This window comes from Dyadobacter fermentans DSM 18053, assembly GCF_000023125.1.
In the GTDB taxonomy this organism is placed as follows: domain Bacteria; phylum Bacteroidota; class Bacteroidia; order Cytophagales; family Spirosomataceae; genus Dyadobacter; species Dyadobacter fermentans.
In genome coordinates, this window is the sequence record NC_013037.1 from 6,387,926 (window position 1) to 6,445,596 (window position 57,671).

The window sequence follows — 57,671 nt, forward strand, 5'->3', positions numbered from 1 at the left end:
CAACAACCAGTTGTTTGTTGGCCATTTTTAAACATTTTTGAAATTTTGTATCGGGTATAGAATTTTGGGTTGTGAAATGAATTAGGAGGAATGAAAGACTCTAATAAACCATATTTTTTACCAACATCTATATTGATGAGATATTCGCCATCCTTTCCAGAAAACGTTTGTGCAAGTGGTACTACGTGAAATGATCTGGATCCGGTGACCTCAATCATTATACTATCCACCGGCTGCTGGTTTTGATCGACGACCTTTCCGAATATCACCGTGGTTCGGTCTTCTTTACAGGAGCACAGCAGCATAAGTAATGCTACCGCCACATGTGATAAATTCAAGCGTTGAAACAGACGTTCCATAAGGTTAATTGTTTAGGTCTCTCGCTTTAATGAATGGTAAGCATGCTTCAAAACAAAGCTTTATTTTCTTCCCGGCAGCATGTAATGAGCATGTGACAATGAAATGATCAAACGGTTGAATTGGCGTTGTTTTGGGCTAGTCAAAAGCGCTATTTAGGCGCTAGCTCAAAATCCCATCGCGTTTTTTTGCCGATGTCAGTGAAACAACAACCAGTTGTTTGCTCGCTGTTCTTGAACATTTTTGAAACTGTGTATCGGGTATGGAATTTTGGATTGTAATATGGATTAGGAGAAATGAAGGAATCTAACGTGCCATATTTTTTACTTACATCTACGAAGATATTCACCATCCTTTCCAGAAAACGTTTGTGCAAGTGGTACTACATGAAATGATCTGGCTCCGGTGACCTGAATCAGAATGCTGTCGACCGGTTGCTGGTCTTGATCGACAACCTTACCGAATATTACCGTGGTTCGGTCTTCAATGCAGGAGCACAGCAGTATTAGTAATGCTACCGCGACATGGGATAAATTCAGGTGTTGAAACAGACGTTCCATAAGGTTAATTGTTTAGGTCTCTTGTTTCAATGAATGGTAAGCATGCTTCAAAACAAACCCTTATTTTCTTCCCGGAAGTATGTAATGAGCAAGTAACAATGAAATGATCAAACGGTCGAATCTGCATTGCTTTGGGCTAGTCAAAAGCGCTATTTAGGTCCTAGCTCAAAATCCCATTGTGTTTTTTTTCCGATGTCTGCAAAGCAACAGGTGTTGATTTGCTGGCCGTTTTTTTGAGTTTTTGAAACCTTGTATCGAGTATACAATTTTGGGTTACCAATGGAATAAGGGGGAATGTTGACATTCAGCATAACATAGTTTTTTTCTACGTCCATATTAATCTGATATTCGCCGTCCTTTCCGGAAAAAGTTTGTGTTAGTGGAATTGCATGGAGTGATTTAGATCCAGTGACCACAATCATAATACTATCCACCGGCTGCTGGTTTTGATCGACGACCCTTCCGAATATTATCGTGGTCCGGTCTTCAATGCAGGAGCACAGCAGCATAGGTAATGCTATCGCGACATGTGATAAATTCAAGTGTTGAAACAGACGTTCCATAAGATTGATCGTTTAGGTCTTTTGCTTCGATGAATGGTAAGTATGTTTCAAAACAAAGCTTTATTTTCTTCCCGGTAATATTTAATGATCAAGTGACAATGAAATGATCAAACGGTTGAATTGGCATTGTTTTGGGCTAGGCAAAAGCGCTATTTAGGCGCTAGCTCAAAATCCCATTGTGTTTTTTCTCCGATGCGAACAATGCAGCAATTATTTGTTCGGACGCCATCTTTAAAAATCTTTTCTGTTTTATAATAAGCTTCGTACTTTGGATTTTCTGCTGGTAGATGGGGAATAAACGTATGGATCGCATGATACCTTTTTGGAACATCGATGGTGATGGTATACTTTCCATCGTTATCTGTAAACGTGTGCTGTATCCTCTCTGTTGTGAAATTTCTAGACCCAGTTGCAACTACCATAATGCTATCCACCGGCCGTTGATCCTGATCTATAACCTTGCCAAATACAACCGTCGTTCTATCCTCTTTACAGGAGCACAGCATAAGTAATGCTACCGCGACATGTGATAAATTCAAGTGTTGAAACAGACGTTTCATAAGGTTGATTGTTTAGGCCTGTCACTTCAAAGAATGGCAAACATGCTTCAAAACAAACCCTTATTTTCTTCCCGTCAGCATGTAATGAGCAAGTGACAATGAAATGATCAAACGGTCGAATCTGCATTGTTTTGGGCTAGTCAAAAGTGCTATTTAGGTGCCAGCTCAAAGTCCCATTGCGTGCTTTTTCCAATCTCTGCGTCGCAGCAATTGCTCGTTTTTCTGCGATTTTTGAAGATGGCTGCGGTTTTGTAGAGCGCTTGATATTTCGGATTATCAGGTTGCCCGGGGATGAATATGTTCAATGCGTAGTACTCGTCCGGAACATCGATCATGATGCGGTATTGCCCGTTTTTGTTAGTTATGTTTTTTCAATGTATTCCGTATGGAGGTAGCAAGAGCCGACCGCTGACACCAGAATGCTGTCGACCGGCTGTTGGTGCTGGTCAAGTACTTTTCCGGAAATGATGGTAACGCGACTCCTGCATGAGATTGCCAGGGCTAGCAACAGGACCGGTAAGCCAGCTAGCAGCGTTTTGACGTACTTGTAATTCACAATAGTGTGCAGATTCTGTTTTTGTTATAGCATTAATATTCAAGGCTTTCGAATCGCCAGGTCTTGGTAAATGTCATAATTAAGGGTCAAATCTTCTCGGCAGTAAGCAGCAATGTCCGAACGGAGCCTAAGAAGAGACCATCGGACAAAAAAAAATCCCGACAGCTTGCGCCGTCGGGATTTTCATCTTCGTCAGTTTAAGACGCTGCGATTTCAGAAACTGTACCGCAAACCAATCTGTACCTGGTAAGGGTTGCCCGATGGCGTTACCACACCGGCTGTGTTTACACGGTATACGTACTGGTTTTTCGCTCTGTCGAATGCGGCAACGGCGGGTTGGCCGTTGGCAGCCGGGATACCCAGCGCGTAGAGCGCTTGCGTGCCCAGGGATTTGTTGCGGCCCCATTCCTTGTTCAGGAAGTTGGCAAAGTTGAACACGTCGGCCGAAATTTCGATGGCGTGTGTGCCCGCGATTTTGATGCGTTTGGAGGCGCGAACGTCGAATACACCGTAGAATCCGTTGATACCGCCGTTTCTTTCCGCGATTTTGCCGGAGTTTTTGACAATGTAATCCTTGATGCTCTGGCTGGCGCCGGGGTTGTCGAGGATGGCTTGCAGGCCATTGCGCACGTTTTCAGGCACGCTCGGGTCGTTTCTGTCGAAAATGTATGCCAGGTCGTTGGTACCTACGAAGTCGCCATTGGTGTTCCCGCCGGAGAGCAAGGTGTAGCGCGTGCCGCCGATGCCCGAGTAGCGAACGCCGACATTGACGCCCCAAAAGCTGGGTAGTGAGCCGTAGAATACAATTTTGTGGCGGAACTGGTTGTCGGAATATGACATCAGTCCCAGGTTACGCGGATCGTCGCGGACCGGCAATGAAAGTGTTGCGCTGTTGGCCACGTTACCATTGAACGATGTGTTGTCCTTCACATCATTATAAGTATAGCTCAAAGTGATCTTTCCATCGCGGAAGTATTCGTATTCCACATCGGCTACCATCGAGAAAGCATTCACTTTACCCTGGCTGTTCAGTTCCAGCACGCGGCCAAACTGGGTCGATTTACGTCCTTTCAGCCAGTCGCCGGCTCCGTTGGTCGGCATTTGGTCGCCACCCGGAACGTACACGCCGCGGTTGCCTTCGTTGGCAAGGCGAAAGAAGGGCTCATCTACCATGTTTCTGTCCACATACATATAGTTGTTGCGGCCGAGGCTCATGTATCCGGCGATACCCACTTTCAGCTTGTCGGTCAGGTACTTGGCGTAGGAGATATTAGCCTTGTAAATGATCGGTACGCGGGCGTCTTTCGCGTTGGTGTTGATGGTCGGCAGCTGGAATTGCGACAATGTCGGAATGCTGTTGTAGTTGGCGCGGTAAGCGGCGAAATCCGGGGTAGGGATGTTCGGGCTGCGTACGTCGACGGTCGCCAGGTGCTTTCCATCGAATGTCAGGTTGTTGATAACCACGTAGTTGTTGATATCGGAGGCGAATACCCCACCACCGAGGCGGAAAATGTCGGTATGCTTGTCGTTCACATCCCAGGTGAACTGCGCGCGCGGCTGCACTACAAAAGACTTGATCTTGTGATCGGTGCGGATCTGCAATGCGTCATACAAAGTCTGGTTCAACGGCGAGCTTGGGTAATGCGCGTAGTCGAGGCGCAGACCTGCCACCACGTCCAGGCCAGTGGCAAGCCTTGTTTTCAATTGTCCGTAAACGCCTGCATTCCAGATCGTTCCTTTTACGGACCAATCGTCCATCAAAGGCACCTCGCGGTAGTAGCGGTAAGGTTTCAGATCGCTGAACTGGTCGAGGGACGTTTTGCCCGCTGCTGCATCCACATTGTAATGGAAGCGCCCGTTCACCTCCGAGCCGTAGGTTGAATGCGAGCGGGTCATCATGATGTCCGCGCCCAGTGTATATTCCACTTTATCGGTGTGGTAATACAGGTTATCCACCAATTGAAGAACATGGTTCGTGAACCGCTCCTGCGCGAAACGGTGGCCACCCATCTGGATGTTGGTTGCGCGGGAATTACCGTCGCTCAACACGGAATTGACGTTTTCTACGATCGCTCTCGGAATGTTGGCCTCGGGAAGCTGGTCGCCGGGGGCACTTTTTTGCTTTACAAACAAATGCTGCACTTTCAGCTCGTTGGTCACCTTGGAATTCAATGTCGAGCGGAGCGATGCCAGCAAGCTGTTATCCTGGTTGAAGTCGTTTCCGTAAGATTCGTACGAGTTGATCGTGGTGTTATCCGCCAGACCCAGTTTGTTGCGGTCGTTGGTGTAGTTGTTGCGAATCGTTAGCAGGTTACGGTTGTTCAGCTGCCAGTCGAGGCGGAGGAATGCCGCGTCGGAGCCGCGTTTTTTGTCAAATGTTCCAAACTGCTGGGTGTCGGCCATGCCGTACTTGCTGCGGGCGATGCTCACAAACTGATCGAGCGTAGCACGGGTTACGTTGAAACGGTTTTCATCAACCGGGCTGAGAATGTCCGCAATGATCAGCGGGCGGCTGTCCTGCTGATGGTCCCAGGCCACGAAAAAGTGCAGCTTGTCTTTCAGGATAGGTCCGCCGAGGGAGAAGCCAAACTGGTTGGTAGCGAATTTGTTATTGATTTTATTTCCACGAATGTCATACGGGCTCGATAACCAGTCGGCGCGGGTGTAGTTGAATGCGCTACCGCTTAGCTGGTTCGTACCTGATTTCGTCACGGCACTGATCGTACCGCCACCGCTGCGTCCGTAAGTAACGTCGTATTGGTTGGTAATCACCTGAAACTCACGTACCGCTTCGATCGAGATCGAGTATGGGGCGCCGCTTCGGCTGGTGGTAGCACCGGCGGAAGTAGGGTTTTTGGAGCTCATCCCGTCAATGGTGTAGCCCGTGGAAGAGCCCAGCTGACCGGAAATGTTACCGCCGCGGCTCAATGGCGAAAGGTCCATCAGCGAGGTGAAGTTCCGTCCGTTTACCGGCAGGCGGGTAATATCCCGCGCCGAAATGGCCGTAGAGGCACCCAGGTTTTCAATTTTATTTTTAATACCTGATGCCACAACGCTCACAACTTCAAGCGTTTGACCGGCGTCTTTCATGCTCATTTTAACCTTCACGGCGTCTCCCTGGTGGAGCATGTAGCCGGTCAGTTTTTGTTCGCCAAAACCAACGTAAGTCGCTGTAACGGTGTACGGACCGCCGAGCGGGAGCTCACGGAAGGCATATTCGCCTTTTGCGTTGGTAACGGTTCCTGTTGTAAAGCCTGTTGATTCGTTTTTCACCTGGACGGTCGCGCCGGCCAGTTCTGCATTCTGGTCATCGGTAACCGTACCGGAAATCGACGCCTGCGTAGTTTGTGCCCTCAGAATAGCGATGTTGCCGAAGCAGCAAAGCAATGTGAGGATAATAGGGAGTAAAAATCTCTTATGCATGAGCATGTTTTGGTTAAACAGAATTTGCCGCAAAAGAAGAATATCTACTTGTCCAGGGTATTATTGAATTGTTAACTAATTGTAAAGACGTATCCAGGCCCGAAAAAAGTTTTGATTTTTTTTCACCCATTGTCCAATATCCCGGAGGGCATTCGTCATGGATATGAATTTTGAATGAGCGAATGAGTGAATGAGTGAATAAGTAGATAGTCATTCAAGAAACCAGTCCAACCATTCACTCATTCCAAATTCATTCACTCATTCACTCATTCACTCATTCACTCATTCAGTCATTCACTCATTAAAAGCAAACGATCATGAACCAACGGATTAATTTTCAGGAGAAAGGACAAAAAGCATTGAAAGCCATGTACGCTTTGGGCGGTTATCTTGCTAAATCACAGGTAGAAAAGCGACTTTTGAACCTGATTTATCTTCGCGTGTCGCAGATCAACGGCTGCGCATTTTGTATCGATATGCATTCCAAAGACCTGCGCTTCGAAGGAGAAACGGAACAGCGCCTTTATCTGCTCAATGCATGGCGGGAGGCCCCTTTTTACTCTGAGCGCGAACGTGCCGCATTGGCTTATGCCGAAGCAGTGACGAGCCTCCAAAACCGTGAAGTGACCGACGAGGTTTTCAATGCGGTGGATGCAGCGTTTTCCGACGAGGAAATCGTGGACCTCACCGTGGCAATCACGACGATCAATTCTTACAACCGGTTCAATATTGCCTTCCGCACCGAGGCGGGCAGCTACGAGCCCGGACAGTTTGCCGTGCATTAATCACTTCATCAGCAAGCAGCCCCGGGCGCCGTTGATCGGTGTCCCGGGGCTATTTTAGATTTGCAGGAAAGCTGTTTCACACGCTCACAGCGATGCGCGCACGCATACGCGGAAGGGATTGTCGATCTGCTGTAAATGGCCGGTCGATACCATGTCGGCCACCGCTTTTCCCGCCGCTTTGAAATCGGGAGAAATGGTAGTAATGCCGTTCAGCATCGTCTTTTTGGCATCGTTTTCGCGGTATGCCACCATTCCCACGTCCCTGCCGGGTTCCAGATCGCTCTGATTGATTTGCCCGACAAGCCGCATCAGCGCTTCGTCCGATAGCACGAAAAAAGCCTCTCCGGCGGTCGGTATCGCTTCCTCTGTGCCGGGAATGAGGCGCCAGGTCAGATTATTTGCTTCACAAAAGCTGCTGAATGCATCCCGAATTGGTTCGCACGACGCGTCATCACCACCTACCAGGCTAATCCGCTCATATTTCCGCAGCGCGGGAAGGAGTTCGGCCAGGGCTAGCGGCATATCCTTCGTTACATTCTCGCGAACCAGTCCGGGGTTTTCAGCAAGATTCGGCATATCCGCATCCAGGAGGATCAGTTTCTGCGCAGGAATTCTGCCGATGCTTTGCGCTCCGGCCACGGGGTCGTCGAGGAAATGCGGGATGATAACCACATGTGTGCAGCCGGCCAGTTTTTTCCGGAGCAAATGCTTCAAATGTGCGGCGCTGTTGTAATAGATCTGGAAATCGATTTCAGCACGCTGTCCAAGCGAATCCCCGATCGCGTCATAAATCTCTTTGTTGTAGGCATCCAGCTGGTTGAAGAGTACGAGCACTTTCAGCTCCGGCGATGGGTCGAGGCGGTTGATATAATAGGACTTCCCGTGCTGCGAGGCCAGAATGCCCATGTCGCGCAGGTTGTTGTAACTTTTTTCGATGGTACTCCTCGAAACGGCGTACAATCGACTCAGTTCATTGATGGAGGGCAAGCGGTCACCGCGATCCATCAGTCCTGTTTTGGTGGCGTACAGCACAGCCTCTACCAGCTGCTGGTACACCGGCTCGGAGGAGTCACGGTCGACGGTGAAATGGTTTTCGAAGTTGATTTTTCTCATAATAATGCCCCGGAAGAGGAGGATCAGGCGTTTCCGGGCATTTTAATTTAAAAAGAATGGCAATGCGGGAAGCTGCTTCGGGACATAAAGGCAGAAGTCGCCGGTGAAAGCCGCGAATTTCCCCCTGAAACCAAATTCCGTGATACCACCGATCGCGTGTGCGGCCGTACCGGCTTCGACGATAAATCTCCCGGATTGAACTGCCAAAAAATGCTTTCCATCGATTTCATTTGTCGTTTTTACCAATTGAGGTGAACTTGTATCCTTGCACGCAACCAAGCACCATGGAATCCAGAAACAGCATTACCATTCTTTCACACCTGACCGCCTGGTCGTTGTTTGGTTTCATTCTGCTGTTCTACCCGCCATTGACGTGGAGCATTACCGTGCCGACCAACTTTTGGATCAAGCAGGCGCTCAATCTCCTGATAATGATCGGGATATTTTATGCCAATGCATTGTACGTAGCACCTAAGCTGCTTTTCGAGCGTAAGGGCAAGGTTGTATTCGGGATATGGCTTGCAGGCATCGTCGTCGCCTTTCTGGCCGTGGCAAGGGTGATCGAGTTGAAGCTCGAAGTGCTGGCCGATATGTCCAAAATCATGAACAAGGCACCCAAGGACCCGTTCCGCCTCGATTTTCACCTATTCATGATCATGCTGCTGGTGATGGTGATCAGCACGAGCCTGGCGCTCGCAAGGCGCTGGCAGGCCGATGCGCAAACACGGGAACGGATCGAAAAGCAGCATATCGCGTCGGAACTGTCCTTTCTGAAAGCGCAGATCAACCCGCATTTCTTTTTTAATACACTCAACAACATTTACTCACTGACCTATTCCGACGTTCCGGTGTCGCGGGAGGCGATCCTGAAACTCTCGCGCATGATGCGCTACGTGCTGTACGACACGCTGGGCGATTCGGTCCCGTTGAAGCAGGAATTGTCGTTTTTGAAAGATTACATTGCGCTCATGGCGCTGCGGCTGCACGAATGCACGACGCTGGAATTTTCGGAGCCGGTGCCCGACAAGGATTACTGGATCGCCCCGATGCTGCTGCTGCCGTTTGTGGAAAACGCGTTTAAGCACGGTTCCAGCGCCATGCAGCACTCGAAAATCCAGATAGAGCTGAAAGTGACCGATGGTTCGCTCTCGCTTCGTGTTTTTAACCATATTGCACATGAAAATGACGGTTTTCAGCTTGATCAGGGTGGGATAGGGCTCGCCAATACGCGCAAACGACTCGAACTTTTGTATGACAACAGGCACACATTGGTCACCCGTGAAGATGCCGGAAACCGGACTTACGAAGTTTTGCTCACCTTGAAACTGGACCGTGAAAACGCCGGGCACATCGCCGAACCCGTATGAAATTGAACTGCATTACCGTCGACGACGAACCTCTGGCGCTCAACCTGATCAGCGCATTCTCGGAGCAAACGCCTTTTCTGGAATTGAAGGGCAGGTTTGGGAATGCCGTGGAAGCATTGCAGGCGCTGCATGAGCAAACGATCCATCTCATTTTCCTGGATATTCAGATGCCGGACCTGAACGGCATGGAGCTTGCGCGGGTGATCAGCCAGGCGGGAGCGTCGCTGCAAACGCGCATCGTTTTCACGACGGCCTACAACCAGTTTGCCGTGGAAGGTTACAAGGTGGATGCGCTGGACTATCTGCTGAAACCTTTCGGCTATGACGAATTTCTGCGTGCGGCCACCAAGGCAAAGCGGTATTTCGAGGTGTTGCAGGACAATGGGGCGGGCGACGCTACGGAGAATTATATGTTTATTAAATCGGATTACAAGCACATCCGGGTGGATTTTGATTCCGTGACGCACATAGAGTCCGTGAAGGATTATGTGAAAATCCATTTGATGCCGCCCCTGAGCCCGGTGGTGACTTTGAGCAGTCTCAAATCCATTGAAGAGAAACTGCCGGCCGCACGGTTCCTGCGCATTCACCGCTCGTTCATCGTCGCGGTGAGCAAAGTCGATTCCGTCAGCAAAAACGCCGTCCAACTCGGCCTGGTTGAAATTCCGGTGGGCGAGCTGTACAAGGAAGCCTTCAAAACGCTGCTGGCGCGCTGGATGTAAGGGCCCGGCGTTTAATCCATATCTTTGTAATGCCTCACTTTCTGGAACATTTCGATGAGCGTTGTCACCTGCAACTTTTCAAAAAGCCGTGCTTTGTAAGTGCTCACCGAACTCTCGGTCAGATCCAGCTTCGATGCGATTTCCTTGATCCAGAAGCCTTCAATCAGCATATCCATAATGGTGATCTCACGCGCCGATAGGTCCAGCAACGGATTGTCGGACTGGTAGTTATGTTTGTCAAGCTGGTTGAGTAACTCCACTTTGATCCGCGGGCTCACATACCTGCCTGTTTCCGAAACCGACCTGATCGCCGCCAGAATTTCGTCCGTATCAGCGCTTTTCGATATAAAACCATTGGCTCCCGAGCGCAGGTAATGAATGCCGTAAATCCGCTCTTCGATGGCCGAAAAAATGAGGATCGGGACGTTCTTCTGAACTGCCCGCAGTGCTGCAATCATTTCAAAACCTTGTCCCTCAGGAATTTGAATGTCCAGGATGACGAGGTCGTGCATACGCGCGGTAAGCGCGGCCAATGCCGCACCAAAAGTGCCGGCTTCGTGAATTGTAGCCTCCTTGTATAAATCCTGTACTAATATTTTTGTTGCTAATCTGATAATTTGATAGTCTTCGACAATTAAAATGTTTTTCATCCGAACATTTTCAAATACTAAAAGTAATTCCAATTTGTTGTGGAAGGTCCAGAGAATGAGCGAATCAGCATAATAACTTTTCAAACGGAAAAGGGTTAAGCCGTTCCATTAAGGTTTATTATTTTCTCTTCAAAGTTTATGAATAGCGGAGGATCATCGCATGCTTTTTTCAACATGCGTTTCAATATCAAAAGTAAAACGCAAAAATAAAAGCATTCAAAAATTTTAAAAGATATTTTGACAAAGCTTGTAGTTGCTTTTTTCTACAACAGACTGCTGGCAATGAGCAAATAATACACTTACGGCACCAGCACGGTCACATATATACGACATGCGGCCAAAATAAACTATGAGTGAAAATGCTGAACGATATTAGCCGCGTCCAACTCCACTTCCAGGTCGACACTGAACTCGGTTTCAGACCGTTGTACGGATAACTTATGTTTGTCGGGATAAAGCAGCCGCAGCCGTTTCGATGTATTGCTTAAACCGTATCCGCCGACCTTTTCTCCGGCATTCGCCACCTTGGTCGGCCTTGAATTTGGAGGGATGTTATTCTTGATTGAGAAATGTAAATGATTGTTAATCAAATGGATGGTGATAGAAACGTATGACGCGTGCTTGCTTTTAGCACTGCCGTGTTTGAACGCGTTTTCAACAAACGAGACGAGCAGCAGCGGGGCGATGAGGTACTCCTCCGGATTGCCCATAAGCTCGTAGCTGATCGTGACCTTGTCCGAGAATCGGGCGCGTTCGAGATCGAGGTAATTTTCAATGTAACTGATTTCACGCGCAAGTACGACACTTTCCCGGTTCGATTCATACAGGCTGTAACGCATCAGGTCGGCCAGTTTTAAAACCAGGTCGGCGGCTTGTTCATCCACGTCCATCGTTTTGGTATAAATTGCATTGAGTGTATTAAAAAGGAAATGCGGATTGATCTGCGATTTAAGAAAGCTGAGTTCGAGATTGAGGTTATTCTTTTGTAATTGCAAACTTTGCGTTTGCAGGTTCAGGTTTTCTTTTTCCAGCTGCAAACGCTCCATTTCCAGCTGCATGTTTCTGGTCCGTGAATTAATAATGTCACGCATTACCTTGATGGCCAGCAATGGTGTGATATAATACAGGCTCCACGCATAATCCGCATAGGCAATTGTAAAATTTGTAAAGCAATTTGTCCAATGATTGCCGTCCTGGTAGTACTTCCAAAGTTTGATGATATAAAGCGGTGCTGCTTCCGAGCCGTTCGAAATCGTGGCGAGGTGTTTAAAAAGATAGTAATTGGTGGTGTGAACAAGCAGGAAGATGATAATGAGACAAGCGATAAGCGAGATGATTTTCCGCGTGTACAGAAACTTCGGGAAAACGATATATCCCAACATGTAAAACACCGAAACGGATTGCAGAAATACGGCGAGCGAAGCAAGGCGGATCACCTGGATATTATCTTTCGTGAGCGCCGGGATGCTGTAATAACGCGCGATGCACCACAGCGCTACCCAAGCTATTAGATGGTAAAATACCCTGATTATTTTTGTCCTTTTTTCAGATGAAATAGGATTGAACCGCATACATTGTCAAATTCTGTTCTTCTGCAAAACGGCGAGCACATTGGCCCGATAGGTGATCCCGATAGGAATTTTACGCCCGCTGTTTGTGGTGATCTCATTGCCTTCAATTTCACGGATCACTTTCTTATTGACGATATAAGAACGGTTTACCCGAAGGAATTGCGACGGCGATAATGCCTCTTCAATTTTGGACATTGTCATATGAATAACCGCAACGCGATCCGACCAGTATAATTTCAGATAGTCGCGCATCCCCTCAATGAAATGGATTTCACCGGGAGATACTTTAATGAGTTTCTTATTCTCTTTTAATAAAAGGAAGTCGCTCGTAAAGCCAGCAGCTTCCGCCTGTTCCGTCGATTGTTTGGCCTGCGAACCCAATTCACGTACCGATTCATTTGTTGCCTGCAAATATTTAGGAACCCGGGCATTATCCACCTTGTTGACGGCCTTTAAAAACCGCTCGAAAGAAACCGGTTTAAGCAGATAATCGGTGAGTTCGTGCTCGTAGCCTTCCAATGCATACGAAGGGTCGGCCGTGATCATGATCACGGCGGGACGGGCCGCAGGAAGTAATTTAAGTAACTCAAAACCAGTCATTTCTGGCATCTCGATGTCCAGGAATATAATGTCCGGTTTCATCTCTCGGATCAGATAAAGTGCATCCGTAGCGCTCTCGGCAAAGCCTGCTATTTCGAGAAACGGAACCTTCTGCACATACTTTTCAATCAGTCGGCGTGCATCAGCCTCATCGTCCACAATTATACACCGCAACCTGCCGGGAGACAACATACTCTGAGCTTAAACTACTGTACTAATTTTCATTCGTCTGCAATAATATAGGTATTGGTCGAAATTAATGCATAATTCGGCGAAATAATTTTAGTTCAAGAACTATTTAAGATTACTTTAAACTCGCGAAGGAATGGGTGTTTGGGAAATGGAAAAACGAGTCAATTGGCCATGAAAAATGTTTTGCCCCATTACTCACTTCCGAAAAAGCGAACCGGGTTGAATTTAATCTTTAATTTGGATTTGAGCGGCAAAATCGCAATTTTTAACAGATAGAAACACTAGACACGCCAACACTGAAAAGCATTAACTTTATAAGTAAAATGGGTGCTTAAAAAATAAAAAGCTTCTGGCATTTTGCCAGAAGCTTTTTTGTTTAGTGTTTCTGAATTGTAACGCAAATAGGGTAGTGGTACTTTACTTTTGTAGCTGAAAACTGACAAATCAATCGTCTTTTCAATATCGATCATCCTCCCGTTTTTACATTTTTCAGGTCGTCGTTATTAATCTTGCGCCCCGCGCCCTGCTTGAACAACCCGCCAAATTCCCAGTTCAGGGAAAGTTTCACCGAGCGCATCAGGTATTGGTTGCGCGTGATGGAATAGAATTCCGGCGAACTTACTACCTGTTTTTGCGGGCGGTAAGAGCCGAACGGGCTCACAGTGGTAAGCGTGATCGTGAGCTTACGCGCAGGCAGCTCCTTTTTGGCCGAAAAGCTGTAATAAAGCCATGCACCCTCGAATCCTTGCAGTTCGATGCTGCGGGCGTCGTAGTCGCCGTATGCCTGTACGCTGTAATTTTTAGGCAGTTTCCAGCTGGTGTTCAGGTTAATGCCCCAGGCTGCCCCTTTGTTGTCGATGCCGAGCGCTCCGCTTTTGAAGCGCGCCTGGCGGATGTTGGCGTTGCTATTGATCTTCCAGTCGGGCAGGAGGGAGAAAGATGCCGAGAAATTCACGCCGTATTGCGCATTCGAGGCCAGGTTCTGTTTCGTGGTGGTGGCCACACCCTCGGCGTCCATCGTCACGATGCTCTCGATGGAATTGTTCGTTTTCCTGCCGAATGCCGACACGTTCACGAACAGGTCGCTGTTGGTTTGCAATGCGTAGGTAAATTCCACCTGGTTCACCTCCTCCGGTTTCAGTGAGGGATTGCCCACTACGATGTTCTTCGGGTCCTGGCTGTCGCGGTTCGGGTTCAGGTCCCAGATCGACGGCCGTGAAATGCGTTTGGTGTAGCTCAATGTGAGGTTATTATTCGCGTCGAGCTTTTTGAAAATGGTCGCGCTGGGCACGAAATTCCAGAAACTGCTCGTGAAATGCACCTTGGCGTCGCGCTGGTCGCCTTCCAGGAATGTGCCTTCCATACGTGCTCCTGCGTGCAAGGCCCAGCCGCTGCTCCATTTGAATTTGAGCTGGCTGTATGCCGCGAGCACGTCCTGGCGGTAGTCGAAGCGGTCGGTGCGGGACGGGACAATGGCCAGGTTATCGGCGCTGCCGTTTTCGCTGGTCTGCACCTTGTAATCGCTGCCAACGTTGCGCAAAATCGCTTTTACACCACTTTCCAATGCATGCTTACCCGACGGCGTGAGCGGCAGAATATAGTCGCCCTGGAACGTCCATTCGCTGTTGTGCGTCGTGTTATCATTGGTTTCGCGGTAAATGAGGAATTGCTCGTCGTCGCGCTGGGTGGCATTGTAGTTGAAATCGTCGGTCGAGCGGTTGTGCTGCGCCATCAGGTATAGTTCTTCGCCCGGTTTTTTAAATTTTTTGGTATACCCCAAATTCAGGTCGATGCCCTTGCTCGGGGCTTTGGTTTTAACGGATTGGTGAAACTGGTCGATGATCGCGCCGTTGGGCGAAAGGCGGCTGTTGCGTTGTTCGCTGTTTTGCGGCCAGCTGCCGAGCCATCCATTTACGGAGAAGTTAAAAACATTGGCGCTGTCGGCCAGGTACTCGATCTGCACATCGCCGGAGCTGTGTGGTTTGGCATTGTCGCGCACAATCTCCTGGCGGACTTTACCGGTTTCTGCGCCATTTTCAAATGTAGTGCGGTCCACGCTCGCCAGTTCCTTGTTTCGGAAGCGGTGCAAATGCAGCGTGGAACTGACATTCCACTTGTCGCGGTTTATGGCGATACGCGGGTTAATGGCCTGTTCGAGATTCCCACCCACGACTTCAATCGTGCCGCTGGTGCTTTGGTTGCCCTTTTTTGTAATGATATTGATCACGCCCGCCGCACCTTCCGCATCATAGCGTGCCGAAGGGCTGGTGATCACCTCCACAGATTTGATCGAACCTGCCGGCATCATATTCAATGCATCGGCGGCGTTGCGGGCCATCTGGCCGGAATATTTTCCATTGATGAGAATGCGCAAATTGGAGTTTCCGCGCATGGTCACGTTGCCGGCGGCGTCCACATTCAGGATAGGCGCTTTTCGGAGCACGTCGGCAGCGGTACCGCCGAGGTTACTAATGTCCTTTTCCGCATTATAAATCAACATTCCGGGCTGTTGTTCAACGAGTTGCTTCATGCCCGTAACGGTCACGGCGTCCAGCTGCTTCACGTCGGAGATCAGCCTCACCGTACCGAAATCATAGGGCGTGGTTGAGGTGATCTTAAATGGCAGACGTTTCTGGCGGTAGCCTACGAACGAAAGGTGCAGGAAATAGGAGCCGGTCTTTATGTCGGTGGATTTGAAAATGCCGCTTTCGTCCGAATAAGTCAGCGCTACTACCTGCTGCTGGTCATCGAGGATGCTGATGGTCGCAAATTCAATGGCTTTTGAAGTGGCCGAATCGATGAGCACGCCTTTGATCAGGTAACAAGGAAGAGACTGGGCAAGGCCGGTTTTTGAAATCAGCAATGCAATCAGAAGAGGGAGAAGGAAACGGTATTGAAATCTCATAATTCGGAAATGGGGCCTGGCGCTGGGCCAGGGGGATTTGATGAAATGTAATGAACAGTTTTTTGTATAAATATCAGACTTTACCGGCAGAAACCGAAATGCGGGAAGTGGTTGATAATCTGCCGGTTTTCTTTTTGCCCTTGCCTTTTTTACCCCACCAGATGTAGAAGCCGGTAATGGGCAGACTGGTACAGATTAGGCTGGCGATGAAAAACAGGATTTTGGTCGGCATTCCACCGATTGCGCCCACATGCCACGCATAGTTGGTTCGCCGGAGCCATTGGGCCACATCCAATTCGGAAATCTGCGGCTGGCTTGCGGGAAGTTGTTCCAATGTGTGCTGATCGAGGTACACATAGCGCCACGAGCCGTTGTGCATATCGGTACAAAGTTCGATCGTTTCGGAAGGCTTTTCGGGAAACGACACGATGATGGCGTCCTTGTTCAGCACACCGATTTCGGTAATGCCCTTCCGCCAGGCTGCGTCTACATTGGCCAGACTGGCGAGCGGGAGGTTTTGCGTAGTGTCCGAGAATGCGCGCATGTAAGGCGCCGGCGCCTGTCCGCCCGAAGTGAGCCAGTAGAAACTCTTGTTGAACCACTGGAAACCCATGATCAGGCCGGTGATAGTTAATATCAATGCAATGGTAAGCGAATAAAAGCCGAGGACATTGTGCAGGTCGTAGTTGACACGCTTGAATTTCGCCCGCCATTTGATCGTTAGCGCCTTCTCTTTTTCGGATTTCGTCCATTTTTTCGGCCACCAAAGCACCATTCCGGTGATGAGGAGGATGAAGAAAATCAGGGTGGCGTAGCTCACGATGCCTGTTCCGAGCTTCCCTTCGATCCAGAGGCTGGTGTGGCCATCGAGGATAAAGTGGAAGAAATCTTCATGGTCCACCATCGCCGTGATCTGCGCCGTGTAGGGGTTTATGTATACCAGCGAGTCGGAATCGAGGCTGAAATGGGCGGTCTGGTTTTTACCATGGTACCACACGCTGTGAATCTCTTTGTCCGGCAACGCCTGTTTTACCGACTTCCACAATACGGATGGCGGCAGCATTTCGCGGTTTTGCGGGTTCTCTGCGTGCAAATGCTGCATAGTGAGGTTTTCGAGCTCCGATTCGAAAACGAGGATGCAGCCGGTGAAGCCGACGATAACCACCACGATTCCGGAAGCCAGCCCGAGCCAGAGGTGCAGCCAGGCGTTGATTTTTTGAAGGATTTTCATGAACAGAATTCTTATTTCGCCAATCGGTTGAAGTATTGAAAACGGAAGAGCTTACCGTTTGGAAATAAGTAGCGCGATTGCTCATTTCCCGAAGGCCGCCTGCTAAAAATTGACTTAGCAAACGGCCATGCGACGACGCAGCTGTGAGGCAATCATTTAAATTGAAGGCCAATCAACTTCTATCAGAACACACTATGGAAATGCCTGGAATGGGAAGGTTCATCGACCCGCTCTCTGATTTCGGTTTCAAACGAATTTTTGGCTCGGAGGCCAATAAGGACATACTTATTGATTTCCTCAACGTGCTTTTCGCCGGTGAAAGGCTGGTGGCCGATCTGACATTCGCTTCAAACGAGAACAATGGCCGGATACCGATCCTCCGCCGGGCTATTTTCGATTTGTGCTGCACGGGAGCCGATGGAGAACAGTTCATCATTGAAGTGCAGCGCGTGCGGCAGGAATATTTCAAAGACCGGTGCCTGTACTACTCCGCATCCCTGATCCGCGACCAGGTGGAAGCAGGTGGTACCAATTGGAGGTACGACCTGAAACCGGTGTACCTGATCGGCTTAATGGATTTTTGTTTTGAAGATTCGGATGACGGTCACTATTTGCATGAAATCCGGTTGATCAAGAGAAGCAACGGCCAGGTGTTTTACGACAAGTTTGGTCTCACATTCATTGAAATGCCTGCTTTCCAAAAAAAGGAATCGGACCTTTCGACCGAGCTGGACAGGTGGCTGTATTTGTTGAAAAATTTGAGTAAATTGAATATCGTTCCGCCGGTTTTGACAAATCCTGTTTATCAAAAAGTTTTCAGAGTAGCAGAAGTTTGTAACCTAAATAAAGAAGAAAAAATGGCTTGGGATGCATATTTAAAAGCAAAATGGGACAACGAGAATTCCATGGACTACGCAAAGAAGGAAGCGATGCGGGTAGGGCATGAAGAGGGGCATAAAGAGGGGCATAAAGAGGGGCATAAAGAAGGTATGAAGGAAGGCATTAAAAAAGGTCGCGAAACCGGCATAGAGCTCGGCAAACGCCAGGTGGTGAAGAACATGCTAGCCAAGGGCTTTGACATGCAGACGATCTCCGATATTACCGGCCTGACGTTCGAGCAAATACGGAATGCCTGAGCGTTCTATTCGTTGAGCCGTTCCAGGCGTAAAATGTACTCGGTGTCGTCGCTGAGTTTCAGGCCTTTTTTTAATGAGCCCGTCGCCGGGTTGAACTGCCATACATAACATCCCTCGTTACCGGAACTAACCGTGATGTGCGCTATTCCGTCTTCGACCAGCACACATTGCCGGACCGTTCCCTTGTCGAGTGGCAGCGGGAGGCGGCTGGTGGTTTGCTTTTCGAGATCCAGCAGATAGAAGTCAAAATGGGGGACTTTGTAGTGGTCTTTCATGCCGGTGTAGAGCCCTTTCCGTTCAGTTCTTACGATGGCTTTTCCATTGCCCACGTACCAGAATCCGTAGCCATGGTTCTGAATGGGCGATGCGGAAATATTGAAAAAATAGTCACTGTCGATTTCTTCCTTTGAATGCCTGATACGGAAAATGCCCGTCGGTTTTTCGGGGTAGTTTCCAGACGCGATGCCCGGACAGGCGATGAAGTAAAAATCCCCGTTTTCGGTCACAAATGAATGGCTCTGGCGCGTATTGACGCCCCCGGGGTACACCGAACGTGTGTCCTTAAGAATCTTCAAAGTTTTGAGCTGAGGATATTCCAGCACGGCTGTGTAAATGGTGTCTCCGGTAGTGTAGTTGTTAAGCGCGTAGGTGTGATAGCAGTAGCCAATGTACAGCTTGTTATCCAAAAACTGAGAAAATCCGATCGAGAGCCAGTTATAGCCGCCGAAAGGAGCGGGGATGGGCATTGTTCCCTGGCTTACCGTCAGATCGCTCACTCTTATCTTGGCATACCCGACCGCCCGCGCCTTGTCGTCATAGCCCATAATCATCAGCGAATCGCGCGTGAGCCAGTTGTAGTTTTCCAGCGATGAAATTCCTTTGAGGGCGATGGCCGTGTCGCGGACGAACTCGCCGTTTGCAACTTTGTATCTTACAAAAGACCCCGTCCGGCGGTCGACGCTGTAATACCGGCCGTCGCGGACGATGAGATCATAGTAAAGTGGCGCAGGCACCACCCGCGCACCAGCCCGCTCCGGATTAATTTCACCCGAAGCCAGCGAATCGGCTTGAAGGATATATTCTTTGCCATTTTTCATCATGGCATAAATGCTGTACTTCCTGGCTGGGGTTTCCTTTTCCTCCGGGGACGTTTTACGGCAGCCCGTCAGCAGCGTAATGGCACAAAAAATCAGCAATGCGAAGTGAACGACACCCCGGTAACGATGTATCATGAGTTAGGTCAGATATTGAACTGATGCATGAGCTGCTTCAAAACGAGCGGCGGCAGGCTTACCATGGCACCTTCCTCAACGATAATCACCTCGCCGGTGCTCGCATTGCCGCCGTAGTTGAGCGCAATGTAGTTTTGGCCTTTTTTTAAAGAAACGGTCTCTTTGTTCAGGGTAGGATTGGCGCAGGAGCCCTGGAAAGTGAGTTCGATATCCTCCTTGGGATTGATCAGCACCGCTCCGCAGAAGTCCATAATGCCCGTTTCGCTGTTGATCGCCACATTACTTTTGGGCGCAATGGATAGTGTAAATTCTTTTTCGTAAAGATCCTTATTTTCAGTGCCGGAAATATTGTCAAGGGCAATTACTTCCTGTTTGACAGACCCTTGTTTGTTGATGTAAAGAACCGACCCCAACGCCGCTATCAGGCATGCCGCAACCGCCGGCTTCCAGAATGTGCGGACGATCGTGCGCCTTACTTCCTGCACGCGCGGCGCTTCATGGGATGACGGTAACACCGCAGCGATCCCATCCCAGATTTCGGACTGTACCGATATCTTTTCCGCCGGCGTGGCCCATTCCACGGCCTCGTCGGTGTCGTCGCTGAGCAGCCATTCCTCTACAACCGCCTTTTCATCGTCGGTGCAACGGCCATGGTGGTATTTTTCAATAAGTTCTTTACTGATCTTCATTCACGTACTCCACAGTTCGGTTGGTGATGCTTCCTGAAAGTAAAAGTAGCATAAATTGGGGATAGCCGTAAGTCGCACCGGCGATTCTAGTGCATATATTCGGCGAGATTGGCGCGGAGCGTGGTGAGCGCGCGGGTAATGTGGTACTCGACGGCCCGCTCCGAGATGAGCAGTGCCGAAGCAATCTCTTTGTTGCTCAGGCCTTCCTCGCGGCTCATTTTGTACACGCGCCGGCATTGGCAAGGTAACGTGTCTACCAGGCCATCAACCTTGTTTTTGAGGCTGTTATAAAGGATTTCGTGTTCCGTGCAATGCGTCCGGTCGCAGTGGTCGGCAAAAGCGATCTCGTTATGCTCTTTGCGCGACTTCGTGTTTCTAAGGTATTCGAATACCTTGAACTTGGCCGAGCGCAGCAGGTAACGCTCCACGGAAGTAGTGATTTCCAACTCGTCCTTTCGTTCCCACAGCGATTTGAATATTTCCTGCACCATACCCTTGGCAGGCTCCGGGTCGCGGATGGTGTTGTAGCATACCGCGTAAACTTTCTCCCAGTAAGCCAGGTAGATCTGCTTAAAAGACTGTTCGTCTATCCGGAAAGGAGCATTATCAGTGGTATGGACGGTCATGCAATTGGGCGCAAGCGAATCGATCAGGCAAATATAGGCCTTTGTTTATAATAAGTCCAAATAAGTTATTTCCATAAGGCATCATTTCAAGCCCGTGTACGCCACGATTCCCCCACGTCAGCCGCCGTTTCGCCTGCCGATCGCGCCGGTTGGGCCGGATTAGCTTTTTAAACACAGCATGTTATGTGGAATTTTGGTTTAACCATTTACAAAACATAGCCGATGAAAGCATTACTATTAGCCATGACATTTCTTTTAGCTGCCAATCTTTACGCACAGGAGGGCACGCAGGTCGTCCGCGGGACCGTCCGCGACGAGGTTTCCAAATCACCGGTGATCGGCGCGTCGGTGCTGCTCGTGCGGGAAGCAGGCGAGAGCCCGGTAGGTGCCGTTACCGACGTCCGGGGCGATTTCAGCATTCCGGGTGTGCCGATGGGCCGCCAGTCGTTTCAGGTAACAATGGTCGGATATGAGCCGCAGCGACTGTCGAATATCGTCGTGACGGCTGGTAAGGAGGTGGTTTTGAATGTAGCCATGACCGAGGCGGTGCAAAACCTGAACGAGGTGGTGGTGACGGCAGATCGCAAGAACGACAAAACCAAAACCAACAACGAGCTGTCGCTGGTGAGCGGCCGGTCGTTTAATGTGGATGATACCAAACGATATGCCGGTGCATTGGGCGACCCGTCGCGTATGGCGGCCAATTTCGCGGGCGTGGTGTCGGGCGACGATTCCCGCAACGACATTGTGGTGCGCGGAAACTCGCCATCCGGCACGCTTTGGCAGTTAGAAGGCCTCAATATCCCCAATCCCAACCACTTTGGCTCATTTGCCGCCACGGGCGGACCCGTGAGCATGCTGAACAACAACGTGCTCGGCAAGTCCGACTTTCTTACCGGGGCCTTTCCCGCCCAGTACGGCAATGCCCTAGCAGCCGTGTTTGACCTGCAACTACGTGAGGGCAATAATCAGAAACATGAATTAATGGGGCAGGTGGGGTTCAACGGTTTTGAACTTGGGGCCGAAGGTCCTTTTTCCAAAAATTCAAAAGCATCGTTCCTCTTGAATTACCGCTATTCCACGCTCGGGCTGTTTAAGGCGCTCGGTTTGCAGTTCGGCACCGGCACGGCCATTCCCGATTATCAGGATTTGAACTTCAAAGTAGCCGTGCCGACCGGTGCGAAAGGAAAACTTACGCTATTTGGCATAACCGGAAGCAGCGACGTCAATTTTTTGGGGAACGAGGTTGATACCACGCTCACAAATCTCTATGGAACAGAGAATACCAATACGCGTGTCAGATACGGGACAAACATTTTCGGACTGGCCTACGAACACAACATCAGTCCCAAAACCTTCGCGAAACTGACCCTCGGCATGAGCACCACGCGGGAGCGTTTCAGCGGCGATTCGATCAGCAATGTAACCCGCGAGGCGTTCCTGAGCGGCGAAGCCCGGTATAATACATCCAAATACTCGGCTGTTTTGAATGTAAGACATAAAATGGATGCCAAAAACAGCCTCTACGGCGGCGTGACGGTGGATTTGCTCGATTTTGACCTTTACAGCCGGTCCATTTATCAGGGTGGGAAGATCGACACCGTGAGGGCGAATGTGCGCGGTGAAAAAACGGTGCTCACGCAGGCTTACGCACAATGGAAGCACCGGCTGTCGACCGGCCTTATTTTCACTACCGGCGTGCATTTCCAGCATTATAACCTGAACAACAATGTAGCGGTGGAGCCGCGGGCGGGTTTGCAATATACATTCGGCAAAGGGCAGTCGGTGAGCGTGGGCTATGGGCTGAACAGCCAGGCGCAGAACATTTACACTTATTTTGTACAAACGCCGGGAGAATCGGGGCCGGTGCGGACCAACAAGGACCTGGGTTTTACCAAAAGCCATCATTTTATGCTGAGCTATCAGAATCGCCTGACTGATAACCTGTTGCTGAAAATCGAGCCTTACTACCAAAAATTGTTCGATGTGCCGGTGGAGCAGCGCCCGTCCACTTACTCGGCGCTGAATATGGGCGCTTCCTTTGGCCCGTCCGACCGGGATAGCCTGGTCAACGGAGGCACAGGGCACAATATGGGTATCGAAATGACCCTGGAAAGGTATTTCAACAAAGGCTACTATTTCCTGCTCACGACTTCGCTCTTCGATTCGAAATACAAAGGCAGCGACAAGGTGGAGCGCAACACGGCATTCAACACGCGCTACGTGGTTAATGTGCTGGGAGGCAAAGAGTTTCGGTTGGGGCGTGATAATTTGCTGAGTGCCAATATCAAAACATCGCTCGTGGGTGGCAAATACATTACCCCGCTCAACCTGGCCGCCTCTCGGCTCCGGGGCTCGGCTGCCTACGACGAAAACCGTGCCTATTCGCTCCGGCAGAGCGCTTACTTTCGGACCGACATCCGGTTTTCGTACCGCCGCGAAATGCGGAGAAGCACGATGGAATTTTCGATGGATTTGCAGAACGTCACAGCCCGCAAAAACATTTTCCAGCAAACCTATAATCCACGCACGAACGAGCTCGTGAACCAGTATCAGCAGCCGTTCTTCCCGGTACCTTATTTCCGGTATACATTTTAATTGAAATTTGGCGGGTAAACGAGTAGTTTGCCCGCCGAAATTCACTGCGATGAAAGAAAACGCTTACACGCTCAACGACAGGAAATGGCGCATGATCGGCATCCCGCTTCTGGGTATGGTCATCCCCCTGATGCTCCATTTCGACGAGTTCCTGAAATTAAGCCGGCTTTTCTTTCTCAGCTTCCTCATGTCGACATTGCTTACCCTCACATTCTGGGAGGGTAACCGGTACATCATCATCTGGATGCGCCGGATTTTTCCGGAATATAGTCAGACCGGCCGGCGGATAGCGGCACAAGCCCTGCTGGCGGTAGCGTACGTGTTACTGGTTTGCCTGCTCCTGGATGAGCTATACTACAAGCCGGTTTACCACGTGAGCGTGCTCGCGGTAGGGTTCAGGATCAGCATTGTGCCTACGGTGATCGTTTACCTGGTGTATGAAGCCGTTTATTTTTTTGATGCCTGGAAAATGAATGTAAGGAAAACGGAAGCGCTGATGCGCGAGAATGTGCAGTCGCAGCTGGAAGTGCTCAAAAACCAGCTGGACCCGCATTTTTTGTTCAATAGCATGAATACGCTGGCGGCGCTCATCGACGATGAAAATACCGCTGCCCAGGATTACCTCGAAAAGCTCTCGGACGTGTACCGTTACGTGCTCGTGAGCCGCAACAAGAACACGGTTCCGCTGAGTGAGGAAATCGCGTTTGTGGACGCTTATGTGTATCTCAATAAAATCCGGTTCAGGGACAATTTGCAGGTGGAAAAGCAGCTTTCCGGCACCACATTGGCACACTATATTGCCCCGCTGAGCCTGCAAATGCTGATCGAGAATGCGATCAAGCATAATGTAGCTACGCGCGAGAACCCGCTTGTGATTGCCATCCGTGACGACGGCGACGGGTACCTTGCAGTTGAAAATAACATTTCAGAAAAAACCATCCTGGAAAAATCCACGCGCGTGGGCTTGCAGAACATCATCAACCGCTACGGCCTTCTGACCGACAAAGAGGTGAAAGTAACGCGCGATGAGGCACAATTTACCGTCAGGATTCCGCTGCTGGACCAATCGGTTGAATAAAAAACACATGACACCGGGGCGAACGAACGCCCGATAGCTATGAAAATACTGATTATCGAAGACGAATATCCCGCAGCCGAAAGGCTGGAAAAGCTGATCAAAAAACTCGACCCGCGCATGGAGGTGCGGGCGGTGCTGGAAAGCGTGGAAGCCGCCCGCAAATGGTTCGCGAATGCCGAGCCGGTGGACTTGATATTTTCCGATATCCAGCTCGCCGACGGGCTCAGTTTCCAAATATTCGAAGAATTCCCCGCCCACAGCCCGATAATTTTCACCACCTCGTACGACGAGTACGCGATCAAGGCATTCCGCGTCAAGAGCATCGACTATCTTTTGAAACCGATCAAACTGCCGGAACTCGCTGATGCGATCCGCAAGTATGAAGAAATTCGGGAGGATTTTTCGCCCAAGGCCTACGCCCGGAAGGTCGAAAGCCTGCTTGATAGCCTCGAAATGACCAAACGGCCTTTTAAAACAAGGTTTCTCGTCAAAAACGGCGAACAGCTGATCCCTATCAACCAGGAGCACGTCGCGTATTTCTTCACGGCCAATGAAATGTCTTGCCTTGTCGCCACCGACGGCCGGCAATACCTGGTAGATTACAAGCTGGAAGAGCTGGAATCGCTGGTGGACCCGATGAATTTCTTCCGGCTCAACCGCCAGTTCATCGCCCGCATCGACGCCATTCAAAAAATTCACACCTATTTCAATGGTAAACTCAAAATAGAGCTCCGCCCGCAGGCATCACAGGAAATCGTGGTGAGCCGGGAGAAAGCGCCCGCATTTAAGGCGTGGCTCGAAACCTAGCGCGCGTCATCTTTGTGTAACCCGTCCCAGGGATTTTGTAGACTAAAATAATAGGCGGCTCGCGTTTTCGTGATTTGTATCCGCTTATTTACCTTTGTCCCGAACCATCCCGCTAAAATTCGGTTCGCATGATGAAAATCCCTTTGCGCCCGTTGTCCCGGGCATTGTTTATCTGGACTATCCTGCTCGTAGTCATACTGGGATCGTTCGTGTTTGTGATCTTGCTGACGCGCGTCAAATCGCAGACGATCCGGCAGAATATCCAGGAGCTCAGCAAAGACGTGAACGGCTACCAGAGGATCGATACCTGCATTTCATTGCTGTATGTGGCCGAAAACAACAGCCGATTATTCATCATCACGCAGGATTCGGCCTATTTCCGCTCCTTTACCAGTCAGCTGCAAACCGTTTCCAATATCCTTACCGAGTTTGAAACCGAGCGCAATCACCGGCCATCCGCATTATCGGGACTGGTGGAAAGCAAGCGCGAGCGCAACGACGAGTTTATCCGGATGAAAATCCTCGTCGACAGCCTGTTCGCGCTCTCCGTGCAGCGCAGCGAGCAGGGCGGGCAGGAACCGGCCCCGCAGCGACCGGCGATCAAGGTCAAGAAGACTTCCAAAGTCGATTCGGTGATCGTGGAAGACCCTCAAAAGAAAAAGCGGGGCCTTTTCAAGCGGATCGCCGACGCGATTTCCAACAAGGGCGACAACGACGTAACCAAGGAAAAAACGAAAGTCATCATCCAGCGCGACTCGCTGATCATCCCTCCAATGCTACCGCGGGACCTCGATCTGAGCCGTTATGAAGAATACAACCGCGTAAAAAGGCAGCTCAACGACGCGGAGCGGCGGTTGCTTTTTCTGAACGGAGAGCTTTTTGCGAACCTGCAATTGACGCTCAAAACGCTGAAAGCCGCCGAAGAGGAGAAAGCAAGGGCAGTCCGACGTTTGCTGCTATCCGAAACCTCCGACGAGTTTGAAGAAGTAAACCTGCTTTTCTGGGCCGGGGCTATGGTGGTGATGCTGATGACGATCATCATCATCCGAAACCTCGTGAAACTTTACCGCAACGACGTCACCATTGTCCGGTACGCCTCCATGGCCACCGAGGCCGCGAAGCAGAAGGGTGAATTCCTCGCGCAGGTCACGCACGAAATTAGGACGCCGCTCAATGCGATCATCGGGTTTTCGCAGCTGATGGACACCCAGCGCCTCGACGGGCAGGAAAAAGAAAGCGTGGACGCCATCCAGAGTTCGTCCCGCATATTGCTCACCCTGGTGAACGACCTGCTCGATTTCTCCAAACTCGAAAGCGGAAAGCTGACATTGCAATACCAGCCATTCAACCCGGTGGATGCGGTGAACGAGGTGGTGGCGCTTATGCGCGTGCTGGCCAGCGAAAAGAACATCGAAATTGAACCGAAAATCGCCATCGGAAACCGGGTATGCCTGCTGGGCGACGAGTTCAGGGTCAAGCAGGTGGTGATCAACCTGCTCAGCAATGCGATCAAATTCACGCCTGCCCGCGGGAAAGTGGTGGTGGAAGCCAGCCTCGACCAGTCCGAAGGGCAAAAGAAATGTTTGAAGATCAGGGTAAAAGACTCCGGGATCGGCATTGCGCCGGAGCATCTCAAGGAAATATTTGAGGATTTCAAACAGATCGGCGCCGCCTCGGCGGGGAAGCCGGGAACCGGGCTCGGGCTGGCAATCTGCAAGCGCATTGTGGAGCTGCATGGCGGAAAAATCTCCGTCGAAAGCGTCGTGGGCAAAGGTTCGGAGTTCAAAATAGGTATACCGATGACCGTAGCCGAAAAGGCGAGCGCGCCGCCGCAGGTCCGCAGCACTTTGCCGGAGGTTTCTCTGGCGGATTTTAAAGGTAAAAAAGTGCTGGTGGCCGACGATACCAAGCTGAACCTGGTGTTAATGAGCAGGTTGCTGGAAAAGCATGGACTGGCATTTGACCTGGTAGGTTCCGGCGACGACGCCCTCGATCGCTTTGAAAGCGGGCATTACGACCTCGTTATCACCGACATTCACATGCCCGGCATGGACGGCACCGAACTTACGCGTCACATCCGCCGCAGCACCGACCCGACGAAGGCCGCCATACCGGTGATCGGTTTCACCGGCGACCTTTCCGACCGCGACAAGGATTACTACGCAGCCCTCGGGATCAGCGGTGTTTTGAACAAACCATTCTCGGAAAAGGAATTCCTGACCGTGCTCAGCCACGCTTTCGGCACGCAGGGAACCCGATAATCCGCGTTGCATGATAAGGAAATGATCATCAGATATTTATAATGCGCTTTATTTTAAAAGTTTAAAAATATATTTGAATCATTATTCCCTTATTCACAACATTCTCAAAACGAGCTTGATCATGGCAAAAACAGATTTCAAATCCGTTGATGAATACCAGGATACATTTCAGGGTGAGAAAAAGGAACGGTTGCAGGCGATCCGGCAGACGATCCGCGAGGCCGCTCCCGACGCCGAGGAGGTGATCAGCTACCAGATTCCCGCTTACAAGCATTTCGGTTTTTTGATTTACTACTCCGCTGCCAAAAACCACATTTCATTATCCTATCCGTACAGCGCGGCGCTGCTGGCAGAGTTTAAAACGGAGCTTTCCAAATACAAAATGAGCAAATCGGCGCTGCAGTTGCCCGATAAGGAACCCCTGCCGCTGGACCTGATCAAACGCATTGTGCAATACCGCATGAAGGAAAACGAGCTGGCGGCCGCTTCGAAGCCCTCGAAAAAGTGAATGGTGCGCGGGCATGACGTTTCTCAGTATCGCAGCTAAGCGCCATCAGTTTTCTAACGGCAACAGCCCGGTATTTTTGGATGAATTATCAAGACCTCATCCAAAACATGATGCCGCATACATTTCATATCCCGGTCCTCGGGCTGGGATATTCCATCGATACCCCCATTAAAGTCGCCAAATATGGCATTTCATCGGTCGCGTCCATCGTCGACGACGAGCTGATCGAGCGCATGCGTGTGCATTATGCCCGCCAGTGCGGCGAGGACGACACGCCCATTACCAAATCCGAGCCCGACTACCGCGCCCGGAGGATTACCGCCTACCTCGACCTGATGCACGCCATTGTGATCGACGAATTCGAACAGCTGAAAAGCCAGCCACTGGGCCGCAATAACGACATCGACCGCTATTTCGGCCTGTTACCGGCACATTCGGAACTCAAAATGCGCTATGAAACTGTGCTGGCCATGCCCGATGGCCACGACAAGGATGTGGAAGCGACCGCGCTGAGGGCACAAATGATCGCCGGAGATATTGACGTGAACATCATGTCGAAGGTCGATAAAATGAATACGGACGCCGACGGTAACCTTCTCGAAGAGATTTTTACAGATGCATTGGCCGCGCTGAGGGGCTTTGCGCAGAGCAAATTATCGTCCTCGATCATATTGTCGGCAGGGATGAACCCACGCCTTTACAGCTACCTCGAAAGTTTCGCCGATTTTTTTCCTGATGCCGAAGGAAACTTCCGCAAGAAAGTGATCCTCAAAGTGAGCGATTACCGTTCGGCACTCATCCAGGCCAAGTTCCTGGCAAAAAAGGGCATCTGGGTTTCGGAGTTCCGCATCGAGTCGGGGCTGAATTGCGGAGGGCACGCTTTTGCGACGGAGGGCAACTTACTGGGGCCTGTTTTGGAGGAATTCAAAAACCGGCGCGTCGAAATGTTTACCGAAATGCTTGCGCTTTATGAAGCTGCATTGGAAAGCAAAGGCATTGCGCCCGTACACGCGCCGCGCACGCGCATCTCCGTGCAGGGCGGGATCGGTACGGCCGAGGAGAATGCTTTTTTGCTGAAACATTACGGCATTGAGGCAACAGGCTGGGGAAGCCCGTTTCTGCTCGTGCCGGAAGTGACGAACGTGGATCAACCTACGTTGCATAACATGGCCAATGCCGGTCGCGACGACTATTTTGTGAGCGACTCGTCGCCGTTGGGCGTATTGTTCAATAACTTCAAAAACAGCAGCGCCGAAAAGCAGCGGCTCGAACGCATTGCCAAAGGCCGGCCGGGCAGTCCGTGCAACAAACGTTACCTCGTGTCGAACACCGAGTTTACCCAGGAACCGATCTGCACGGCTTCACGGCAGTATCAGCAGTTGAAAATAAAGCAATTAATGGCCCTCGATCCGCAGCCTGCCGACTTGCAGGAGCAGATCGGCGCGGTAACGGAGAAATTGTGCCTCTGCGACGGCCTGAGCACCGCGGCGCTGATCAAAAACAACCTCATGGAGCCGCGCGAAAATAGTGCGGTAGCCATTTGTCCGGGGCCTAATTTGGCCTGGTTTTCAGGTATTTACTCGCTGGATGAAATGGTAGGACATATTTATGGCAAGGTAGACTTGCTGGCGAAGAACCTGCGTCCGAATATGTTCATCAACGAACTCAATCTGTACGTCGATTATCTCAAAAAGGACATCGAACGCCACACGGCTGCGCTCAATGACAAGAAGGCGAAATACTTTTCAAAATTCCGCGCCAATTTGCAGGAAGGGATCAATTATTACAAAAAACTGATCCCTGAAATTACCAATCAGACGGTTGCGTACCGGCAGGAAATGATGGCGCAGCTGGAAGCGATCGAGGGGAGGTTGGCCGGATGCTAATTGCGCATCCGGGCTAGTTTTTCATATTCCAACACGGTGATCTGGCTGCCTTTCATATCCACAAGGCGTTCTTCCTTGAAATCTGAAAGCGTCCGGATCACCGTTTCGGTGGCGGTACCTACCATGGAAGCGATATCTTCGCGGGTGACGGCCATCGAAAACGGTTTCGAACGGTCTTCCTGGTAGCGCTGCACCAGCATTACCAGCGCCTGCGCCACACGCTTGCGAACCGAATTGTAGGCCAGCTGCAAAAGTCGCTCTTCCCGTTCCTTGATTTCGTTGGAAAGCATCCGGATGAACTTGGAAGCCACTTCGCGGTTGCCTTGCAGCAGGTTGAAGAAGTCATCCTTCGGGATCATTGCCACCTCCGATTTTTCCAGCGCAATGGCCGTTTCTTCATAAGGGGCGCCGTGCAAAAGGTCGAGATAGCCGAAGAATTCACCTTCTTTCAGCAGGTCGGTAATGTATTCTTTCCCGTTTTCATTTGATTTATAGGCTTTTACCTTTCCTTTTTGGAGGAAAAAAACGTGGGACGGAAAGCTGCCTTCGGTATAAATCGTTTCCTTTTTACGCAAAATCTTGACCTTCTTATCTTCCGCCAGCTTCACGATCGGGTCGAATGCCTGCGCTTCTTTAATGAACTGATCCAGGCCTTCGGCTGACCGTTCGAATTGCTTTTTCAGCCGGTCGCTCTTTTTGAGACGCATTTCGACGGCGTTGAGTAGTTCCACGTCGTCATAGGGCTTGGTGAGGTAATCGTCCGCGCCCATGGTCATGCCCTTGCGGTAATCTTCCTTCTCTGCCTTGGCGGTGAGGAAGATGAATGGAACGGATGCCGTGCGCTCGTCCTTGCCCAGCATGTGCAGCACGCCGTAGCCGTCCAGTTCGGGCATCATAATATCGCAGATGATGAGATCGGGGAGGTGCTGGGAAGCTTGCTGAACGCCTTCTTTGCCATTTTGGGCGGTTAGTACCTCGTAGTTGGCAAGTTCGAGGATCTCGGCCGTATTCTCCCGCATTTCGGGGTTGTCTTCAATCAAAAGTATCTTTCTCGTTTCCAAAATTGGTACGGTTAGTGTCAGGAGTCGATTTTAATGGGTTCGCGGTTAGGCAGCTCCACAAAGAATGTGGTGCCTGTGTTCACTTCGCTCTGGAAGCGCACGGTGCCGCCCATGAGCTCGATGTAGTTTTGTACAATGTTGAGTCCCAGCCCGGTGCCTTGCGCATTGCCCGCATTGTGGGCGCGGAAAAAACGGTCGAAAATGTGTCCCTGGTCTTTCTCGGGAATACCGATGCCCTGGTCCTGCACTTCAATGCGGATCAGCCCGCCCCAGTTTTTGATCCTCAGAAAAATGGATTTACCCATTTCCGAATATTTGATCGCATTCGAAAGCAGGTTAAAAAGCACATTGCGGAGGAGCTGCTTGTCGAGCCAGGCATGGGCTTCGCCTTCGTAGGTGAAGTTCATTTGCTGCCCTTCCTTACAAAGTCCCTTAATCTCTTCGATCAGGTTTTTACAAAACTCATTCAGGTCGGTGAGCACGGGAATGGCGTGGATTCGGCCTTCTTCCAGCTTGCCGATGGACAGGAAGTCGTTCAGGATCTCCGTGAGGTTGGTAACAGTGGATTTAATGCGCTGGACGTGCTTCTGGCGCTTTTCTTCGTCCTCGGTGCGGGCGTAGCGGCCAATGAGCGAGGCCGACGACAGAATAGTCGCCAGCGGTGTACGGAACTCGTGCGAGGCGATTGTCACGAACTGGCTCTTCATATTGTTCAGCTCGCGCTCCTTGGTGAGTGCACGCACCACCTCTTCCTGCGACTGCTCAATGCGCTTGATCGCCGCGGCCAGTTCTTCCGTACGCTGCTGCACGCGTTCTTCCAGTTCTGCATTCAGTTTTTGTATTTCCAGGTTCGCCTCGATAATGCGGCTTTCCTGCTTTTTACGCTCGGTAATGTCAATCACAAAGCTCACGACGAATTCGCCGTCGCTGGTTTTGAACGGGCTCAGGCTCACTTCCACCGGGAACTCGGAGCCGTCTTTGCGCCGGGCAAAAAGGTCCATCATATGTCCCATACCGCGCGCCCTGGGCGCTTCCAGGTATTCGTCGCGGTAGCCCACGTGGTTTCTGTTAAACCGTTGGGGGATCAGCGTTTCCACTTTCCGGCCGATCAGCTCGCGATCGGTGTAACCGAAAAGCTCCTTCGCTTTGGGGTTAAGCATTACAATGTTTGCCTGTTTGTCCACCACCACGATCCCTTCGGTCGCGTGTTTGAACAGGGCATCCAGCATCTCGATATGCCGTGTCATCACCTGCGTATGAATTAAAATATCCGTATCAAACATACCAAAGTACAGGACACAGGTGAACACCGCAAGAATTCATGATTAAACTGTTTGGCTGAATAGCGTGGTTTGAGGTAAATCCGTCCATAAACGGGCGTCGAATGCCATGCACACATTGCGCACGAAAGCCTTGCCTTTTTCTGTGATCCTCAGGCGGAAAGGCTCCACTTCAACGAGCCCGTCGAACTCCATTTCCGACAATCTTTCGAGGGCCTGATATACTTCCATGCACACTTCCGACGTGCTGGCCCAGGAAGTTTCAAAACCGGTCATGAGGCGGAGAATGTGTTTTCGCATGATGAGGTCTTCGCGGCTCAGCTCATGGCCGCGGAATACCGGCAGTTCGCCGGCGGCGAGTTTTTTGTAGTAATCTTCTACTTTCTTCTCATTTTGGGCATAGCCCCACCACGAATCGGAAATGGACGATGCGCCCAGGCCGATCAGCAGCTGCGTGCGGGTGTCGGTATAGCCCATGAAATTCCGGTGAAGGCGCTCCTCGGTGGATGCCTTATAGAGCTCGTCGGTGCGGAGTGCAAAATGGTCCATGCCGATATCCTCGTAACCCGCCAGTTCCAGCGCGCTGCGGCCGGCTTCGTAAATCGCCATCTTGTGATCGGCATCGGGCAAATCCTGTTCCGTGTAGCTCCGCTGGCCGGGTTTGATCCAGGGCACATGCGCGTAGCTGTAAAATGCAATGCGGTCGGGGCGGAGCTGGATCACGCGCAGCATGGTTTGCATCATCGAGCAGTTTTTCTGCTGCGGCAATCCGTACACAATGTCATAGTTGACGGACGTGAAGCCGATTTCGCGGGCTTTCAGCGTGAGGTGTTTTACCTGCTCGAACGTCTGGTGCCGGTTGATCATCGCCAGCACCACCGGGTTGAAATCCTGCACGCCAATGCTGATCCTGCGGAAACCGACGGAATACAGCGCTTCCAGATGCGCGTCGGTAGTGTTTCCGGGGTGCGCTTCGAAGCCGAAACGGGCGTCGGTATGCACATAAGCCTTGTCGAGCAGGCCTTTAACGAGGTTTACCAGATTTTCAGGACTAAAAAACGTAGGCGTGCCGCCGCCGAGGTGTAATTCCCGGATCACCGGCTTTTCATCCCCGAACAGCTCGCAGTACATGCTCCATTCCTTCAAAACGGCCTGGATATATTTGCTTTCAACAGCGTGATTGATCGTGATCCGTGTATTGCAGCCGCAATAGGTGCAAAGGCTTTCGCAAAACGGCAGGTGGATGTATAAACTGATCCCTTCCTTTTGGTTTGAAACCGTGAATGCATCCCGCACCAGTTCTTTCCATTTGCTAATGGCAGGAGGGGTTTTCTGCCAGTACGGAACGGTCGGGTAGCTGGTGTACCGTGGCCCCGGGATGTTATATTTGAATAGCAGGTCCTTGTCCATTGTTGAAAGTTTTGATGTAGATGATAAATCAAAACTACCCACACGCCGAAGGGAAAAACATGACTTTTATCATTCGAAAAACAGACTTCTAACCGGCTTTTATCAGCGCGGAACGCCGGCACCGCCCCGCTCACGCGTCACAAGTGCCGGTGTGGCGGGATTCAGCGGCAGATCGTGATTTCGTGCGAATGATTGGCGTGGGTGGGGTAGGAGGAGGGCATCAGGCCGCGCGCGACGAGCCATACGCCCGCAATGGCCATGAGTATGGGAGTAAGCTTGCGGATGCGGGTCCCGCAGCGCGGGGGTAAATTGCAGTTTCGCGAAGCCCAGCAAAAGCATGGCAGGCATGGTGCCAAGCCCGAACAACGCCATAAATGCCGCGCTGGCCCAGGCATGGCCGGTGGCAACGGAGCTCATCAGGGCCATGTACACCATTCCGCAAGGGACGGCGCCATTGAGCATGCCGAGCAGCACCATGCTCGGTAGATCTGTTTTTTTTATGTAAACACCCATCTTTTGCTTCACGCGGCCGATAGCCCGCTGCCAGAACAGCGGCATGTGCAGCCGCTGCCCGAGTGCCGAAGGCCAGACAGTGTAACCCACCATGGCGATGCCGATGGCGACGGATGCGTACCGCAGCACGCCAAGCCAGCCCAGTGAGGCACCCAATGTACCCACCAGCAGGCCAAACAGCGCATAGGTGAATGCGCGGCCCGTGTGGTAGGCAAGCACGCCGGCCACCTGCCGCGCACGCGAGCCTTTGTGCACGGGTAACGCGAGCGCGATGGGCCCGCACATGCCTACACAATGGAAGCTGCTGATAAGCCCCATCGACACGGCGAGGTATGGCAGGACGGAGATCATCGTCAGTGCGCGATCACAACCACCCCCTCGTTCCAGAAGGTTTCGTTGTTGCCTTTCCAGTCGACCTGGATTTTATAACGCCCCGCCGGGATTTGCGACAATGCGACGCTTTGCCCGTGGTCCTTCGCCTCGATCGCGAACTGGCGGTCGTTGCGGTCGTCGGACGGGCAGTACATGCGGATCAGGCCTGAAATGGCCGAATCGGCCACCGTTGCCGGATAATGGATCTGTAAATCGCTTTCTGTAACGGTCCACGAGAGCGGTTCGGCCAATGCGGAGGCGCGTGCGGCCTTGTCGATCTTGCCCTGGAATTTCAGCTCTTCTTCGTAGTAATGGTCCGTTACGAGGTCTATCTTCTGTCCTGCGCTCATGCCTACCAGCAGCAAGATCATTGATATAAAGCTGACGTAGACTGCGGCAATGAGGGCTTTCCAATTCATTTTCATCGTGTTCTGGTATGAGGTTAATACTTATTCTTCCGGTGCGATAAATGTAGTCTCGATCGTTTCGAGCTGCCGGTCGCCCTGCGACAGGGATAGTTTTACCACCGTTTTGCGGCTTTTCAGTTCCGTTTTTGGAATAATCACAAACACGGTCCCCTCGGACATCCCCGCGGCGTCGAGCGTCAGGTCGGGTGACCCGGCGAACAGCAGCTTTCCGTGCGGGGAGTCGAGGCGAATGGAGGGTTTGATGATGCGATTGGTTTTGTTGAATATCTTGAATGTGTACAAGTTGCTGATCGTGCCGTCGCTGTTTTCGATGTAGCGGCTGCCGGGCGCGCGGAACAGCGTGGTCTGAGTATCGGTGCGCGTAGCCACCACAAATCCCAAAGCCGACCAGAGCAGCACCAGCACAGCCGCATAGCCCCACGTTCGCGGGGTGATTACCTTCGTGGTTTTCTTAACAATGGCATTCTCGGACGTGTAGCGGATCAGCCCCCGGTCGAACCCGACCTTGTCCATGATCGCATCGCAGGCGTCGATGCACGCGGTACAGTTTACGCATTCCATCTGGGTGCCGTTGCGGATGTCGATGCCCGTCGGGCACACGGCCACGCATTGGAAGCAGTTGATACAGTCGCCTTCCGTACGGTCGGAGCCTTTGTGCAGCTTTCCGCGCGGTTCGCCGCGCTCGTGGTCGTAGGCTACGTTAATCGAGTTGCGGTCGAGCAGCACACTTTGCAGGCGGCCGTAGGGGCACACCACCGTACACGCCTGCTCGCGCAGCCAGGCGAAGTTCCAGTAGAAAACCGCCGTGAAAAGCACAATGCCCGAAAACAGGCCGATATGCGCTTCGATGGGTTCGGAAATGATTTTGGACAACTCATCCGTGCCCAGCACATAAGCGAGCAGCAGGTTGGCAATGGCGAAGGATACGATCAGGAAGAGGGTGTATTTCAAACCCTTTTTCATGATTTTTTCCGGTGTCCAGGGTGCTTTGTCCAGCAGTTTCTGCTTACCGGCGTCGCCTTCAATGGCATATTCGATTTTGCGGAAAACCATTTCCATAAAAACCGTCTGCGGGCACGCCCAGCCACACCATAACCGACCGAAGACCGTCGTGAACAGCACGATGAACACGAAAAACGACAGCATCGTAAGCCCGAACAGCCAGTAGTCCTGCGGCCCGATAAAAACACCGAAAACAATGAATTTCCTTTCAATCACATTCAACAGCACGAGCTGCTGCCCATCGATCCGGATGAACGGAACGATGAACAGCAGCGCGATGATCGCTATGCTGAATGCCACACGGCGGTTATGCCACTTACCTTCGGGCCGTTGCGGGTACAAGGGACGTGTTTCTGATTTTAAACTTCGGCTGTCGGCAATCGGCTGTCGGCTTTTTTGCTTTCCCCCCAAGCCATTCATATCTGTCGTTTCCATTTCTACCTCATCTTTCCGGATCATCGATCATTTCTCAACAGCCGACAGCTGATCGCCGACAGCCGAAGTTTCTACCAGTTCGCCTTGCGGCTCTTTCGCATTGGCTGGTTTGGTGCCTTTGAGTGAGATCACGTAGCTCGCTACCTTCTGAATGTCGGTAGGTGAGAGTTGTTTTTCCCAGGAGATCATCCCTTTTTCAGGCACACCGTATTTAATCACTTTGAATACATTCTGAATGCCGCCGCCATGCAGCCAGTAGTCGTCCGTCAGGTTGGGGCCTACCGTGCCGCCGCCGTCGGCTCCGTGGCATGCGGTACATTTTTCCTGGAAGATTTTCTGCCCGGCGTCCACACCTGCCTTGTCGCTGAGGAGCGTCACGGAGTTTTCGTCCATGCTGGCACCCACTTTTTCCATGTAGGCCTTCTTCTCGGCTTCGGCTGTTGCGATTTCCTTTTCAAGCTCCGCGATTTGCAGGTCGCCCAGGCCGCTGAAATAGTAGGCCGAGTAAACTACGGCAATGAAAATGGTGGTGTAAAACAGGAATTGCAGCCAGGGGGGCATCCGGTTATCAAGCTCCTGAATGCCGTCGTAGTCATGCCCGTCGATCAGAATATCCCTTTCATCCTTCACCGACACGCTGATACCCCGGAATTTTTTCCACCAATGCGCGCTGAAAACGTGGGTAGGCACCTGGTTGGAAGCATGGGCCGACTTGTTGAGCACGTTCATCGCCGAGGCCAGCAGGATACCCAGCTGAATGATGATGAACACCAATGCACCCAGCAACACATAAAGGATCAGGTCCAGCTCGGTAACGGCACGGACTTTCTGCGTGGCATCCTGCGCCGAAGCCGGCAATGCAATGCAGCCAAGCAGGATGAGCGACAGCAGCGTCTTCGTCGCGATACCGTCGTTCAACGGAATGCTGCGCATTTTATCGAGCTTCTTGTTATCGAGCCCCCACACATAAATGAGCAGGCCAACGAAAAAAACAAAGAATATCAGTAGCGAGATGAGCGGATAAATGCCCACGCCGGCGATGGTTTCGAGGTAGTTGCGGAATTTCATAGAAGTTTAATTTTGAATGATTGAATGATTGAATGACTGAATAAGTATGGATTATAAATGGACCGATCGGGTTTTGAAACTTTACAAGTGCCTGGACTTTCATTCAGCTATTCAATCATTCAATCATTCGGTCATTCAATCATTCACTCATTTTTTAATATCAGTCCCAAGCCGCTGCATGTAAGCAATCAGCGCGATGATCTCTTTGTTGGCTGCGGTTTTGATGCCGCTTTGCTTCAACCGCTCCTGAATTTCCTTTTCCTGTTTCACGAGATCGGCGTTGGCCTGGTGTTCGTAGCCTTTTTCGTAAGGCACGCCCAGCGTTTGCATGGCTTTGATCTTCGCTTTGGTCGTGGTCGTATCCAGATCGTTTTCGAGCAGCCAGCCGTAGCGCGGCATGATGGAACCGGGCGACATGGAGGTCGGGTCTTCCATGTGGTTGTAATGCCAGGAGTCGGGGTACTTGCCGCCCAGGCGTTGCAGGTCCGGACCGGTGCGTTTGGAGCCCCACTGGTGCGGGTGGTCATACACGAACTCACCCGATTTGGAATACTCCCCGAACCGCTCGATCTCTGACCGGAACGGACGGATCATTTGCGTATGGCACACGTAGCAGCCTTCGCGGACGTAAATGTCGCGACCCTGCAATTCCAGTGGCGTGTAAGGTTTCACGCTCGCAATGGTAGGCACATTGGATTCGACCAGGAACGTCGGGATCATCTCGATCATCCCGCCGATCGCAACTGCTACCAGGGAGAAGATCGTCAGCGCGAGCGGCTTGCGTTCCAGCAGCCTGCGGTGCCAGTATTCGCTCTTCTCGGCATGCCAGATCGCGTTCAACGGCATTGCTTTGGCAGTTTCTGTCGGGACGAGCTTGCCTTTCAGCGCCGTCATCCAGAGGTTATAAATCATCACCACAAAACCCACGAGATATAATGTACCGCCTACGCTTCGGAGGAAATACAGCGGTTTGAGGGCCGTAACGGTTTCGAGGAAGTTAGGGTATTTCAAAAGCCCTTCCTGTGTAAACTCCTTCCACATGGAGCTCTGTACCCAGCCCGCCCAATACATGGGAATGGTATAGAAGATGATCCCCAGCGTGCCGATCCAGAAGTGGAAATTGGCGGCTTTGGTAGAGTAAAGCGGGCGGTTGTATAACCTTGGGAACAGCCAGTAAAGGATACCGAATGTCAGGAAGCCGTTCCAGCCGAGCGCGCCTACGTGTACGTGTGCCACGATCCAGTCGGTGTAGTGGGCAATGGCGTTGACGTTTTTAAGCGAAAGCATCGGCCCTTCGAAAGTGGCCATTCCATAGGCGGTAATCGCTACCACCATGAATTTCAGCACCACATCTTCGCGCACTTTGTCCCACGCACCACGCAGGGTCATGAGCCCGTTCATCATACCGCCCCACGACGGCGCGATGAGCATCACCGAAAACACCGTACCGAGCGTTTGCGCCCATTCGGGCAACGAGGTATAAAGCAAGTGGTGCGGCCCTGCCCAGATATACAGGAATATCAGCGCCCAGAAGTGTACGATCGAAAGCCGGTAGGAGTAAATGGGCCGGTTGGCCGCTTTGGGCAAAAAGTAGTACATCAAACCCAGGTATGGCGTCGTAAGGAAAAACGCTACCGCATTATGGCCGTACCACCATTGCACGAGCGCATCCTGCACACCAGCATACACCGAGTAGCTTTTCATGAAAGAGATCGGCAGCTCCACGCTGTTTACCACGTGCAGCATGGCCACGGTCACGAAGGAGGCGATGTAGAACCATACCGCGGCATAAATGTGCTCTACGCGGCGGTTGATGGTCGTCATAATGATGTTCACCAATGCGGAAACCCACACGACGGCGATGGCAATGTCGAATGGCCATTCCAGCTCGGCATATTCTTTGGAGGTGGTGAAACCCATGGGTAGCGAAATGGCCGCGCCGAGGATAATGGCCTGCCATGCCCAGAAATGGAAGCGGCTCAGCGCCGGACTCCAGATCGGCGTCCGCAGCACGCGCGGCACGGAATAATAAAGCCCGGTAAAGAAGCCGTTTCCGACAAATGCAAAAATCACCGCATTGGTATGCAGCGGCCGGATGCGACTGAACGTCAGGAACGGCAGGTCAAAATTGAGGTTCGGGAAAACGAGCTGCAAAGCCGCCAGCAAGCCCACGAGCATACCGATAAGCCCGAAAAGGATGGTAGCGATAGCGAAGTCCCGGACAATGCGGTTGTCGTATTGAAATTCATCCAACTCAACGGAGGCGAGGTCGGGATGGGGAACGTTTGACATAACTTGGTGGAGATAAATGGTAAAAATCAGTTCAGATGAGTGGCGTCAGGTAGTGCTGTTCTTTTCGGAATCATCGAGCAGGATGCGCACCGAAGGCGTGTAATCGTCGTCGTAATGGCCCTTCCGGACCGACCAGATGAACGCGCCGAGGAATCCCAGCGCCACCAGCAAGCTGGCGATGATCAGCAGATATAATGCGCTCATGATGAGGATCACGTTGGTTGATTTTGATAGGTCAAAACTACCCGCGGCACGGCTGGCAAAGCATGACAACCGCTACGTCCGGTTTATGACATTGGTCAGTTTTTTGAGACAGCGCCGCGCAGCCGCATTGCTGGCCAGGGTGGTAAAGGCTACAATGGTGATGGAGCTGACAGGCATGAGGATTGCCGCAATAACCGGCGAAAGGTGCCCGGTGATGGCGAATGACAGTCCCAGAATGTTGTAAATCAAGGAAATGGCGAAGCTCTGCCGGATAATGCGCTGCCCGCTGCGGGCCAGGGCAATGTAGCCGGGCAACAGGCTGAGCTGGCTGCCCTCCACAATGGCGTCGCACGAAGGCGAGAAGTTGTTGATATCGTCCGACACCGCCAGCCCGACGTTGCTCTGCCGCAATGCGCCGGCGTCGTTCAGGCCGTCGCCGACCATCAATACGTGGCGGCCTTCGCGTTGCAGGTTCCGCACGAAGTCCAGTTTCTGTTCGGGTTTTTGGTTAAATAAAAGGGTAGCATTCGGACCGAAAAGCGGCGTGAGCAACTCGCGGTCGGTAGGGCGGTCGCCGGACAGCAGGTAGGTGCCGATGCCCGCGTCGCGCAGCGCGGCAAGCGTTTCAGGAAGTTCGGGGCGGTATTTGCTGCGGATGGTGAAATAGCCTTTCACCGCACCGTCGATCGCAATGTACACCCGGCTCGATTGCCCTGCATCGTCATCGGCAGCAGCGCCCACCCAGCCCGCCGACCCGACCCGCACCGTTTGCGCGCCCCATTGTGCCGTCATACCCTTGCCGCTCGTTTCCGAAAAGCCGCTCAGCACGCGCTTGCTCGCGGGCACATCTGCCAAATGCTTCGCCAGCAGCCTGCTCAGCGGGTGCGACGATTGCGTGACCAGCGACTTGATCATCACCAGCTCTTCCCGGGTGGAAGGCTCTCCCGTAAAGTCGATTTCGGCGTCGTCGGGCAGGGTAATGGTGCCCGTTTTATCAAATACAACCGCGTCGATCTGCGCCAGCCGTTCGATGCTGTGGGCATTTTTGGGATAAAAGCGATTGCGGCTGAAAACGCTCAGCAGATTACCGTTCGTGAATGTAGACGATAGTAGCAGCGCGCACGGGCAGGCCACGAGAAGGGTAGTGGTGAATGCGAGAAAAGCGGTTTCCGCATTATTAAAGGCAAAAAACCAGACTAAAAACGTGACCGTGGCGATGCCCAGCACCACGAGGGAAAAGTAACGGTTAATGCGTGCCGCAAGCGAGGTATTGGCGTCGTCTTTTTCCCTGGCAAATGCTTCGTTGTTCCAAAGTTGCGTGAGGTAGCTTTGCGACACCGCGCGAAGCACTTCGAGCTCGATGGCCGCGCCCTTATGCTTGCCGCCGGCGTAAATGGTATCGCCCTTCCGCCGCTCTACCGGCTGCGATTCGCCCGATACGAAGCTGTAATCGATCATCGCGAGCGGGCTTTGCAATACCGCGTCGGCCGGGATCAATTCCTCATTGCGGACCAGCATCCGGTCGCCCTTTTGAAGGTCGGTAATGGGTTTGCGCGTTTCGGTTTCACCGTCGGTCATCGAAATGGCGACAGGGAAATAGGATTTGTAATCGCGGTCGAAGGACACCCCGGCGTAGGTTTTGTCCTGAAAATACCGGCCAACGAGCATAAAAAACACCGCGCCGGCGAACGAATCGAGGTAGCCGGGGCCGGATTGCGTGGCCAGTTGGTAAATGCTGATCAGGAATACACAGCTCAATGCCAGTGCAATCGGCGCGTCGATGTTCAGGTAACGACCTTTCAGCGCCGCCCACGCCGATTTATAAAAATCCGCTGCGCAGTAGAAAAGGACGGGCAGGCTCAATGCGAGGTTCAGCACACCGAAAAGCGTACGCAGGTTCTGATCGGACGTGTTTTGTCCCAAATGAAAATATTCCGGGAAGCTCAGCATCATAATGTTCCCGAAAGCGAAACCGGCTATCCCGATTTTGTAAAGTCGCGTACGGTTCCATTTGCCGGCTTTTTTGCCCGAAAGGTCGTCCATGCTCAGGTAGGGCTCGTAGCCGATCCGCGTGAGCAGTGCCGCGAGCCCGCTCAGGCGCAATGCGGCCGCATCGAATGTGATGCGGACCTTTTTTTCAGGGAAATTCACCACCGAGCTTCGCACGGCCGGGTGGAGTCGATAGAGATGTTCTAGCAGCCAGATGCATGAGCTGCAATGCATTTTGGGCAAATACCAGTACACCGTCGTGAGCCGCCCGTCCGTGAACTCGATCATTTTATCGTGAACTTCCGGCAGGTCGAGGTGGTCGTATTTGTTTTTGTAAAAAGAAGGGTCGGGCGAAATGCCCTGGGCGCCGTCGATGGAATAATACTGACATAAGTCACTCTCTTTCAGTAATCCATAAACGGTCAGGCAACCGTCGCAGCAAAAATCGTGGTCGTCGGCGTGCAGTACTTCGTCGCGGCAGTCTTCACCGCAATGGTAACAAACGTGCCGGGTATCGGGAGTAGCCTCGGGGGCCGTTAATATGCTCATGGTCATGGTCTTGTTAACCTTCGCTCAAAATTGGAGCAAATGACCAGCCCGCCGGATGACGCCGGGATGTTGGGAAAACTGACTTTTGTCAGGAAATGGGCTTTATCCCCTGGCGGAGCTCGAACGCATACCGATAATTGATGAGCGCTTTTTGATCGGCATTGTCCATCCAGCCCGTTTCTTCATGGCTGAGTTTCACGATATCGTCGGTAGATAGTTTTGCATATCGATTTGCCACGTGTTCAAGTACATCAAGTTCTTCCGGCGAAAACAGCGTTTGGTCGAACGCAACTTTTGCATTGATCTCGTCGCCGTAAGCACCATTTCCGAAATACTGCTCGTCTATGCTGATTTGCCCGGTTTCAGACAGATTGACGTACATTTTCTGAAATTGCGAAGGCACCGGGCCGAATTGTATCGCCCGGTATTCCAGTCCCGTTGTGGAATAGCCGGTTAGTTTGTAAGTGTTGAAGTCCGTATAAAACAGTAGTTTATTGAGTTTTGTCTTAAACAGCGGACTCTTCAAAAATCCCTGAAAGAAAGCGATAATGCCAGCTATTTTGGAAAGATCAGGCTGGCGGTAGCCGTTGAGTTTTGATGGAAAAACAGCCTCCTGGGCGGGTTGTGCACGCAGGTTTTCGGCCGCGAGTGTAAGTTTGGCAACTTCTTTTGCGGTCAGAAAGCAGGCGCTGGCGGATACCTGCTGTATGAATGTTTCAGGGTTTCGGATCGACATGATTAGCCGGCCAATCGCGACCGACGGTACTTCTCCTGACTCATACAAGCGATACGAATTTGCACCTAGCCCCAGGATTTCGGACATTTTGCTGGCCGAGATCCCATACCGCTCCCTGATACGCCTGATTTCATCCGGAAACGGTATCCCGTACTTTTCGCGGTACTGGTTGTGCACCTGCACGATGCTCAACTCGTCCAGACGATCGTCGGTAAACCGCTCACCGGAATCTCCGCATTCATAATAATGGCTGACGATCGAAAACTCTTCCTTTCTGAACGCCACTTTGCTCGCTTCATGCCTTAAAAGCATTTCCTTACCTGTAATGGGACTTTTCATAATGATTTTTTAAATGGATACTCCATAGTTCTTTCCGCTTCATGAAATGATATACACAAGACATTCGAATTAACCCGACCCATTGAAATCTTGATGTAAAGCTCATGATTGTGATAATTTCTGCCAAAAAACCACATGTCTCCGCATTGATATAATGTATCTGCCAACGGCCCCTCCACATAGTCATCGGTACTAATGGCCTCGATAATCTGCCGCCGTTTCGCAGTCGAAATTTCGAGGCGTAGGAGCGTTTCCGCATTTTTAGGATTTTTCCTTTCAATGAACAGAATGTCAAATATTCGGTATTTCACAAAAAAGTCATCCAGGAAGCGCTGCACTTCATGACGGGTAGGCATAGTGTTGTACAGTGTGTTAATTTTATAGTTTTAAATCTATTTATTTTTAATAGTATATTCAACTATAAAGTTTAATCACTTAGCTATCGGCGGCTAAGATCTTTCTGCCAGCCCGGTCGGGCGATCTAAAAATCTTTTCACTTCCAGGTTTTCCCATCGTTTTAAACCAACGGAAATGCGAAATTGCGGCTTCCCAAACTCTTCCGACCATCGTTCCTGAAAATCCAAATAGCATCGACGACACTTTGCTTGCCCGCATGAAGGCGGGTGATAGCGACGCTTTTGCTACGCTGTACCGCAAATACTGGCGCCGTCTTTTTGATGCCGCGTACCGGCGGATCATGCTGCGCGAGGAATGTGAGGAGCTCATCCAGGAGATTTTCACCGATCTCTGGACGAAGCGCGAGACGCTGCTCATATCGGTCACGCTGGAAGCTTATCTTTTCGGTGCATTGCGGTACAGCATCTATAATATGATCCGTTCGCGTAAAATCTGGGAGGCGTATCTCGAACATTTACTGCAAATGCCCGGTGATGCCGGCAACGATACCGAGGACCGCCTGCACTACGAGGAACTTGCGCTGGCGCTGGAAAACAGCATTCAGAACTTGCCCGAAAAACTGCGGAAAGTGTATCAGCTGAGCAGGAAGGAACATCTTACTTACAAGGAAATCGCCGAGCGGGAGCAGATTCCGGTGGACACGGTCGAGAAACAAATGGGCCGGGCCCTGAAAATCCTGCGCGACAATCTAAAAGAGTTTGCCTGGGCGTGGATCGTGCTGGAAATGTGGGATTTGTAGAAAAATCAGGCCGGAGATGGCGGTAGTGGCGCGGAAATGTTACTATATCAAAAGCGGAGAAGCATACTGACAAATGGATAAAGATCGCTTGCTGTATTTACTGGAAAACGACAAGAACGGGCAGAATTCGCCCGCGGAGGCCGAGGAACTCGAAGCTTGGTACCGCTCTGCGGAAGAGCGTCCGGCATTTACGGCCGGGCTTTCGGCAAAGGGCTTGTCGGCCTTGGAAGATAAAATGTTTTTCAGGATTCAGGCGACGGCTCTGGGTGAAGAGCAGCGGGTTGAGCCGGAGGGAAAAAGCCGCAGCTGGTTCGGTTGGGGCAGGATTGCGGCGGCGGTGCTGTTTCTGATCGTCGCCGGGATCGGAATATATATGTTCCAGCGGCAGAGCGGACGCATTGTAGAAAGGACTGCCTTTGGAGAAACCCGGTTGATCACATTACCCGACGGCTCGGAAGTGACATTGAACGGCAATTCTGAGCTTTCGTACGAAGCCGGGTGGCCCGCGCTGCGGGAAGTGCGGCTGGATGGCGAGGCGTATTTCAATGTCGTGCACACCTCCGACCACCGGAAGTTCCGCGTGCGGACAGGCGCAGATTTCAGTCTGGATGTGCTGGGAACCCAATTCAATGTCAGCAAGCGCAAAAGCGGCACAAGGGTCGTGCTCGACGAGGGCAAAGTGCAATGTAACCTCGGCGACGCCACGGGCGATACGCTCGTCCTCAAACCGGGTGAAATGGTGCAATTCCGCAAGCCGGCGGAATACCAGCGATCGCACGTGGAAAAAGGCCTGTATTCCGCCTGGAAAGATCACAAACTGGTTTTCAAAAATACCTCACTCCGCGAAGTAGCGGCCATATTGCAGGATACTTACGGCTTCGAAACAGAAGCCAGTCACCCAGATTTACTCGATCGGCAGATTTCCGGCTCCGTTCCGACGGATAATGTGGAGCTGCTCCTGCAAGGCATCGCCGAAGCGTCCTCCATTACCATCACCCGAGACGGCGACCAGCTTGTTATCGGTCCCAAGTCCAATCAATAGTCTTACGTATTCAGCTTTCCGGCGGTCAAAATCACAATCATTAGTTAATATTTTATATTATTAAGTAGGCTTATATTTAGTATATTAATGCTAAATTGATTAATACGAAGCCGGTAAACGCAGCTTTTTGAACTTTTTTAAAAAAAATGCGAAAAAACTTTCGTCGCTAATGGCGGTATGCCAAACGAAATGGTACTCTATGTTCAGAACCGCGGAATATTGTTGTACGTGTTTCGGATTATGGCTATTTAAACTAACCCTGTAACCTGCTTGCGCCTATGAAACGACTGATTACCACACTTCACCTGATCGCCATCTGCCTCTGCGCCGTGCCCCGGGCAGAGGCGCAGCCGGTCGCCCTGTCGAGGCTCGAACCGGGCGGTCGTCCCGACGTCCGGCCTCGCCAAGCGGTATCCCTCGAAACAAAATTGCGGGCCCTGGAAAAGCAGTTTCAAGTGTCTTTCCTGTACAACTCGGAGTATGTCAACGGCAAAACCGTGAAGGAAATGGGCAAGGCTGGCTCGCTGGAAAATTCGTTGCGCAAAATCCTTGAACCAAATAACCTGGCATTCAAGAAGCTGCGTGATAATTTTTACGTGATCTACATTAAAGACGAGGCCGGCGAAAAGGAAGGTGACCGCCCTGCAACGGAGCCCGGCACCCTGTTGAAGCAGCAGCCGACCGGACAATTGCCCGCCACCCAGCCCGTGAATACACTGGCTTCGCTATTCAAAGGCCCGGCAATGCGCAAGGCGGCCGACATGGCCCTTACGGTTTCGGGCGTGGTGGCGGATGCTGTCACCGGCGAGCCGCTGCCCGGCGCGAGTGTGATCGTGAAAGGCACGGGAATCGGCACGACCACCAACGGCGACGGTCGGTATGAACTGCCGAATGTGCCTGAAAATGCGACGCTTGTGTTTTCGTTCATCGGGTATTTGTCGTCCGAGTCGGCCGTGGAAAACCGATCGGTAATTGATATGAAGCTTTCGGCCGACTCCAAGTCGCTTTCGGAAGTGGTAGTTGTCGGCTACGGAACGGTGTCCAAAAAGGATGTGACCGGCTCGGTAGCTTCAATCGGAGGTGACGAAATCCGCAATATGCCCGTTCGCTCGGCGGCGGATGCATTGCAGGGCAAGGCGGCCGGCGTGATGGTAACGCAGGCGAGCGGCAGCCCGGGCTCCGCGGGGGTGGTGCGTATACGCGGAATCGGTTCGATTAATAACTCCAACGAGCCGCTTTACATCGTCGATGGCCTCCCGCAAACCAGCATCGGCTGGCTGAACCCGAACGACATCGAAACGATGGATATTCACAAGGACGCTTCGGCGGCGGCAATCTACGGCTCGCGCGCATCCAACGGATTGGTGATCATTACCACCAAAAAAGGGGCCAAATCGGAGTCGGTGAGCGTTTCGTTCGATAGTTACTATGGCTTGCAATCGCCCTGGAAGCGTCCGCACATGCTGAATGCGCAGGAATTTATCACCTACAAAAACCGGGCTGCGGAGGCTGTGGGCGTTACGCCGCCGATTTCGCCGGATATGCAAACGCAGGCGCTCAATTTCGTGCGGACCAATACCGGGCCGGAAGGAACCGACTGGTGGAAGCAGATCATGCACCAGAATGCACCCGTGCAGAGCTACAATATCACGGTTTCGGGAGGCAGTAAAAAGGTCGATTTCGCTTCTGCATTGGGTTATATGGATCAGAAAGGCATCGTTCGCGGCTCGGATTACCGCCGTATTTCATGGCGGAACAATGTTAATGCGGAAATCAACGACCGCGTTCGGCTGGGCAGCAACATTGCCGTGGTGTATGAAAGTCGCCGCAATATCGATGAGAACAATCCGTATTCCGGCACCATTTTCAGTGCCATGACCGCCGACCCGATCACGCCGGTTTACCGGGATAACCTGAAAGATATCCCTCCTTTTTATCAAACCATCATGCAGGGCTACGACGCCAGTAACCCGTTCTCGCGTTACGCCGGCATTTTGTATTCCAACAAACCGAACCCTGTGGGCCAGATCGAGCGGATGCGCCAGAGCATTTGGGAGGGGATCAGCATGAAGGGCGGTGCGAACCTCGAAGTGAAGATTTTTGAACCCCTCAAATTCCGCAGCAACTTTGGGCTGGACGTTCACAGGGGCCTTTCCAAAGGTTTTACGCCGCAATACTACCTGAATGGCTACGATTACGCGACCTACAACACCGTGAGCAATTATTCCTACTGGTCTAATTACTTCGTTTGGGAAAATACGCTGGCGTTTGATCAGGCCTGGGGGCAGCACCGCCTCAATGTGCTCGCGGGTACTTCCGCGGAGTTGACGAAAGGCCTGGAATATGGTGCTTCGAAACAGGGAGTTGTTAATAATGAGGAAGATATGCGGATTATCAATGCAGCTACCATCAATCCCGGGGCCTCGGGTTACACCTATTCCAATGCATTGAACTCCTACTTCGGGCGGGTGAGCTATTCCTTCGGCGGTAAATACGTGCTCACGGCGAACGTGCGGCGCGACGGCACCTCACGTTTTGCGAAAGACTACCGCTGGGGGACATTTCCGTCGGTATCGGCAGCCTGGAACTTTACCAATGAAGGGTTTTTTAAAGATGCGGGCCTGAAATGGCTGTCGGAAGGTAAGTTACGGGCCAGCTACGGCCAGATCGGCAACCAGAACGTGGCGAACGGCGCTTATTTATCAACCTACGCGAACAACAACCGCTACCTTTTCGGCGACAATAAAACATGGTACATGGGCGCAGGACGCAATAGCATCGGCAACCCGATCCTGCAATGGGAAACGTCCAACCAAACCGACATCGGGCTCGACCTGGCGTTTTTGAATCATAAACTCACACTTACGGCCGATTATTTCAAAAAGGCGGTCGATAATATGCTGCTGATCGTGCCCCTGCCTACCACGCTCGGCTATCCTAACTTTCCGTGGTCGAATGCGGGCAAGATGGTCAACAAAGGTTGGGATTTTGCGATTGGTTATGATGATGAAGTGGCTGGTTTTCAATATGGTATCAAAGCCACGCTCTCTACATTCACGAACAAGGTAACGACCCTTGGAGGCGGCGAGCCGATTTACTCCACGGCCCACCTCGGTGAAACCATCACCAAAACCGAAGAAGGAATGCCGGTAGGTTACTATTTCGGATGGCTCACCGACGGTATTTTCCAAACCCAGGACGAGGTGGATGCAAGCGCGCAAAAAGGCCTGTCGACGCCCGGGGACATTCGTTTCCAAAACATCAATGGCGACCAGTTGCTAAATGCAGACGACCGTACGAAAATCGGTAATCCGTGGCCGGACTTTATTTACGGATTAACGGTGAATGCTGCCTACAAGGGGTTCGATATCAGCGCTTTCGTGCAGGGGTCGCAGGGTAATGATGTGATGAATATCCTGCGCTACGATACCGAGGCTGGAACCGGCTGGTACAATGCGCCAAAGGGTTTTCTGGAAAAGGCGTGGAGCGGCCCCGGCAGTACCAACGAATACTACAAAATCTCCCAGAATGCGGGTTTGAATACCAATGTTTCCAAGTATTTCGTGGAGGATGGCTCCTACCTGCGCATGAAAAACGTGCAGATCGGGTACAGCCTGCCGGGAGGTTTACTGCAAAAGGCGAAAATAAAGCAGGTGAGGTTTTATGTAGGTGCGCAAAACCTCTTTACCGTAACCAAATACAGTGGTCTGGACCCGGAAATGGGCTCGACGGACCCCAAGCTGACGGGCATCGACCAGGGATTTTTCCCGCAGGCCCGTACATGGATGTTTGGTATCAATGCAAAATTCTAACATATTCATCATGAGAAACTTATCATTCATTATACTCGCGTCGTTGCTCGTGCTGGCTTCGTCGTGCTCCGACGATTTCCTCGACCGCACGCCTCCGGGCAACCTCACCGACGAAACATTCTATAAATCGCCGGATGCCGGTTTTAAATCGCTCGTAACCTGCTACCGCGGCTTTGTGAGCAACTTCTGGGGCTACGAGGCGGCGCGCGCCGAACTAGGCAATATGGCCACGGACGATGCCGACAAAGGCGGTTCCGATGCCGGCGACCGCCCATTCGTGACCGACCTCGGTTTTGGCCGTGCGCTGTCGTCCAACGAAACACTGGCAGGTTACTGGACCGCGCGGTACAGTGCCATTGGCAACTGCAATGTGGCGCTGGAACGGCTGCCCGAAGCGAACCTTATCGATGCGGGCGGCGCGCCGCTCAGTCCGGAGTTAAAGAGCCGGTACCTGGCCGAAATCCGCTTTTTGAGGGCATTCTTCTATTTTGAACTGGCGGAAGTATTCGGCGGGGTGCCGCTGGTGACGAAAACGCTCACCGTCGACGACCGCACGAAGCTCGCGAGGGCATCGGCAACCGAGGTTTTCCAGTTTATCGAAGCGGAACTGACGGCCGTGGCCAACGATCCGGCCATGCTTTCGGCTACCAACCTGCAAGCTGCCGAGCTGGGCCGTGCCACCCGGGAGGCGGCCTGGGCGCTGCTGGCGCGTACTTATCTGTTTTTTGCCAAGGACGATGCGGCGCTTTTTGCCAAGGCGCGTGACGCGGCCAAAAAGGTGATCGACTCCGGTGCTTTTGCGTTACACCCTCAGTTTCAGGAGATATTCCTCGAAAACGGGTATAAAACCAAGGAGGCCGTGTTTTCAATCATCATGGGCGACGATCCGGCGGTCCCGATCATCGGGAGTACGATTAATGTGTATTGCTCGCCGCGTGGTGCTACCGGTGGCTGGGGATTTGATTTGCCTACGCAAGACCTTGTCAATGAGTTCGAAGCGGGCGATCCGAGGTTGCTGTTCACTGTGCTGCAATCCGGCGACGAATTCCCGAAGCTGAATGGTACCAAAGAAGTGCTCGACTTTTCGACCTATCCGAATACGGGCTATCACAGTCGTAAAGTGTATCTGCCGGAAGCGCGTCGCGGCCAGGGCTGGGGCAATGATGCCTGGACGTACCATCCGATTCGCTATGCCGATGTGCTGCTGATGTATGCCGAGGCATTGATCGAAAGCGGCGGCGACAAGGCAGAGGCCGTGAATTATATCAACCAGGTGCGCAAGCGCGCGTCGGGCTCGCAGCGCAAGGACGTGGAAGCAGCGTCACGCGTGTTGAAAGTGGCTGAAAAACCGCTCCCCGACATCAAAACAAGCGACGACCTTCGCAAAGCCGTCCGCCACGAACGCCGTGTGGAGCTGGCCATGGAATACCACCGCCTGTTCGACCTTATGCGCTGGAACACACTCGTGCCGACCATGAAGGCCTATTCGACCAAACCACTAACAAACGGCAAAGGAGGCAACTTCACAGCCGGCAGAAACGAAATCTTCCCAATCCCACAAATCGAGATCGACAGGTCAGGAGGATCGATTGGGCAGAATCCGAATTATTAATGAGCCGCCGTGGAACGGGGAATGATTGAATGATTGAATGATTGAATGATTGAATGATTGAATGATTGAATGATTGAATGATTGAATGATTGAATGATTGCGTGGAACGGGTAAATGAATAGTCATGAACGAAGAATAGCTGTATACGCTTGCTGATTTACCAAATACAAACTATTCAATCATTCAATCATTCAATCATTCAAAATTTACAACCCATCGTTCAAAATTTAAATCAACAACGTTAGTTTATTTCATAATCTATTTTATTAAGTTTATCGGGTGAAGATGTTCAGATCTACATTTGGGTTATTGGTGGCTGCGGGGCTTTGTGTGGCTTCGGTAGGGCGGTATGACCGGCCGTTGTTCAGGGAGGTAGTGGGTAATCCGGACGGCGGTGGTGCTGTTCGGGCGGGGGGAGCCGTGCAGTTGGAAGGGCCGGATTCGAGCCGGTTTACGTATACCAAACTCGTTTCAGGGCTGGATGAGCCGATGGGGATGGCGATACTGCCGAATTTTGATGTCGTGGTGGCGGAGCGGAAAGGGGCTGTCCGGTACTTCAACAATGCTACCAAGGAAGTTTCGACCATTGCGCAGTTCAATGTTTTCAGCGGCATCGAGGATGGTTTGCTGGGCGTGGCTGCCGACCCGGATTTTAAGAACAACAACTGGATTTACTTCTATTACGGCGTGGGCGGCGAGAAAAGCGTGAGCCATCTCGCACGGTTTGAGCTGAAAGGGCAGAAACTGAATCAGCAGTCGAAAAAAGTGCTGCTCGAAGTGCCCACGCAGCGGCAATATTGCTGCCATTCCGCCGGTCATATCACCTTTTCGGACGGCCTGCTCTATTTATCAATCGGCGACAATACCAATGCTGAGGAAATAGAAGGCCACACGCCGATCGACGAGCGCCCCGGTCGCGAACTGTCCGATGACCAGGCCGCTACCGCCAACAGCAACGATTACCGGGGCAAAATTCTGCGGATCAAGCCCGAGGCCGATGGCACTTACAGCATTCCCGACGGAAACCTTTTTCCGAAGGACGGTTCGCAGGGAAAGCCGGAGATCTACGCCATGGGCGTTCGTAACCCGTTCCGCATTTCAGTTGACCCGAAAACAAAGTTTCTGTACTGGGGCGACGTCGGTCCGGATACCGAAGTGCCTGGTAGCGAGGGAAAAATGAGCTACGACGAGATCAACCAGGCGCGGAAGCCCGGGTTTTTTGGCTACCCCTATTTCCTGGGCGATAACGAGGTGTTTCCCGACTACGACTTTGCTACCAAAAAAGAAGGTCCGGGTAAAGACCCGCAAAAGCCGGTGAACGATTCGCCGCATAACACGGGCATCCGCGACCTGCCGCCTGCGCAGCCGGCGTTTATCTGGTATGGGAAAGGGCCTTCCAAAAAATACCCGCTGGTAGGAAAAGGAGGGGCGAGCGCGATGGCCGGGCCGGTGTATTACAGCGACTTGTACCCCAATGCCCCCTATAAGCTCCCCGAATATTACAATGGCAAGCTGTTTATTTTTGAATGGATCAGGAAGTGGATCATGGCCGTAACCATGGACGCCAATGGCGACTATGTGGCTATGGAGCCGTTCCTGCCCCAGTTGAAAGTGGTCGCGCCCATCGACATGCAGATCGCCCGCGATGGCGCCATCTACCTGCTGGCCTACGGTACCAACTGGTTTGCCCGGAACACCGATTCGGGCATTATCCGCGTGGAATATACCGAAGGTAACCGCAACCCCATTGCGGCAGTTTCTACCGGCAAAACAATCGGTGCTGCACCGTTTAAGGCTACACTTTCGGCCAAAGGATCGAAGGACTACGATGCGGCCGACAAGCTGACTTATGAATGGAAAATCGGGACGAAAAAGCTGGCGGGTGAGGAAATCACGCATACTTTCACCAAACCAGGCACCTACAATGTGGTCCTGACCGTTTCCGACCAGCACGGCGGCAAAGGCACAGCCACAACCGAATTCAAGATCGGTAACACGCCGCCAGACGTGAAAATCGAGACGACCGCAAACCGGAGCTTTTATTGGGACAATGCACCATTTAATTACACCATTAAAGTAACCGATAAAGAAGACGGCAAGATCCAGCGGTCGCGCATCCACGCCGGGTTCACTTACCTGGCATTTGGGAAAGACCTGGCCGGTGCATTGTCGGGCGGGGAAGGGGAGAATATCCGCTATGCCGCCACGGCTAAGCTGTACGCGTCGCTCGATTGCAAAGCCTGCCACACGATGGAAACCAAATCCATTGGTCCGGCTTTGAAAGAAATCTCAAAGAAATACGCCTCGGACACAGGCGCGGAGCGTATGCTTGCACGGAAAATCATCACCGGCGGAAGCGGTAACTGGGGTTCTTACCCGATGCCCCCGCATGCCGATTTGCCCGAGAAAGATGCGCGCGAAATTGCCGGTTATATTCTGTCGCTGTCGAAAACTACCGGCCCGACACCGCTCTCTGCGCAGCTGAAACTGACCGAGCATATCGGCAAGGGAACGGAAGGCGCCTATGTATTGCAGGCTTCGTACACCGACAATGGCGCAAACGGAATAGGCCCCCAGAAAACCGCCAGCCACATTGTGCTGCGCAATCCGCTCATCCAGATGGAGGATTACCAGGAAGGCAACGTAGGCGTGGTGATTGCCACGCAGCATACGGGTTACGTATCCTACATTGCCAATATTACCAATGGAAAATACACCAGGTTCAACCAGATCGACCTTTCGCACATTAAGAACATTCGATTGCGCATTCAGGAACATGGCGCGGGCGGAACCATCGAGCTGCGGCAGGGGAGCAGGGATGGGCAGTTGCTGGGCAAAACAGAAGTCCCCGGCGGACGCCTGGAAGACCTGAAAACCGGTTGGAAAGAAATTTTACTGCCGGTGAACGGCGGTGCGGGCGTTCATGACCTTTTTCTGGTGTTCAAAAACGAAAAGTTTAAGAGCCCCATGTTCCATATTGACTGGATGTATTTCGAAAGCGATTTTAACCCTTAACCTTCAACAAAGGACTATTCCTGAACCTTAACCTGATTTTCATGCAACCCGAAAAGTATATTGAGCAGTACCGCCGCGCACTGTTGGATGATGTGATCCCTTTCTGGATGAAAAACTCTCCCGACCGCGAATCGGGCGGCTTTTTTACCTGCCTCGACCGGGACGGCAATGTGTTCGATACCGACAAATTTATGTGGCTCCAATGCCGGCAGGTGTGGTGCTTTGCCATGCTTTACAACCAGGTGGAAGCCCGGCAGGAATGGCTGGATATGGCGCTTTCGGGTGCTGCATTTTTGCAAAAATTCGGGCGCGCGCAGCACAACGGCCCGGACGGCGGCGCTAATAGCTGGTATTTCTCGGTCGACCGCCACGGAAACCCGCTCATGCAGCCGCACAGCATTTTTTCCGATTGTTTCGCCACCATGGCGTTCGGGCAACTTTACAAGGCTACCGGCCGGGAGGAATTCAAAACCATTGCCACAGACACTTTTTACGATATTCTCAAACGGCAGGGCAATCCCAAAGGTATTTACAACAAGGGCGTGCCCGGTGCGCGGCCGTTGGAAAGCTTCGCGCTGCCGATGATCCTTTGTAACCTCGTCCTTGAAATCGAGCCGCTGCTGGAACCGGCGTTGGTGGACGAGGTGATCCAAAACGGCATTGATACGGTGATGAACAAGTTTTACCGGCCTGAGCTAGGCGTAATCCTCGAAAATATAGCACCGGACGGTTCCTTTTCGGATTCATTCGAAGGCAGGCTGGTGAACCCGGGCCACGGGCTGGAATCGATGTGGTTTATCATGGATCTGGCCGAGCGCACTAACGACAGCCAACTGGCGCAAAAGGCGGTGGACATCGCGATCCAGCTCATCGAATACGGCTGGGATGATGAGCACGGCGGGATATTCTATTTTATGGATATAAAAGGCAACCCGCCCCAGCAGCTCGAATGGGACCAGAAGCTCTGGTGGGTGCACATGGAAACGCTCATCACGCTGCTCAAAGGCTACCTGCACACGGGCGACGAGCGCTGCGCGCAATGGTTCGAGCGCCTGCATGCATACACATGGAGCCATTTCCCTGATCCCGAATACGGCGAATGGTTCGGCTATCTCAACCGCCAGGGCCAGCCGCTGCTCACCTTGAAGGGCGGTAAATGGAAAGGCTGTTTCCATGTGCCGCGCGGGCTGTACCAATGCTGGAAAACCCTGGAAGCCATTCAGGCCAAAGTAACCATGAACGTCTGACCATGGCCTTCGCACCCGTCACTCCCGATGCCTCCGCGGAAACCGCCACAGGCCAGAACTACCGGCCGGCGCTCGTTACGCTGGCGATATTGTACTTCATGATGGGGTTCATCACCTGTATGAACGACACCCTCGTACCGTTTTTTAAAGACAGCTTCGAACTCACCTACGCCCAGTCGGCGCTGGTGCAGTTTTACTTCTTTCTCACTTACGGCATTATGTCCATTCCGGCGGGTGTGCTGGTGAGTAAATTTGGATTTAAGAAAGGAATGGTCGCCGGTTTCGCAGTGGCCGCATTCGGTGCGACGCTGTTTTTTCCGGCTTCGCTCTGGCATGAATACTACCTTTTTCTGGCCGCGTTGTTTGTGCTGGCGATCGGGATTGTGCTGTTGCAGGTGGCTGCCAATCCTTACATTACCCTGCTCGGCCCGGCGAAGACGGCTTCGTCCCGGTTTAACCTGATCCAGGCCGTGGGGTCTCTTGGAACGACGGTGGCGCCTGTTTTCGGGAGTATGTACATCCTGTCGAACGCCGGCGAGCTGGCGGGAAGCAGCGAACCCGTGCGGTTACCTTACCTGGGATTGGCCGCATTGCTCGTCGTGATTGCGCTGGTGGTGAGCAGGCTCAAATTGCCGGTACCGGTGGTGCAGGCCGCAAGCGATGGCGGGAAACCGCTGTTTGGATTCAGGAATCTGCGTTTCGGTGTGGTAGCATTGTTTTGCTATGTCGGCGCGGAAGTGGCGGTCGGATCTTTTCTGGCTAATTATATCGTCGATGTATCTTCCACGTCGCTCAATGAGGCCGGGACGATGGTGGCATTGTATTGGGGAAGCATGTTTGTAGGCCGGTTTATCGGCGCGGCGATCCTCAAAACGGTCAAGGCGTCCACAGTGCTTTGTGTTGCGGCCACTGCTGCTATTTTATTGATTATCATTTCAATAAGTTCAACCGGCCCGGTGGCGGTGTGGACGATGATCGCCGTTGGCTTGTTCAATTCCATCATGTTTGCTACCATTTTCTCGCTTTCCGTCGCAGGGCTCGAATCGTACGCGACCCGCGCCTCAGGCTGGCTATCGACCGCCATTGTGGGAGGCTCGGCCATTTCGTTCGGGCAGGGATGGCTGATCGACCATTACAATTGGCAAATCGCATTCATGCTTCCGTTGTTATGCTACGTTTTCATTCTGTTTTTTGGGTTAAATGGGTATAGAACAAAGTGAATATGTCCTTAATTTAGCCGCCCCATTTGTTTTCAATACTCCATGAGCAGACCCCTTCGTGTCGCAACGAACTATAAAACGCAAGACCCTGCGCAGATCATTCTCGGGTATATGGCCAACCATGGCAGCATGACGTTGCCCGAACTTGGCAAGCGGCTGAACATCAGTGTGCCCAAGGTTACCGTGCTGGTGAATGCATTGCGGAGCGAAGGCCTCGTGAGTGATTACGGAAAAATAGAATCTTCGGGTGGACGAAAGCCGATCCTCTACGGCGTGGCGCCCGATGCGGCCTATTTCATCGGCGTGGATGTGAAGCAGAACCACATGAAAGTCGGCCTTATGAACCTCGACAAAGCGCTGGTGGCCAATTCGGGACAAATCCCGTTTGAACTGGCCAATACAGTGGAGTCGCGGGACGAACTTTGCCACCATATCGTCGATTTTATAGCAGGCCTTTCGCTGCCTGAGGGCCGGATCAAAGGCGTGGGTATCAACCTTTCCGGTCGGGTCAATTACCGGACCGGGCACAGTTACAGCTACTTCCATTTCGACGACCGACCGCTGAGCAGCATCGTCAGTGAAAAAATTGGTTATCCCGTTTTTCTCGAAAACGATTCCCGGGCGATGGCTTACGGAGAATTCTGCCTCGGCGCCGTGGAAAGCGAGAAGGACGTGCTTTTCCTGAACCTCGACTACGGGATTGCAGTCGGTATTTTGATGGATGGAAAGCTGTATTACGGCAAATCGGGCTATGCGGGCGAGTTTGGGCATATGCCGGTTTTTAACAACGAATACATTTGTCGGTGTGGCAAAAAAGGTTGCCTGGAAACCGAAGCGGCCGGCTGGGCGCTGGAACGGATGTTCCGCGATAAAATCTGCCAGGGTTCATCCTCCCTCGTGACCGCCAGAATCC

45 protein-coding genes (2 of these 45 running past the window's edge) are annotated in these 57,671 nt (G+C 51.9%); 18 read left to right on the forward strand and 27 right to left on the reverse strand.

Features of this window, described 5'->3' with window-relative positions; genetic code table 11:
* The 5 genes from DFER_RS26385 to DFER_RS26405 form a co-directional block, all read right to left on the reverse strand.
* Positions 1–359, reverse strand: partial view of a hypothetical protein gene (locus tag DFER_RS26385; RefSeq protein ID WP_050774724.1) — the 5' portion only. Its footprint begins 55 nt before the window's first position; only the first 359 of its 414 coding nucleotides appear in the window; the start codon lies at positions 357–359; its stop codon lies beyond the left edge, outside the window.
* A gap of 707 nt (positions 360–1,066) precedes the next feature.
* Positions 1,067–1,480 carry a hypothetical protein gene (locus DFER_RS26390; protein WP_187293408.1) on the reverse strand — a complete coding sequence of 138 codons (414 nt, stop codon included), beginning with the start codon at positions 1,478–1,480 and terminating at the stop codon, positions 1,067–1,069.
* 149 nt (positions 1,481–1,629) lie between these two features.
* Positions 1,630–2,040, reverse strand: coding sequence for a hypothetical protein (locus DFER_RS26395; RefSeq protein ID WP_050774725.1), 411 nt, complete (start codon positions 2,038–2,040; stop codon positions 1,630–1,632).
* Positions 2,041–2,189: 149 nt separating this feature from the next.
* Positions 2,190–2,375, reverse strand: a complete 186-nt coding sequence (locus DFER_RS26400) for a hypothetical protein (protein WP_015814729.1) — start codon at positions 2,373–2,375, stop codon at positions 2,190–2,192.
* Positions 2,376–2,809: 434 nt separating this feature from the next.
* Positions 2,810–6,019, reverse strand: coding sequence for a TonB-dependent receptor (locus tag DFER_RS26405; protein ID WP_510185861.1), 3,210 nt, complete (start codon positions 6,017–6,019; stop codon positions 2,810–2,812).
* Positions 6,020–6,336: 317 nt separating this feature from the next.
* Between DFER_RS26405 and DFER_RS26410 the strand changes: the two genes are divergently transcribed.
* Positions 6,337–6,804, forward strand: a complete 468-nt coding sequence (locus DFER_RS26410; RefSeq protein ID WP_015814731.1) for a carboxymuconolactone decarboxylase family protein — start codon at positions 6,337–6,339, stop codon at positions 6,802–6,804.
* 84 nt (positions 6,805–6,888) lie between these two features.
* Here the strand turns inward: DFER_RS26410 and DFER_RS26415 are convergent, their stop codons facing one another.
* Positions 6,889–7,917, reverse strand: coding sequence for a GntR family transcriptional regulator (locus DFER_RS26415; RefSeq protein WP_015814732.1), 1,029 nt, complete (start codon positions 7,915–7,917; stop codon positions 6,889–6,891).
* Between the two features lie 42 nt (positions 7,918–7,959).
* A complete protein-coding gene (locus DFER_RS30245; protein ID WP_187293409.1) occupies positions 7,960–8,124 on the reverse strand; it encodes a hypothetical protein in 165 nt (54 codons plus the stop codon).
* 77 nt (positions 8,125–8,201) lie between these two features.
* On the opposite strand from DFER_RS30245, the gene DFER_RS26425 reads away from it, so the two are divergent.
* Positions 8,202–9,284, forward strand: coding sequence for a sensor histidine kinase (locus tag DFER_RS26425; RefSeq protein WP_015814733.1), 1,083 nt, complete (start codon positions 8,202–8,204; stop codon positions 9,282–9,284).
* Complete coding sequence (locus DFER_RS26430) at positions 9,281–10,006, forward strand: LytR/AlgR family response regulator transcription factor (protein ID WP_015814734.1); 726 nt, start codon at positions 9,281–9,283, stop codon at positions 10,004–10,006. Before DFER_RS26425 ends, DFER_RS26430 begins: the two co-directional genes overlap by 4 nt.
* Before the next feature lie 11 nt (positions 10,007–10,017).
* On the opposite strand, the gene DFER_RS26435 is transcribed toward DFER_RS26430, so the two are convergent.
* The 5 genes from DFER_RS26435 to DFER_RS26455 form a co-directional block, all read right to left on the reverse strand.
* Entirely contained in the window at positions 10,018–10,656 is a 639-nt protein-coding gene (locus DFER_RS26435; RefSeq protein ID WP_015814735.1) for a response regulator transcription factor, read from the reverse strand.
* Positions 10,657–11,003: 347 nt separating this feature from the next.
* Positions 11,004–12,227, reverse strand: a complete 1,224-nt coding sequence (locus DFER_RS29360; RefSeq protein ID WP_015814736.1) for a sensor histidine kinase — start codon at positions 12,225–12,227, stop codon at positions 11,004–11,006.
* Positions 12,228–12,233: 6 nt separating this feature from the next.
* Positions 12,234–12,986 carry a LytR/AlgR family response regulator transcription factor gene (locus DFER_RS26445; protein WP_229206120.1) on the reverse strand — a complete coding sequence of 251 codons (753 nt, stop codon included), beginning with the start codon at positions 12,984–12,986 and terminating at the stop codon, positions 12,234–12,236.
* A gap of 499 nt (positions 12,987–13,485) precedes the next feature.
* Positions 13,486–15,924 (reverse strand): TonB-dependent receptor, encoded by a 2,439-nt coding sequence (locus tag DFER_RS26450; RefSeq protein ID WP_015814738.1) that lies wholly within the window; start codon positions 15,922–15,924, stop codon positions 13,486–13,488.
* Positions 15,925–15,997: 73 nt separating this feature from the next.
* Positions 15,998–17,155: a PepSY-associated TM helix domain-containing protein gene (locus DFER_RS26455; RefSeq protein WP_015814739.1), complete on the reverse strand. Its 1,158-nt coding sequence runs from the start codon at positions 17,153–17,155 to the stop codon at positions 15,998–16,000.
* A gap of 194 nt (positions 17,156–17,349) precedes the next feature.
* Here DFER_RS26455 and DFER_RS26460 point away from each other — a divergent pair, with 194 nt between their 5' ends.
* Entirely contained in the window at positions 17,350–18,291 is a 942-nt protein-coding gene (locus DFER_RS26460; RefSeq protein ID WP_041735530.1) for an Rpn family recombination-promoting nuclease/putative transposase, read from the forward strand.
* A gap of 5 nt (positions 18,292–18,296) precedes the next feature.
* Here DFER_RS26460 and DFER_RS26465 read toward each other — a convergent pair whose 3' ends face one another.
* The 3 genes from DFER_RS26465 to DFER_RS26475 form a co-directional block, all read right to left on the reverse strand.
* On the reverse strand, positions 18,297–19,523 hold the full coding sequence (locus tag DFER_RS26465) for a DUF4374 domain-containing protein (RefSeq protein WP_015814741.1): 1,227 nt from the start codon (positions 19,521–19,523) through the stop codon (positions 18,297–18,299).
* 8 nt (positions 19,524–19,531) lie between these two features.
* Positions 19,532–20,212, reverse strand: coding sequence for a hypothetical protein (locus DFER_RS26470; protein ID WP_015814742.1), 681 nt, complete (start codon positions 20,210–20,212; stop codon positions 19,532–19,534).
* An 86-nt stretch (positions 20,213–20,298) separates the two neighbouring features.
* Complete coding sequence (locus DFER_RS26475) at positions 20,299–20,838, reverse strand: RNA polymerase sigma-70 factor (protein ID WP_015814743.1); 540 nt, start codon at positions 20,836–20,838, stop codon at positions 20,299–20,301.
* A 222-nt stretch (positions 20,839–21,060) separates the two neighbouring features.
* Here DFER_RS26475 and DFER_RS26480 point away from each other — a divergent pair, with 222 nt between their 5' ends.
* The 6 genes from DFER_RS26480 (at position 21,061) to DFER_RS26505 (ending at position 29,976) form a co-directional block, all read left to right on the forward strand.
* The gene (locus DFER_RS26480) at positions 21,061–23,436 is read left to right on the forward strand and encodes a TonB-dependent receptor (RefSeq protein ID WP_015814744.1); all 2,376 of its coding nucleotides are present in this window, start codon (positions 21,061–21,063) and stop codon (positions 23,434–23,436) included.
* Positions 23,437–23,485: 49 nt separating this feature from the next.
* Entirely contained in the window at positions 23,486–24,514 is a 1,029-nt protein-coding gene (locus DFER_RS26485) for a sensor histidine kinase (RefSeq protein ID WP_015814745.1), read from the forward strand.
* A gap of 39 nt (positions 24,515–24,553) precedes the next feature.
* Entirely contained in the window at positions 24,554–25,321 is a 768-nt protein-coding gene (locus DFER_RS26490) for a LytR/AlgR family response regulator transcription factor (protein ID WP_015814746.1), read from the forward strand.
* A gap of 128 nt (positions 25,322–25,449) precedes the next feature.
* Positions 25,450–27,582: an ATP-binding response regulator gene (locus DFER_RS26495; RefSeq protein WP_015814747.1), complete on the forward strand. Its 2,133-nt coding sequence runs from the start codon at positions 25,450–25,452 to the stop codon at positions 27,580–27,582.
* A 121-nt stretch (positions 27,583–27,703) separates the two neighbouring features.
* Positions 27,704–28,090, forward strand: coding sequence for an iron chaperone (locus DFER_RS26500; RefSeq protein WP_015814748.1), 387 nt, complete (start codon positions 27,704–27,706; stop codon positions 28,088–28,090).
* 80 nt (positions 28,091–28,170) lie between these two features.
* Entirely contained in the window at positions 28,171–29,976 is a 1,806-nt protein-coding gene (locus DFER_RS26505) for a hypothetical protein (RefSeq protein ID WP_015814749.1), read from the forward strand.
* On the opposite strand, the gene DFER_RS26510 is transcribed toward DFER_RS26505, so the two are convergent.
* The 12 genes from DFER_RS26510 to DFER_RS26565 form a co-directional block, all read right to left on the reverse strand.
* Positions 29,973–30,995 (reverse strand): response regulator, encoded by a 1,023-nt coding sequence (locus DFER_RS26510; protein WP_050774774.1) that lies wholly within the window; start codon positions 30,993–30,995, stop codon positions 29,973–29,975. The genes DFER_RS26505 and DFER_RS26510 overlap by 4 nt on opposite strands.
* A 59-nt stretch (positions 30,996–31,054) precedes the next feature.
* Positions 31,055–32,284, reverse strand: coding sequence for a PAS domain-containing sensor histidine kinase (locus DFER_RS26515; protein WP_229206121.1), 1,230 nt, complete (start codon positions 32,282–32,284; stop codon positions 31,055–31,057).
* A 78-nt stretch (positions 32,285–32,362) separates the two neighbouring features.
* Positions 32,363–33,727, reverse strand: coding sequence for an oxygen-independent coproporphyrinogen III oxidase (hemN, locus tag DFER_RS26520; protein ID WP_015814752.1), 1,365 nt, complete (start codon positions 33,725–33,727; stop codon positions 32,363–32,365).
* A 102-nt stretch (positions 33,728–33,829) separates the two neighbouring features.
* Positions 33,830–34,591: a sulfite exporter TauE/SafE family protein gene (locus DFER_RS26525; protein WP_015814753.1), complete on the reverse strand. Its 762-nt coding sequence runs from the start codon at positions 34,589–34,591 to the stop codon at positions 33,830–33,832.
* 2 nt (positions 34,592–34,593) lie between these two features.
* Positions 34,594–35,031, reverse strand: coding sequence for a FixH family protein (locus DFER_RS26530; protein ID WP_229206122.1), 438 nt, complete (start codon positions 35,029–35,031; stop codon positions 34,594–34,596).
* Positions 35,032–35,061: 30 nt separating this feature from the next.
* The gene (gene ccoG, locus DFER_RS26535; protein ID WP_229206123.1) at positions 35,062–36,384 is read right to left on the reverse strand and encodes a cytochrome c oxidase accessory protein CcoG; all 1,323 of its coding nucleotides are present in this window, start codon (positions 36,382–36,384) and stop codon (positions 35,062–35,064) included.
* Positions 36,385–36,504: 120 nt separating this feature from the next.
* Complete coding sequence (locus tag DFER_RS26540; RefSeq protein ID WP_015814756.1) at positions 36,505–37,545, reverse strand: cbb3-type cytochrome c oxidase N-terminal domain-containing protein; 1,041 nt, start codon at positions 37,543–37,545, stop codon at positions 36,505–36,507.
* 147 nt (positions 37,546–37,692) lie between these two features.
* Positions 37,693–39,837, reverse strand: a complete 2,145-nt coding sequence (gene ccoN, locus DFER_RS26545) for a cytochrome-c oxidase, cbb3-type subunit I (RefSeq protein ID WP_041735534.1) — start codon at positions 39,835–39,837, stop codon at positions 37,693–37,695.
* Between the two features lie 45 nt (positions 39,838–39,882).
* The gene (gene ccoS, locus DFER_RS26550) at positions 39,883–40,041 is read right to left on the reverse strand and encodes a cbb3-type cytochrome oxidase assembly protein CcoS (RefSeq protein ID WP_015814758.1); all 159 of its coding nucleotides are present in this window, start codon (positions 40,039–40,041) and stop codon (positions 39,883–39,885) included.
* A 72-nt stretch (positions 40,042–40,113) separates the two neighbouring features.
* On the reverse strand, positions 40,114–42,579 hold the full coding sequence (locus tag DFER_RS26555) for a heavy metal translocating P-type ATPase (protein WP_229206124.1): 2,466 nt from the start codon (positions 42,577–42,579) through the stop codon (positions 40,114–40,116).
* An 88-nt stretch (positions 42,580–42,667) separates the two neighbouring features.
* Positions 42,668–43,654, reverse strand: coding sequence for a type II toxin-antitoxin system antitoxin SocA domain-containing protein (locus tag DFER_RS26560; protein WP_015814760.1), 987 nt, complete (start codon positions 43,652–43,654; stop codon positions 42,668–42,670).
* A complete protein-coding gene (locus DFER_RS26565; RefSeq protein ID WP_015814761.1) occupies positions 43,651–44,010 on the reverse strand; it encodes a hypothetical protein in 360 nt (119 codons plus the stop codon). Before DFER_RS26565 ends, DFER_RS26560 begins: the two co-directional genes overlap by 4 nt.
* 245 nt (positions 44,011–44,255) lie before the next feature.
* On the opposite strand from DFER_RS26565, the gene DFER_RS26570 reads away from it, so the two are divergent.
* The 8 genes from DFER_RS26570 to DFER_RS26605 form a co-directional block, all read left to right on the forward strand.
* Positions 44,256–44,810: an RNA polymerase sigma-70 factor gene (locus tag DFER_RS26570; RefSeq protein ID WP_143828817.1), complete on the forward strand. Its 555-nt coding sequence runs from the start codon at positions 44,256–44,258 to the stop codon at positions 44,808–44,810.
* A gap of 73 nt (positions 44,811–44,883) precedes the next feature.
* The gene (locus tag DFER_RS26575) at positions 44,884–45,852 is read left to right on the forward strand and encodes a FecR family protein (RefSeq protein ID WP_015814763.1); all 969 of its coding nucleotides are present in this window, start codon (positions 44,884–44,886) and stop codon (positions 45,850–45,852) included.
* 278 nt (positions 45,853–46,130) lie between these two features.
* The gene (locus tag DFER_RS26580) at positions 46,131–49,664 is read left to right on the forward strand and encodes a SusC/RagA family TonB-linked outer membrane protein (protein WP_015814764.1); all 3,534 of its coding nucleotides are present in this window, start codon (positions 46,131–46,133) and stop codon (positions 49,662–49,664) included.
* A gap of 10 nt (positions 49,665–49,674) precedes the next feature.
* The gene (locus DFER_RS26585) at positions 49,675–51,276 is read left to right on the forward strand and encodes a RagB/SusD family nutrient uptake outer membrane protein (RefSeq protein WP_041736728.1); all 1,602 of its coding nucleotides are present in this window, start codon (positions 49,675–49,677) and stop codon (positions 51,274–51,276) included.
* 285 nt (positions 51,277–51,561) lie between these two features.
* A complete protein-coding gene (locus DFER_RS26590) occupies positions 51,562–54,291 on the forward strand; it encodes a PQQ-dependent sugar dehydrogenase (RefSeq protein WP_015814766.1) in 2,730 nt (909 codons plus the stop codon).
* 41 nt (positions 54,292–54,332) lie between these two features.
* On the forward strand, positions 54,333–55,538 hold the full coding sequence (locus DFER_RS26595) for a n-acyl-d-glucosamine 2-epimerase (RefSeq protein WP_015814767.1): 1,206 nt from the start codon (positions 54,333–54,335) through the stop codon (positions 55,536–55,538).
* 2 nt (positions 55,539–55,540) lie between these two features.
* Positions 55,541–56,758 (forward strand): sugar MFS transporter, encoded by a 1,218-nt coding sequence (locus DFER_RS26600; protein ID WP_015814768.1) that lies wholly within the window; start codon positions 55,541–55,543, stop codon positions 56,756–56,758.
* 42 nt (positions 56,759–56,800) lie between these two features.
* Positions 56,801–57,671, forward strand: partial view of an ROK family transcriptional regulator gene (locus DFER_RS26605; RefSeq protein ID WP_015814769.1) — the 5' portion only. 335 nt of this gene lie beyond the right edge of the window; 871 of the gene's 1,206 nt are visible here — the first part of the coding sequence; its start codon is at positions 56,801–56,803; its stop codon lies off the right edge, out of view.

Excerpts from the sequence above, each read along its gene's own strand:
- DFER_RS26395 (WP_050774725.1), bottom strand. The coding sequence starts at position 2,040 with ATGAAACGTCTGTTTCAACACTTGAATTTATCACATGTCGCGGTAGCA.
- hemN (WP_015814752.1), bottom strand. The coding sequence starts at position 33,727 with ATGGACAAGGACCTGCTATTCAAATATAACATCCCGGGGCCACGGTAC.
- DFER_RS26415 (WP_015814732.1), bottom strand. The coding sequence starts at position 7,917 with ATGAGAAAAATCAACTTCGAAAACCATTTCACCGTCGACCGTGACTCC.
- DFER_RS26590 (WP_015814766.1), top strand. The coding sequence starts at position 51,562 with ATGTTCAGATCTACATTTGGGTTATTGGTGGCTGCGGGGCTTTGTGTG.
- DFER_RS26480 (WP_015814744.1), top strand. The coding sequence starts at position 21,061 with ATGAAAGCATTACTATTAGCCATGACATTTCTTTTAGCTGCCAATCTT.
- DFER_RS29360 (WP_015814736.1), bottom strand. The coding sequence starts at position 12,227 with ATGCGGTTCAATCCTATTTCATCTGAAAAAAGGACAAAAATAATCAGG.
- DFER_RS26580 (WP_015814764.1), top strand. The coding sequence starts at position 46,131 with ATGAAACGACTGATTACCACACTTCACCTGATCGCCATCTGCCTCTGC.
- DFER_RS26495 (WP_015814747.1), top strand. The coding sequence starts at position 25,450 with ATGATGAAAATCCCTTTGCGCCCGTTGTCCCGGGCATTGTTTATCTGG.
- DFER_RS26455 (WP_015814739.1), bottom strand. The coding sequence starts at position 17,155 with ATGAAAATCCTTCAAAAAATCAACGCCTGGCTGCACCTCTGGCTCGGG.
- DFER_RS26500 (WP_015814748.1), top strand. The coding sequence starts at position 27,704 with ATGGCAAAAACAGATTTCAAATCCGTTGATGAATACCAGGATACATTT.
- DFER_RS26470 (WP_015814742.1), bottom strand. The coding sequence starts at position 20,212 with ATGAAGATCAGTAAAGAACTTATTGAAAAATACCACCATGGCCGTTGC.
- DFER_RS26505 (WP_015814749.1), top strand. The coding sequence starts at position 28,171 with ATGAATTATCAAGACCTCATCCAAAACATGATGCCGCATACATTTCAT.
- DFER_RS26435 (WP_015814735.1), bottom strand. The coding sequence starts at position 10,656 with ATGAAAAACATTTTAATTGTCGAAGACTATCAAATTATCAGATTAGCA.
- DFER_RS26510 (WP_050774774.1), bottom strand. The coding sequence starts at position 30,995 with ATGCGGGAGAATACGGCCGAGATCCTCGAACTTGCCAACTACGAGGTA.
- ccoS (WP_015814758.1), bottom strand. The coding sequence starts at position 40,041 with ATGAGCGCATTATATCTGCTGATCATCGCCAGCTTGCTGGTGGCGCTG.
- DFER_RS26600 (WP_015814768.1), top strand. The coding sequence starts at position 55,541 with ATGGCCTTCGCACCCGTCACTCCCGATGCCTCCGCGGAAACCGCCACA.
- ccoN (WP_041735534.1), bottom strand. The coding sequence starts at position 39,837 with ATGTCAAACGTTCCCCATCCCGACCTCGCCTCCGTTGAGTTGGATGAA.
- DFER_RS26525 (WP_015814753.1), bottom strand. The coding sequence starts at position 34,591 with ATGATCTCCGTCCTGCCATACCTCGCCGTGTCGATGGGGCTTATCAGC.
- DFER_RS26475 (WP_015814743.1), bottom strand. The coding sequence starts at position 20,838 with ATGACCGTCCATACCACTGATAATGCTCCTTTCCGGATAGACGAACAG.
- DFER_RS26540 (WP_015814756.1), bottom strand. The coding sequence starts at position 37,545 with ATGAAATTCCGCAACTACCTCGAAACCATCGCCGGCGTGGGCATTTAT.
- DFER_RS26430 (WP_015814734.1), top strand. The coding sequence starts at position 9,281 with ATGAAATTGAACTGCATTACCGTCGACGACGAACCTCTGGCGCTCAAC.
- DFER_RS26565 (WP_015814761.1), bottom strand. The coding sequence starts at position 44,010 with ATGCCTACCCGTCATGAAGTGCAGCGCTTCCTGGATGACTTTTTTGTG.
- DFER_RS26405 (WP_510185861.1), bottom strand. The coding sequence starts at position 6,019 with ATGCATAAGAGATTTTTACTCCCTATTATCCTCACATTGCTTTGCTGC.
- DFER_RS26530 (WP_229206122.1), bottom strand. The coding sequence starts at position 35,031 with ATGAATTGGAAAGCCCTCATTGCCGCAGTCTACGTCAGCTTTATATCA.
- DFER_RS26490 (WP_015814746.1), top strand. The coding sequence starts at position 24,554 with ATGAAAATACTGATTATCGAAGACGAATATCCCGCAGCCGAAAGGCTG.
- DFER_RS26515 (WP_229206121.1), bottom strand. The coding sequence starts at position 32,284 with ATGACACGGCATATCGAGATGCTGGATGCCCTGTTCAAACACGCGACC.
- DFER_RS26595 (WP_015814767.1), top strand. The coding sequence starts at position 54,333 with ATGCAACCCGAAAAGTATATTGAGCAGTACCGCCGCGCACTGTTGGAT.
- DFER_RS26410 (WP_015814731.1), top strand. The coding sequence starts at position 6,337 with ATGAACCAACGGATTAATTTTCAGGAGAAAGGACAAAAAGCATTGAAA.
- DFER_RS26425 (WP_015814733.1), top strand. The coding sequence starts at position 8,202 with ATGGAATCCAGAAACAGCATTACCATTCTTTCACACCTGACCGCCTGG.
- DFER_RS26575 (WP_015814763.1), top strand. The coding sequence starts at position 44,884 with ATGGATAAAGATCGCTTGCTGTATTTACTGGAAAACGACAAGAACGGG.
- DFER_RS26585 (WP_041736728.1), top strand. The coding sequence starts at position 49,675 with ATGAGAAACTTATCATTCATTATACTCGCGTCGTTGCTCGTGCTGGCT.
- DFER_RS26560 (WP_015814760.1), bottom strand. The coding sequence starts at position 43,654 with ATGAAAAGTCCCATTACAGGTAAGGAAATGCTTTTAAGGCATGAAGCG.
- DFER_RS26460 (WP_041735530.1), top strand. The coding sequence starts at position 17,350 with ATGGAAATGCCTGGAATGGGAAGGTTCATCGACCCGCTCTCTGATTTC.
- DFER_RS26400 (WP_015814729.1), bottom strand. The coding sequence starts at position 2,375 with ATGATCGATGTTCCGGACGAGTACTACGCATTGAACATATTCATCCCC.
- DFER_RS26450 (WP_015814738.1), bottom strand. The coding sequence starts at position 15,924 with ATGAGATTTCAATACCGTTTCCTTCTCCCTCTTCTGATTGCATTGCTG.
- DFER_RS26485 (WP_015814745.1), top strand. The coding sequence starts at position 23,486 with ATGAAAGAAAACGCTTACACGCTCAACGACAGGAAATGGCGCATGATC.
- DFER_RS26465 (WP_015814741.1), bottom strand. The coding sequence starts at position 19,523 with ATGATACATCGTTACCGGGGTGTCGTTCACTTCGCATTGCTGATTTTT.
- DFER_RS26390 (WP_187293408.1), bottom strand. The coding sequence starts at position 1,480 with ATGGAACGTCTGTTTCAACACTTGAATTTATCACATGTCGCGATAGCA.
- DFER_RS26555 (WP_229206124.1), bottom strand. The coding sequence starts at position 42,579 with ATGAGCATATTAACGGCCCCCGAGGCTACTCCCGATACCCGGCACGTT.